The 57,671-nt window shown below is 46.7% G+C and carries 55 protein-coding genes (2 of these 55 cut by a window edge); 43 read left to right on the forward strand and 12 right to left on the reverse strand.

Annotated elements, in window-relative coordinates; translation table 11 throughout:
- From atpB to ACFO0S_RS03520, 13 genes are all read left to right on the forward strand, one after another.
- On the forward strand, window positions 1-696 hold the 3' portion of the coding sequence (atpB, locus tag ACFO0S_RS03460) for a F0F1 ATP synthase subunit A (RefSeq protein ID WP_378140210.1). 15 nt of this gene lie to the left of the window's left edge; the window shows 696 of its 711 coding nt (coding positions 16-711); its start codon lies beyond the left edge, outside the window; the stop codon is at window positions 694-696.
- A 62-nt stretch (window positions 697-758) separates the two neighbouring features.
- Complete coding sequence (gene atpE / locus ACFO0S_RS03465) at window positions 759-983, forward strand: F0F1 ATP synthase subunit C (RefSeq protein WP_204589783.1); 225 nt, start codon at window positions 759-761, stop codon at window positions 981-983.
- Between the two features lie 134 nt (window positions 984-1,117).
- The gene (gene atpF / locus ACFO0S_RS03470; RefSeq protein WP_378140213.1) at window positions 1,118-1,639 is read left to right on the forward strand and encodes a F0F1 ATP synthase subunit B; all 522 of its coding nucleotides are present in this window, start codon (window positions 1,118-1,120) and stop codon (window positions 1,637-1,639) included.
- Window positions 1,636-2,172 (forward strand): F0F1 ATP synthase subunit delta, encoded by a 537-nt coding sequence (locus ACFO0S_RS03475; RefSeq protein ID WP_378140215.1) that lies wholly within the window; start codon window positions 1,636-1,638, stop codon window positions 2,170-2,172. The genes atpF and ACFO0S_RS03475 overlap by 4 nt, the downstream gene beginning before the upstream one ends.
- A 28-nt stretch (window positions 2,173-2,200) precedes the next feature.
- The gene (gene atpA / locus ACFO0S_RS03480) at window positions 2,201-3,709 is read left to right on the forward strand and encodes a F0F1 ATP synthase subunit alpha (RefSeq protein ID WP_378140217.1); all 1,509 of its coding nucleotides are present in this window, start codon (window positions 2,201-2,203) and stop codon (window positions 3,707-3,709) included.
- Between the two features lie 35 nt (window positions 3,710-3,744).
- A complete protein-coding gene (gene atpG / locus ACFO0S_RS03485) occupies window positions 3,745-4,602 on the forward strand; it encodes an ATP synthase F1 subunit gamma (protein WP_378140219.1) in 858 nt (285 codons plus the stop codon).
- Between the two features lie 22 nt (window positions 4,603-4,624).
- Complete coding sequence (gene atpD / locus ACFO0S_RS03490; protein ID WP_378140221.1) at window positions 4,625-6,040, forward strand: F0F1 ATP synthase subunit beta; 1,416 nt, start codon at window positions 4,625-4,627, stop codon at window positions 6,038-6,040.
- Between the two features lie 24 nt (window positions 6,041-6,064).
- On the forward strand, window positions 6,065-6,469 hold the full coding sequence (locus tag ACFO0S_RS03495) for a F0F1 ATP synthase subunit epsilon (protein ID WP_378140223.1): 405 nt from the start codon (window positions 6,065-6,067) through the stop codon (window positions 6,467-6,469).
- Window positions 6,470-6,955: 486 nt separating this feature from the next.
- Window positions 6,956-7,231 carry a hypothetical protein gene (locus ACFO0S_RS03500; protein ID WP_378140225.1) on the forward strand — a complete coding sequence of 92 codons (276 nt, stop codon included), beginning with the start codon at window positions 6,956-6,958 and terminating at the stop codon, window positions 7,229-7,231.
- 932 nt (window positions 7,232-8,163) lie between these two features.
- A complete protein-coding gene (locus tag ACFO0S_RS03505) occupies window positions 8,164-8,400 on the forward strand; it encodes a DUF1146 family protein (protein WP_378140227.1) in 237 nt (78 codons plus the stop codon).
- 290 nt (window positions 8,401-8,690) lie between these two features.
- A complete protein-coding gene (gene murA, locus ACFO0S_RS03510; RefSeq protein WP_378140229.1) occupies window positions 8,691-9,986 on the forward strand; it encodes a UDP-N-acetylglucosamine 1-carboxyvinyltransferase in 1,296 nt (431 codons plus the stop codon).
- Between the two features lie 72 nt (window positions 9,987-10,058).
- Window positions 10,059-10,949: a stage II sporulation protein D gene (gene spoIID / locus ACFO0S_RS03515; protein WP_378140231.1), complete on the forward strand. Its 891-nt coding sequence runs from the start codon at window positions 10,059-10,061 to the stop codon at window positions 10,947-10,949.
- A 56-nt stretch (window positions 10,950-11,005) separates the two neighbouring features.
- Entirely contained in the window at window positions 11,006-11,662 is a 657-nt protein-coding gene (locus tag ACFO0S_RS03520) for a peptidoglycan DD-metalloendopeptidase family protein (protein WP_378140233.1), read from the forward strand.
- A 16-nt stretch (window positions 11,663-11,678) separates the two neighbouring features.
- Here the strand turns inward: ACFO0S_RS03520 and ACFO0S_RS03525 are convergent, their stop codons facing one another.
- Entirely contained in the window at window positions 11,679-11,855 is a 177-nt protein-coding gene (locus tag ACFO0S_RS03525; RefSeq protein WP_378140236.1) for a hypothetical protein, read from the reverse strand.
- 153 nt (window positions 11,856-12,008) lie between these two features.
- Here ACFO0S_RS03525 and mreB point away from each other — a divergent pair, with 153 nt between their 5' ends.
- From mreB to ACFO0S_RS03550, 5 genes are all read left to right on the forward strand, one after another.
- The gene (mreB, locus tag ACFO0S_RS03530; protein WP_378140238.1) at window positions 12,009-13,001 is read left to right on the forward strand and encodes a rod shape-determining protein; all 993 of its coding nucleotides are present in this window, start codon (window positions 12,009-12,011) and stop codon (window positions 12,999-13,001) included.
- Between the two features lie 23 nt (window positions 13,002-13,024).
- Entirely contained in the window at window positions 13,025-13,318 is a 294-nt protein-coding gene (locus tag ACFO0S_RS03535) for a DNA-directed RNA polymerase subunit beta (RefSeq protein WP_378140240.1), read from the forward strand.
- A 13-nt stretch (window positions 13,319-13,331) separates the two neighbouring features.
- Window positions 13,332-13,769 carry a 3-hydroxyacyl-ACP dehydratase FabZ gene (gene fabZ / locus ACFO0S_RS03540; RefSeq protein ID WP_378140242.1) on the forward strand — a complete coding sequence of 146 codons (438 nt, stop codon included), beginning with the start codon at window positions 13,332-13,334 and terminating at the stop codon, window positions 13,767-13,769.
- Window positions 13,770-13,834: 65 nt separating this feature from the next.
- Window positions 13,835-14,218 (forward strand): hypothetical protein, encoded by a 384-nt coding sequence (locus tag ACFO0S_RS03545; RefSeq protein ID WP_378140244.1) that lies wholly within the window; start codon window positions 13,835-13,837, stop codon window positions 14,216-14,218.
- Between the two features lie 94 nt (window positions 14,219-14,312).
- Entirely contained in the window at window positions 14,313-14,642 is a 330-nt protein-coding gene (locus tag ACFO0S_RS03550) for a hypothetical protein (RefSeq protein WP_378140246.1), read from the forward strand.
- 91 nt (window positions 14,643-14,733) lie between these two features.
- Here the strand turns inward: ACFO0S_RS03550 and ACFO0S_RS03555 are convergent, their stop codons facing one another.
- Both ACFO0S_RS03555 and ACFO0S_RS03560 read right to left on the reverse strand, forming a co-directional pair.
- Window positions 14,734-14,994 (reverse strand): hypothetical protein, encoded by a 261-nt coding sequence (locus ACFO0S_RS03555; RefSeq protein ID WP_417281997.1) that lies wholly within the window; start codon window positions 14,992-14,994, stop codon window positions 14,734-14,736.
- Between the two features lie 35 nt (window positions 14,995-15,029).
- Complete coding sequence (locus ACFO0S_RS03560; RefSeq protein ID WP_378140250.1) at window positions 15,030-15,467, reverse strand: YwpF family protein; 438 nt, start codon at window positions 15,465-15,467, stop codon at window positions 15,030-15,032.
- 242 nt (window positions 15,468-15,709) lie between these two features.
- Here ACFO0S_RS03560 and ACFO0S_RS03565 point away from each other — a divergent pair, with 242 nt between their 5' ends.
- Complete coding sequence (locus ACFO0S_RS03565) at window positions 15,710-16,105, forward strand: single-stranded DNA-binding protein (RefSeq protein WP_378140252.1); 396 nt, start codon at window positions 15,710-15,712, stop codon at window positions 16,103-16,105.
- 79 nt (window positions 16,106-16,184) lie between these two features.
- Here the strand turns inward: ACFO0S_RS03565 and ACFO0S_RS03570 are convergent, their stop codons facing one another.
- The 3 genes from ACFO0S_RS03570 to ACFO0S_RS03580 form a co-directional block, all read right to left on the reverse strand.
- Entirely contained in the window at window positions 16,185-18,851 is a 2,667-nt protein-coding gene (locus ACFO0S_RS03570) for a DEAD/DEAH box helicase (RefSeq protein ID WP_378140254.1), read from the reverse strand.
- Window positions 18,848-20,413, reverse strand: a complete 1,566-nt coding sequence (locus tag ACFO0S_RS03575) for a hypothetical protein (protein ID WP_378140256.1) — start codon at window positions 20,411-20,413, stop codon at window positions 18,848-18,850. Before ACFO0S_RS03575 ends, ACFO0S_RS03570 begins: the two co-directional genes overlap by 4 nt.
- Before the next feature lie 90 nt (window positions 20,414-20,503).
- Window positions 20,504-20,908 carry a helix-turn-helix domain-containing protein gene (locus tag ACFO0S_RS03580; protein WP_378140259.1) on the reverse strand — a complete coding sequence of 135 codons (405 nt, stop codon included), beginning with the start codon at window positions 20,906-20,908 and terminating at the stop codon, window positions 20,504-20,506.
- Between the two features lie 153 nt (window positions 20,909-21,061).
- On the opposite strand from ACFO0S_RS03580, the gene ACFO0S_RS03585 reads away from it, so the two are divergent.
- Complete coding sequence (locus ACFO0S_RS03585) at window positions 21,062-21,331, forward strand: hypothetical protein (RefSeq protein ID WP_378140261.1); 270 nt, start codon at window positions 21,062-21,064, stop codon at window positions 21,329-21,331.
- A gap of 120 nt (window positions 21,332-21,451) precedes the next feature.
- Here ACFO0S_RS03585 and ACFO0S_RS14795 read toward each other — a convergent pair whose 3' ends face one another.
- Window positions 21,452-21,697, reverse strand: coding sequence for a hypothetical protein (locus ACFO0S_RS14795; RefSeq protein WP_417281998.1), 246 nt, complete (start codon window positions 21,695-21,697; stop codon window positions 21,452-21,454).
- Window positions 21,698-21,802: 105 nt separating this feature from the next.
- Here ACFO0S_RS14795 and ACFO0S_RS03595 point away from each other — a divergent pair, with 105 nt between their 5' ends.
- From ACFO0S_RS03595 to galE, 10 genes are all read left to right on the forward strand, one after another.
- On the forward strand, window positions 21,803-22,255 hold the full coding sequence (locus ACFO0S_RS03595; protein WP_378140265.1) for a transcriptional regulator: 453 nt from the start codon (window positions 21,803-21,805) through the stop codon (window positions 22,253-22,255).
- A 310-nt stretch (window positions 22,256-22,565) separates the two neighbouring features.
- On the forward strand, window positions 22,566-23,243 hold the full coding sequence (locus ACFO0S_RS03600; RefSeq protein WP_378140267.1) for a hypothetical protein: 678 nt from the start codon (window positions 22,566-22,568) through the stop codon (window positions 23,241-23,243).
- Window positions 23,243-24,580, forward strand: a complete 1,338-nt coding sequence (locus ACFO0S_RS03605; protein ID WP_378140269.1) for an efflux RND transporter periplasmic adaptor subunit — start codon at window positions 23,243-23,245, stop codon at window positions 24,578-24,580. The genes ACFO0S_RS03600 and ACFO0S_RS03605 overlap by 1 nt, the downstream gene beginning before the upstream one ends.
- A gap of 563 nt (window positions 24,581-25,143) precedes the next feature.
- Window positions 25,144-25,404 (forward strand): YhdT family protein, encoded by a 261-nt coding sequence (locus tag ACFO0S_RS03615; protein WP_378140273.1) that lies wholly within the window; start codon window positions 25,144-25,146, stop codon window positions 25,402-25,404.
- Window positions 25,401-26,843, forward strand: a complete 1,443-nt coding sequence (gene panF / locus ACFO0S_RS03620; RefSeq protein WP_378140275.1) for a sodium/pantothenate symporter — start codon at window positions 25,401-25,403, stop codon at window positions 26,841-26,843. Before ACFO0S_RS03615 ends, panF begins: the two co-directional genes overlap by 4 nt.
- Window positions 26,844-26,860: 17 nt before the next feature.
- Window positions 26,861-27,781, forward strand: coding sequence for a DMT family transporter (locus ACFO0S_RS03625; protein WP_378140277.1), 921 nt, complete (start codon window positions 26,861-26,863; stop codon window positions 27,779-27,781).
- Between the two features lie 220 nt (window positions 27,782-28,001).
- A complete protein-coding gene (locus ACFO0S_RS03630) occupies window positions 28,002-29,027 on the forward strand; it encodes a hypothetical protein (RefSeq protein WP_378140279.1) in 1,026 nt (341 codons plus the stop codon).
- Window positions 29,028-29,256: 229 nt separating this feature from the next.
- Window positions 29,257-29,967: an RNA polymerase sigma-I factor gene (gene sigI / locus ACFO0S_RS03635; RefSeq protein WP_378140281.1), complete on the forward strand. Its 711-nt coding sequence runs from the start codon at window positions 29,257-29,259 to the stop codon at window positions 29,965-29,967.
- A complete protein-coding gene (locus tag ACFO0S_RS03640) occupies window positions 29,967-31,064 on the forward strand; it encodes a hypothetical protein (protein ID WP_378140283.1) in 1,098 nt (365 codons plus the stop codon). Before sigI ends, ACFO0S_RS03640 begins: the two co-directional genes overlap by 1 nt.
- Window positions 31,065-31,482: 418 nt before the next feature.
- Window positions 31,483-32,478: a UDP-glucose 4-epimerase GalE gene (galE, locus tag ACFO0S_RS03645; RefSeq protein ID WP_378140285.1), complete on the forward strand. Its 996-nt coding sequence runs from the start codon at window positions 31,483-31,485 to the stop codon at window positions 32,476-32,478.
- A 36-nt stretch (window positions 32,479-32,514) separates the two neighbouring features.
- On the opposite strand, the gene ACFO0S_RS03650 is transcribed toward galE, so the two are convergent.
- Window positions 32,515-32,976 (reverse strand): hypothetical protein, encoded by a 462-nt coding sequence (locus ACFO0S_RS03650; RefSeq protein ID WP_378140287.1) that lies wholly within the window; start codon window positions 32,974-32,976, stop codon window positions 32,515-32,517.
- A 160-nt stretch (window positions 32,977-33,136) separates the two neighbouring features.
- Between ACFO0S_RS03650 and ACFO0S_RS03655 the strand changes: the two genes are divergently transcribed.
- The 6 genes from ACFO0S_RS03655 to ACFO0S_RS03680 all read left to right on the forward strand — a co-directional run bounded on the left by ACFO0S_RS03655 (window position 33,137) and on the right by ACFO0S_RS03680 (window position 40,014).
- Window positions 33,137-33,823 (forward strand): transposase, encoded by a 687-nt coding sequence (locus tag ACFO0S_RS03655; RefSeq protein ID WP_378140289.1) that lies wholly within the window; start codon window positions 33,137-33,139, stop codon window positions 33,821-33,823.
- A 443-nt stretch (window positions 33,824-34,266) separates the two neighbouring features.
- On the forward strand, window positions 34,267-35,301 hold the full coding sequence (gene argC / locus ACFO0S_RS03660; protein WP_378140405.1) for an N-acetyl-gamma-glutamyl-phosphate reductase: 1,035 nt from the start codon (window positions 34,267-34,269) through the stop codon (window positions 35,299-35,301).
- A 24-nt stretch (window positions 35,302-35,325) separates the two neighbouring features.
- Window positions 35,326-36,555, forward strand: a complete 1,230-nt coding sequence (gene argJ, locus ACFO0S_RS03665) for a bifunctional glutamate N-acetyltransferase/amino-acid acetyltransferase ArgJ (protein WP_378140292.1) — start codon at window positions 35,326-35,328, stop codon at window positions 36,553-36,555.
- The gene (argB, locus tag ACFO0S_RS03670; protein ID WP_378140294.1) at window positions 36,518-37,327 is read left to right on the forward strand and encodes an acetylglutamate kinase; all 810 of its coding nucleotides are present in this window, start codon (window positions 36,518-36,520) and stop codon (window positions 37,325-37,327) included. The genes argJ and argB overlap by 38 nt, the downstream gene beginning before the upstream one ends.
- Window positions 37,320-38,441 carry an acetylornithine transaminase gene (locus ACFO0S_RS03675; RefSeq protein WP_378140296.1) on the forward strand — a complete coding sequence of 374 codons (1,122 nt, stop codon included), beginning with the start codon at window positions 37,320-37,322 and terminating at the stop codon, window positions 38,439-38,441. Before argB ends, ACFO0S_RS03675 begins: the two co-directional genes overlap by 8 nt.
- A gap of 451 nt (window positions 38,442-38,892) precedes the next feature.
- A complete protein-coding gene (locus ACFO0S_RS03680) occupies window positions 38,893-40,014 on the forward strand; it encodes an NADH-dependent flavin oxidoreductase (RefSeq protein WP_378140298.1) in 1,122 nt (373 codons plus the stop codon).
- Window positions 40,015-40,109: 95 nt separating this feature from the next.
- Here the strand turns inward: ACFO0S_RS03680 and ACFO0S_RS03685 are convergent, their stop codons facing one another.
- Window positions 40,110-40,667 (reverse strand): helix-turn-helix domain-containing protein, encoded by a 558-nt coding sequence (locus ACFO0S_RS03685; RefSeq protein WP_378140300.1) that lies wholly within the window; start codon window positions 40,665-40,667, stop codon window positions 40,110-40,112.
- A gap of 265 nt (window positions 40,668-40,932) precedes the next feature.
- Between ACFO0S_RS03685 and ACFO0S_RS03690 the strand changes: the two genes are divergently transcribed.
- From ACFO0S_RS03690 to ACFO0S_RS03710, 5 genes are all read left to right on the forward strand, one after another.
- Window positions 40,933-43,089: a 5'-nucleotidase C-terminal domain-containing protein gene (locus ACFO0S_RS03690; protein WP_378140302.1), complete on the forward strand. Its 2,157-nt coding sequence runs from the start codon at window positions 40,933-40,935 to the stop codon at window positions 43,087-43,089.
- 580 nt (window positions 43,090-43,669) lie between these two features.
- Entirely contained in the window at window positions 43,670-45,145 is a 1,476-nt protein-coding gene (locus tag ACFO0S_RS03695) for an N-acetylmuramoyl-L-alanine amidase (protein WP_378140304.1), read from the forward strand.
- A gap of 141 nt (window positions 45,146-45,286) precedes the next feature.
- On the forward strand, window positions 45,287-47,170 hold the full coding sequence (locus tag ACFO0S_RS03700; RefSeq protein ID WP_378140306.1) for a S8 family peptidase: 1,884 nt from the start codon (window positions 45,287-45,289) through the stop codon (window positions 47,168-47,170).
- Window positions 47,171-47,185: 15 nt separating this feature from the next.
- Entirely contained in the window at window positions 47,186-49,225 is a 2,040-nt protein-coding gene (locus ACFO0S_RS03705) for an S-layer homology domain-containing protein (protein WP_378140308.1), read from the forward strand.
- A gap of 355 nt (window positions 49,226-49,580) precedes the next feature.
- Window positions 49,581-51,527: an S-layer homology domain-containing protein gene (locus ACFO0S_RS03710; RefSeq protein WP_378140310.1), complete on the forward strand. Its 1,947-nt coding sequence runs from the start codon at window positions 49,581-49,583 to the stop codon at window positions 51,525-51,527.
- A gap of 1,131 nt (window positions 51,528-52,658) precedes the next feature.
- On the opposite strand, the gene murJ is transcribed toward ACFO0S_RS03710, so the two are convergent.
- From murJ to csaB, 3 genes are read right to left on the reverse strand one after another with little or no spacing between them, the layout of a single operon-like run.
- The gene (murJ, locus tag ACFO0S_RS03715) at window positions 52,659-54,173 is read right to left on the reverse strand and encodes a murein biosynthesis integral membrane protein MurJ (protein ID WP_378140313.1); all 1,515 of its coding nucleotides are present in this window, start codon (window positions 54,171-54,173) and stop codon (window positions 52,659-52,661) included.
- The gene (locus ACFO0S_RS03720; RefSeq protein ID WP_378140315.1) at window positions 54,170-55,345 is read right to left on the reverse strand and encodes a glycosyltransferase family 4 protein; all 1,176 of its coding nucleotides are present in this window, start codon (window positions 55,343-55,345) and stop codon (window positions 54,170-54,172) included. The genes murJ and ACFO0S_RS03720 overlap by 4 nt, the downstream gene beginning before the upstream one ends.
- Before the next feature lie 3 nt (window positions 55,346-55,348).
- On the reverse strand, window positions 55,349-56,464 hold the full coding sequence (csaB, locus tag ACFO0S_RS03725) for a polysaccharide pyruvyl transferase CsaB (RefSeq protein WP_378140317.1): 1,116 nt from the start codon (window positions 56,462-56,464) through the stop codon (window positions 55,349-55,351).
- Between the two features lie 127 nt (window positions 56,465-56,591).
- Between csaB and ACFO0S_RS03730 the strand changes: the two genes are divergently transcribed.
- Window positions 56,592-57,308, forward strand: a complete 717-nt coding sequence (locus ACFO0S_RS03730; protein WP_378140407.1) for a WecB/TagA/CpsF family glycosyltransferase — start codon at window positions 56,592-56,594, stop codon at window positions 57,306-57,308.
- A gap of 14 nt (window positions 57,309-57,322) precedes the next feature.
- Window positions 57,323-57,671: the start of a nucleotide sugar dehydrogenase gene (locus ACFO0S_RS03735; RefSeq protein ID WP_378140319.1), read on the forward strand. 929 nt of this gene lie beyond the right edge of the window; 349 of the gene's 1,278 nt are visible here — the first part of the coding sequence; the start codon lies at window positions 57,323-57,325; the stop codon falls past the right edge of the window.

Consider the following 57,671-nt stretch of genomic DNA (forward strand, 5'->3'; position numbering starts at 1 on the left):
CCAGAATATGAGTTTCTCGGTATGACAGGGAACTGGTCGACGCTGATGATGCTTGCCATCACGACGCTTATCGTCTTCTTGATTGCCGTCATTTCGACACGTAACTTGAAACTCAAACCAACAGGGATGCAAAACTTTATGGAGTGGATTATGGACTTCGTAAAAGGCATCATTAAAAGCAACATGGACTGGAAAACAGGCGGAAGCTTCCACATTCTTGGAATTACGCTTCTAATGTTTATCTTTGTTTCGAATATCCTTGGACTCCCATTTGCCATTGTTTATGACGGATACTTGTGGTGGAAATCACCAACAGCTGACCCAGTCGTAACGATGACACTCGCGGTAATGATTATCGCAATGACAAACTATTACGGTGTGAAAGCCAAAGGGTTCAAAGGGTACATCAGTGACTTTGCAAAGCCGCTGCCATTCATGGCACCACTTAAAGTCATTGAGGAATTCGCCAACACGTTGACACTTGGTCTACGTCTTTACGGAAACATCTACGCAGGTGAGGTATTACTAGGTTTAATTGCCGGTCTTGCCACAGCAAGTGCATTTGGCTTCATTGGAGCCATCATTCCAGGTATGGCCTGGATTGGATTCTCGATCTTTATCGGGGGTATCCAATCGTTTATCTTTGTTATGTTAACGATGGTGTATATGGCACACAAAGTGGCAGACGACCATTAATATAAACTGAAGGGGACTTCAGTATAAAAAATCAAACCAACACATTAGGAGGAAAATACACAATGACAGGTTCAGTAGGTTTATTAGCAGCAGCTATCGCAATCGGATTAGGAGCACTTGGTGCAGGTATCGGTAACGGTCTTATCGTTTCAAAAACAGTTGAAGGAATCGCTCGTCAACCAGAAGCACGTGGCGCACTTCAAACAGTTATGTTCATCGGGGTTGCATTAGTTGAGGCCCTTCCAATCATCGCAGCAGTTATCGCGTTCATCGCATTGAACCAATAATTGATTAAAACTCAAGTGGCGGAGAGTATCCGCCATTTCCTTTAAGAAACACAACCACAGAAAATAACAAAGTTTTTGTTTACTCAATAGAAGCAAGAAACGACGGAATAGCGTTTGAAAGGAGTGAAACAATCGTGTCTTTTGATTACCTTGCACTCGGGGCTGGCGCCACGGGGTTAAATACATGGGATATCTTAGCGACGTTATTCTTCTTTACACTGCTTATGGTGTTATTGAAGAAATTCGCATGGGGTCCATTAATGGGAATCATGAACGAGCGTGAGCAGTTGGTAGCAAGCGAAATCGAAGCAGCTGAAAACAGCCGCATCGAATCACAAAAGCTACTTGACGAGCAGCGCGAATTATTAAAACAAGCACGCACGGAAGCATTGGCAATCGTTGAAAACGCGAAGAAACAAGGCGACGTTTCTCGTGACGAGATCATGACGACTGCACGTGAAGAAGCAGCTCGTTTGAAAGAGTCTGCTGTCCGTGAAATCGAAACAGAAAAAGCACGCGCGATTGCTGCGGTACGTGAGGAAGTTGTTTCCTTGTCAGTACTTGCTGCGTCTAAAGTGCTTGAGAAAGAAGTTACGGAAGAAGATAATCGTGCATTGATCGAGGCTACGATTGCGAAGGCAGGCGAAGCGAAGTGAGCAAATCTGCAGTAGCAAAGCGTTACGCCATCGCTTTATTCGAACTGGCACGAGAAAACGACACACTTGTTGCAACACGTGATGACCTAACGGAAATCAAAGCAGCTTGGAAACAAGATGCAGATGTACAAGCGTTGTTCGCTTCTCCTAAACTTTCTTTAGCTAAGAAGAAAGAAATGATTCGTACCGTTTTCGGTTCAGCAAGCCCAGCTGTTGTGAATACACTTCAATTACTTGTTGAAAAGAAACGTCTTCACGAATTACCTGCCATTGTGGATGAATTCAGTGCATTATCAAACAATGCACAAGGAATTGCAGAAGCAACTGTTTACTCAACACGTGCGTTAACAGATGAAGAGCGAGCACACATTTCTGCTGCATTTGCACAAGAAGTGGGCAAAGGCTCCCTCAACATCCAAAACGTAGTGGATCCGTCTCTTATCGGCGGACTACGCATTCAAATCGGAAACCGCATTTACGACAACACATTGAGTTCTAAACTTACTCGCTTAAAGCGTAATTTGATCGGTTAATACTATAGAAATATGAGAGGTGACATACATGAGCATCAAAGCTGAAGAAATCAGTGTCTTGATTAAGCAGCAGATTCAAAACTACGAATCTGAAATGAAAGTAAGCGATGTGGGTACAGTTATCCAAGTCGGTGACGGTATCGCTCGTGCTCATGGTCTCGACAACGTCATGGCTGGAGAGCTTCTTGAGTTCTCAACAGGTGTACTTGGTATGGCGCAAAACCTTGAGGAAAACAACGTAGGTATCGTTATCCTTGGACCATACACAGACATCAAAGAAGGCGATGAAGTACGTCGTACAGGCCGTATTATGGAAGTACCAGTAGGAGAAGCGCTTATCGGGCGTGTTGTTAACCCACTTGGTATGCCACTAGATGGGCAAGGTCCTATCGCAACAACAAAATCTCGTCCGATCGAAAGCCCAGCACAAGGTGTTATGGCACGTAAATCGGTTCACGAGCCACTTCAAACAGGTATCAAAGCAATCGATGCACTAGTGCCAATCGGTCGTGGACAACGTGAGTTAATCATCGGTGACCGTCAGACTGGTAAAACATCTGTAGCTATCGATACAATTCTTAACCAAGCTGACCAAAACATGATCTGTATCTATGTTGCTATTGGACAAAAAGAATCTACTGTACGTAACGTAGTAGAAACTTTACGTAAAAAAGGCGCACTAGATTACACAATCGTTGTAACAGCTTCGGCTTCTCAACCATCTCCATTACTATACCTAGCTCCTTATGCTGGTGTAACAATGGCAGAAGAATTCATGTTCCAAGGCAAGCACGTTCTTGTCGTGTACGATGATCTTTCTAAACAAGCTGCGGCTTACCGTGAGCTTTCACTTCTATTAAAACGTCCTCCAGGTCGTGAAGCGTATCCAGGGGATGTATTCTACTTGCACAGCCGTTTACTTGAGCGTGCTGCAAAGTTGAATGAAACACTTGGTGCAGGTTCGATCACTGCATTACCGTTCGTTGAAACACAAGCAGGGGATATCTCAGCTTACATTCCAACAAACGTAATCTCGATCACAGATGGTCAGATCTTCTTACAGTCTGATTTATTCTTCTCTGGTGTACGTCCAGCAATCAACGCGGGTCTTTCTGTATCACGTGTAGGTGGTTCTGCCCAGATCAAAGCAATGAAAAAAGTTGCAGGTACACTTCGTCTTGACTTAGCGGCTTTCCGTGAACTTGAAGCATTCGCTCAGTTCGGTTCAGACTTAGATGCATCTACTCAAGCAAAACTAAACCGTGGTCAACGTACTGTTGAAGTATTGAAGCAAGACTTGAACTCTCCTATCAAAGTGGAGAAGCAAGTTGTCATTCTTTACGCTCTAACACGTGGCCTTCTTGACGATGTTGCCTTAACGGATGTTCGTCGTTTCGAAAGCGAACTTCTTAGCTGGTTAGATTCAAACCACACAAACGTTTTAGATCACATTCGTACTACTAAAGATCTTCCTGCAGACGAAGATGTAGTGAACGCAATCAACGAGTTCAAAAAGACATTTGCAGCAAGTGAATAAGTTCGAATAAAAAACGATAAGGTGGTGAAATACCAGTGGCATCATTACGCGATGTAAAAAATCGAATTACGTCTACAAAGAAAACTAGTCAGATCACAAGAGCCATGCAAATGGTTTCGGCTTCGAAATTGAACCGTGCTGAATCGAATGCGAAAGCATACGTTCCGTATATGGGGAAAATTCAAGAGGTCGTAGCAGCCATCGCATCCGGTTCAGCTGACGCAAGTCATCCAATGTTGACTTCTCGTCCTGTCCAAAAAACTGCATACCTTGTGATCACGTCTGATCGTGGTCTTGCAGGAGCTTACAATGCAAACGTTTTACGTGCGGTAACAACTGCAATCAACACGCGTCATGCATCTGCAGATGATTATGTCATCTTTGCAATCGGGCGCATGGGTCGCGACTTCTTCTTGAAGCGAGGCGCGAACGTGATTGAGTCGGAAGTTGGACTTCCTGACCAACCTTCTTTTGCAGACATTAAAGAGATTGCACGCAAAGCTGTTGGTATGTTCACAGAAGGTACGTATGACGAATTGTATATGTACTACAACCACTTTGTCAGTGCCATTTCTCAAGAAGTTACAGAGAAAAAGGTACTGCCATTAACGGATATCGCACCTGAAGCAGGAACAGCATCGTATGAATTCGAGCCGTCTCCTGAAGCCATCTTAGAAGTATTGCTTCCGCAGTACGCTGAGAGCTTAATCTTCGGTGCGCTACTCGACGGAAAAGCAAGTGAACATGCTGCACGTATGACAGCAATGAAGAGTGCAACAGACAATGCATCCGATTTAATCAACAGTTTGACATTAGTATATAACCGTGCACGTCAAGCGGCGATCACTCAAGAAATTACCGAGATCGTTGGCGGAGCGTCAGCATTAGAATAAAGTAAGACAGGAGGGAACAGTAGTGAACAAAGGATATGTTCTACAGGTAATGGGACCGGTTGTTGACGTGAAATTCAGCAACGGCCAGCTACCAGAAATCTACAATGCATTAACTGTAGCGATCGAACGTCCAAATGAAGCGCCTTCTACTTTAACACTTGAAGTAGCGTTACACTTAGGTGATGATTCAGTTCGCACAATCGCAATGTCTTCAACGGATGGTTTGAAGCGTGGCGAGGAAGTAACAGACTTGGGTGCAGCTATCTCTGTTCCAGTTGGAAACGCTACTTTAGGTCGCGTATTCAACGTATTAGGAGAAGTTATTGACTTAGGAGAAGAGATCCCGTCTTCAGAACGTCGTGATCCAATTCACCGTCTTGCACCAACGTTCGAAAACCTTTCAACAGAAGTTGAAATTCTTGAAACAGGTATCAAAGTAGTTGACCTTCTAGCACCATACATCAAAGGTGGTAAAATCGGTCTCTTCGGTGGTGCCGGAGTAGGGAAAACGGTTCTTATCCAAGAACTGATCAACAACATTGCTCAAGAGCACGCAGGTATCTCTGTATTTGCTGGAGTTGGTGAGCGTACGCGTGAAGGAAATGACTTATTCCACGAGATGAGCGATTCAGGCGTAATCAAGCAAACAGCAATGGTATTTGGTCAAATGAACGAGCCACCAGGCGCACGTATGCGTGTTGCTTTGTCTGGTTTGACAATGGCTGAGTATTTCCGTGATGAGCAGGGTGCAGACGTACTTCTTTTCATCGACAACATCTTCCGCTTCACGCAAGCAGGTTCAGAGGTATCGGCACTATTAGGTCGTATGCCATCTGCCGTTGGTTACCAGCCAACACTTGCAACGGAAATGGGTCAATTGCAAGAGCGAATCACGTCGACGTCAACAGGTTCTGTAACATCGATCCAAGCGATCTATGTACCAGCCGATGACTACACGGATCCAGCTCCTGCAACAACTTTCGCTCACTTAGATGCAACAACTAACTTAGAGCGTAAACTTTCTGAAATGGGTATTTACCCTGCAGTAGATCCACTTGCTTCTACTTCACGTGCACTTTCTCCTGAAATCGTAGGCGAAGAGCATTACACAGTAGCTCGTCAAGTTCAGGTAACATTACAGCGCTACCGCGAACTTCAAGATATCATCGCTATCTTAGGTATGGATGAATTATCTGATGATGATAAGCAAACAGTTAACCGTGCTCGTCGTATCCAGTTCTACCTGTCTCAGAACTTCCACGTAGCGGAGCAGTTCACAGGTCAACAAGGTTCGTACGTACCGGTTAAAGAAACAGTTCAAGGGTTCAAACAAATCCTTGAAGGCAAATACGACCACCTTCCTGAAGATGCTTTCCGTCTAGTTGGACGCATCGAAGAAGTAATCGAAAAAGCAAAAGCTATGGGTGTAGAAGCCTAATACGAGGGACCAGGAGGAAAGCAAATGCCGACATTAACAGTCAATATTGTCACTCCAGACGGCCCAGTATACGATGGTCAAGTAGATATGGTGATCGCGAAAACGATCACAGGTGAAGTTGGGATTTTGCCAGGGCATATTCCAATGGTCGCACCTCTTGAAATTGGTGCAGTGAAGCTAAAGCGTGATGGCAAGGTCGAGTACGTTGCGATCACTGGCGGCTTCGTTGAAGTTCGCCCTCAGCAGGTATCGATTTTGACACCTTCTGCAGAGCTTGCTGAATCTATTGACGCTGCTCGTGCGAAAGAAGCACTTCGTCGTGCCGAAGAGCGCTTGCAGTCTAAACAAGATAACGTCGATTTCAAGCGTGCGGAACTTGCGTTACAGCGTGCCATGAATCGTATCAACGTTAAAGAGGGTAATATGTAAATTGCGTAAACTTCCTCGTCCACCTTTTCGGTGGGCGGGGTTTTTTGTATTTTAGCCAGTAATCAAAACAACTCATTCAACTTCTCTTGAGGTAGTATGCAATCACCCATTGCATATCGTGAGGTTGGACGACGGGACAGGTTGACAATGACAACGGTTTGTACTGTAATCTAGAAGATTTATCCTGCAATCATCACAGTTTTCCCTTCAATAAAAATACAATCCATTAATAAATGAATTTTTCCCTATAATTCAATGAATCATTCCCGCAATCCCCGTCCCCCGGTAAACATTGTCACAAATAAAGACCTTAAATGGCTAAAGCCCTTACTAGGAATATCTTAAGTAGCCATCTGACATCATTCATCATTCCTAAAATCCCCTAAATATTCGTATAGGAACGGCCAAAACTCATTATGATATATATTCACTTGGGACAATCTAAAAAATCCTCCATCATCTACACTGAGACAAAGGGGGAATCAAATGGAAAACCATCAAAATGCAAAGAAAATTGAACGTAAGAAAACGCACTATCTGATTGGTCTAAAGGAACTGAGTATGCGAATACCGGTAACGAATCAAAAGGAACGTAGCTACTTTCCACGACTTCATGCAGCTGCTCAAGCAGGGTACAATGGTGAGATGAAAATTGATCATATATTGGAACGAGTGCCGCTACCAAAACTACATTCAATTTTTACAGACTTTCAAACACAATCGAAATTTGGATCGTTCTATCAAATGGATACGCTTGTGTGAACGAATCGGTATATTCTACTTTTAGAAATCATAAATATTCGTGGCACAATTGATTTTCATACAAATCCTGCACATATTCTACGGACCTACGAAGGTGTTACAGAAAGAGGGATTGTCTGGTCCATCAACTTCATCGAGATCTGCAAACATTGAAATCCATTATAGAGCCTACTATACAAACAATTCCAATCTATTCAGCCATTGTCTTTTCACACGCTCAAGTAAGAGTGTCGAGTTATCCGGAACAAACTAAGATTCTTTACAAAAACCAAGTAAACTTCTTCATTGAAAAATTAAATTCACTTCCGGAAAAGTGCGAGCACAAAGCATTCCAATCTTTGATAAAACGTCTCAAGTCCCATCATTTAAACTTTACTAGTGTCCTTCTCAATGCACGATATTCTCTTGAAGAAAGTAGCTTAAGGAGAGGTATATTTTGCAAAATCTGTGAGGAACCAATGATTGCTCTTGAAAACTCGAAAATGTTTACTTGCACCCTTTGTAATCTCTCAGAAAAATATGCTGTAAAGCGTTCTATAATTGGACTCTTTGAGATATTCGGAAATCCACTTAAACTGAATCAGTGCAGAACACACTTAACTATCCATTCCAAAGAAAAGATCTACTACGCACTGAAACAACTCCAATGTAAACGGATAGGCAATACAAAAGCAGCCGCCTATTTCTTTCCTGCCAAATAAATAAAAGCGAAGAACAATCCCCAGGTTCTTCGACATTTCCCCTACAAGTTTCTATGCACCTGACATCCACCAAATAATTTCACACCAAACCCCCACAAATCTCTCAACCAATCCGAATGAATTCATGGAACTCGTCCTTGTGAAAAAAATTCACAAGTTGGTCAATTGCTCTCACCAAATTCTCATGTTCAGCCGATATAATAGAAAGTATGTGAGGAGGAGAGCATACCCATGACACTTACAGATCTAGGAATACAAGCAACCATCGGCATAGCGGTGCATCTTTTTTTTATCGCCGTAGCCTTCTATGGTCTACAAAGTGTCCGGCTCGATGTCGTCTTTAAAAAAGGCCACGTCTTTCAGGTGCAAATAATGATGATTCTGCTCAGTCTTGTCATTGGAACAATTGCTGGAAACTTCTTTCTACAATTAATGAACTGGTCATCACAGCTTCAATTTTTATTTTAATAATTCTAAGGAAGTTCGACAGAAAATATCTCATCATATTTCCCGGGAAATATTTCGTCGAATGATGTTTAAGTCAAACCTTGTAGGGTATCTAAAAAATAGCTGAACATTAGAAAAATAAACACATACTATAGTAATACAAAATGTTGTGATAATAGGGGATTAAGTTACTTGTCAGACCTCTTTTTTCATTGTATGATGTATCTTGTGTCTTAATACCCTAATTTCAACAATTAACGAACTGAAACCTATATAAAAGCATGTTATGTCAATTTTCGGAGGTAAGCAAAGTGGATAAAATAATTGTCAAAGGCGGGCGCGCATTAACTGGAAACGTACGTGTCGAGGGAGCTAAAAATGCAGTACTTCCTGTGCTTGCAGCAGCATTACTCGCATCGAAAGGAAAGAACATCATCAATGAAGTTCCTTCTCTAGCAGATGTAAAAACTATTAATGAGGTTCTTCGCAGCCTCAATACAAAAATAGACTACAAACCTGAAAATAAACAGGTGATCATTGATTCTTCAGCTCCCCTAGAGAGTGAAGCACAATTCGAATACGTACGAAAAATGCGCGCATCGATTCTAGTCATGGGTCCTATCTTAGCTCGTAACGGATTTGCACGAGTTGCCCTTCCGGGTGGATGTGCAATCGGTTCTCGTCCGATTGATCAGCATTTAAAAGGCTTTGAAGCGATGGGCGCCTCCATCTCTTTCGGCCAAGGATTTGTGGAAGCACGCACGGAAGGTCGTTTACAAGGTGCAAAAATCTACCTTGACTTCCCAAGTGTTGGTGCGACTGAAAACATCATGACGGCCGCTGCTTTAGCAGAAGGAACTACTGTCATCGAAAACGCAGCAAAAGAACCGGAAATTGTTGACCTTGCCAACTTCATCAACAACATGGGGGGTAAAGTCAAAGGGGCCGGTACAGACGTCATCAAAATCGAAGGCGTGAAGGAACTGGTTGGTGCAGAGCACACCATTATTCCAGACCGTATCGAATCAGGTACATTCATGGTGGCAGCTGCCATCACGCGTGGCGATGTGATTATCGAAAACGCAGTGCCTGAACATATGACAGCCCTTATTTCAAAAATGCAGGAAATGGGTGTAAAAATCACGGAAACAGAACAAGGCTTACGTGTCAAAGCGGAAGGCGAATTAAAATCCGTAGATATCAAAACGATGCCTCACCCAGGATTCCCAACTGATATGCAGTCACAGATGATGTCACTCATGATGACAGCACACGGTACTGGGATTATCACAGAAACTGTATTCGAAAACCGTTTCATGCACGTCGAAGAATTCCGCCGCATGAACGGAAACTTAAAAATAGAAGGTCGCTCCGTCATCATGGAGAACCCATCCGACCTACAAGGTGCAGAAGTTGCCGCAACTGACTTGCGCGCAGCCGCCGCTTTAATCCTTGCAGGACTTGTAGCAGATGGGATCACTCGTGTGACTGAACTGAAACACTTAGATCGAGGGTACGTGAATTTCGACAAGAAATTAGCAGCACTTGGTGCAGATGTTGAACGTGTAGGCTCAGAATCCGCAGAACGCGAAACACAACTGGTCTAATACCCATTCATACTTTATACAAAAGCAGTTGTCCTGATGCATAGGGCAACTGCTTTTTTCATATACTGCACCATGAAAAAACTTGTGTACCCACTTCTCATCCTATCCACTTTCGCGGCAATCTATACCATTCCAATGACTCAACTTTCACCTACTGCAACTTGCGCGCCTACAATTCTCGTGAAAGGAGAACCTGAACCCATCGCCCTCGATACCTATCTCCTTGGCGTTCTTGCCGGTGAAATGCCAGCAAGTTTCCCGGAGGAAGCCTTGCGTGCCCAGGCCTACGCCGCCCGTACATATGCCCTGCGCGCCACAGATTTCGGGAGGAAGCAGCCAATAGGGACGACAACTGGATCGCAAGTTTATTTAAGCGCCTCTGAGCGTCAGACTAAATGGGGTAAAGACACCGCCCTTTACGAAACAAAACTGAATGCGGCGATTGAGAGCACAGAGCACCATTACATTACGTTTCAGGAAGAGCCCATCACGGCCATGTTTTTCTCTACCAGCAATGGGATGACCGAGTCCGCAGTGAATTATGGTGGCAATGAATATCCGTACCTTATTCCGGTTGCGAGTATGGAGCCGGATGTAAAACCGCAATCGAAGACACTCCCACTGGAAGAATTCGCGCAACTCCTCGGTGCCACGCCAGAACAAATCAAAGAGCTCACCTTGGTCCGTAATGAAACGAATCGCGTCCAACTCGTCAAGCTCCCCAACCGCACGCTTACAGGACGTGAATTTCGGACGCTTTTCGAACTCCCTTCCACAGACTTTTCGATTCAACTCATTGGTACGTCTGTTTATATATCAACAAAAGGCTATGGTCACGGAGTGGGCATGAGTCAATACGGTGCCAAAGCAATGGCTGAGCAGGGTGCAACAGCTGAAGACATTATCGCGCACTATTATCCAGGGACAGAATTTCGTGTCATTCAGGGCTGTGAAAAAAAGTAAAACACCCGCGTTTAAAACAAGACGGACAGGTTCACACTGAAATCGAGGTGATGAACATGAACTCGTCAATGAAAAAACCACCATTCATTGAAGCAGCTAAAAAGAAATGGATCTACCCGGTCATCTACGGCGGTGCAGCCCTTGCCATTGCAGGACTTGCTTGGGGCTACACAGCAGTCAGTGGAGACGACGCAGCGCTCCCAGTAACGAGTCTCGAAATCAATGAAAACGCAGGGGAAACGGTGACGATCGAGCCGACACCAGCTGCAGAAGTCATGACGTATCCATACGATGAACAATTACTCGACAACATCTTTGTCGTCCAACCTTTCTATGAAGTCGAAGCGCCAGAAGAAGAGCGCTCGAAATCCATTATGGTGTTCGGCAAAACCTATTCCACAATGGCTGGCGTTACACTTTCTCAAGGTGACGAACCATTTGAAGTACGTGCCGCTCTGAGCGGAAAAGTAACGAACATCATTTCCGATGAATTTATGGGAGACGCTGTAGTGCTCACGCACGAGAATGGTTTTGAAACATTCTATCGTTCTGTAACCGACATCACGGTGAAAGTGGGAGACGAGGTCCGCCAAGGCGACCCGATTGCCACATCCAGCACTAACCACTGGAACAAGACAGCAGGCAACCACTTGCAGTTTGAAGTGAAACAAGACGGTACAGCCGTAAATCCTGCCAAGTTCATCGCATTTTAACCCATCCCGCAGCGAATCAGCTGCGGGATTTTTCTTGTGCGACACGGTCCGACCGTGTCGCGAACCCAGGGTCGAACCCACTCGCCGCCCCACCCATCGACCGTGTCGCGAACCCAGGGTCATTCCCACTCGCCGCCCCACCCATCGACCGTGTCGCGAACCCAGGGTCATTCCCACTCACCGCCCCACCCATCGACCGTGCCACCCCCCAAAAAACTGAATTCTTCCAATAGTCTCGCACATTCAAAGAAAACTGTACGTTTCGACAAAAACTATGATAAAATTAAAAGTCGAGAAACCTAAAAACATAGAGATAGATAGTTTGGGAAGGGAGACCCCTACGAGAATGTTTTCTAAAGATATTGGCATAGATTTGGGGACAGCCAACGTGCTGATCCACGTAAAAGGCAAAGGTATCGTCCTAAATGAGCCTTCTGTTGTTGCACTAGACCGGCAAACTCGGCGCGTCCTGGCTGTGGGAGAAGAAGCGCGTCAAATGCTCGGTCGTACACCTGGGAATATCGTCGCGATTCGCCCCTTAAAAGACGGTGTTATTGCAGACTTTGACGTGACAGAAGCGATGCTGAAACATTTCATCAACAAGCTGAATGTCAAAGGCATGTTCACAAAACCACGGATTCTAATTTGCTGTCCAACGAATATTACAAGCGTAGAGCAAAAAGCGATTCGAGAAGCCGCTGAAAAATCCGGTGGAAAAAAAGTATTTCTTGAAGAAGAACCTAAAGTGGCTGCTATCGGGGCTGGTATGGACATCTTCCAACCGAGCGGAAACATGGTTGTCGATATTGGTGGCGGAACGACAGACGTGGCCGTTCTATCGATGGGCGACATCGTGACATCTGAATCCATTAAAGTTGCTGGAGACGTCTTTGATCAAGATATTCTTCAGTACATCAAGAAAGCATACAAGCTGCTGATTGGGGAACGGACAGCTGAAAATATTAAAATTGAAATTGCGACGGTCTATCCTCAAGGCCGAAGTGAAACGATGGACATCCGCGGCCGTGATATGGTAACGGGTCTTCCGCGCACGATTACCATTACGTCCGAAGAAATCGAAGGTGCCTTGCATGAATCCGTATCGGTCATCATTCAGGCGTGTAAAAACGTTCTGGAAAAGACCCCACCGGAATTGTCCGCAGACATCATCGACCGAGGTGTCATCATTACCGGTGGAGGAGCTCTTCTCCACGGGATGGACCAATTATTGACAGACGAACTAAAAGTACCCGTGTTCCTTGCAGAGAGTCCAATGGATTGCGTCGCGATTGGAACGGGTATTATGCTAGATAATATGCCAAAAACGTTAAAGCGCTAGAGCTTGAATAAAGGAGTACATGTATGACCGAAGAGAAAGCAGTTACTCGCAAACAGGTGAAAGCCGTGCGTGCGCAAAAAAGTGAAGGACAAGAGAAGACAGACACGGAAAAACGCCAAAAGCCGACACGTTGGGTTCAAATTCGCTTGTTCCCGATTTGGCTGCGTATCCTGCTTGTTCTCGTTTTACTTGCCGCTGCCATTGCAGCAGGACTTACAGTAGGCTTTTCCGTAATTGGAGGCGGCGATGCATCTGACGCTCTTAAATGGGAAACCTATCAGCACATCATTAATATCTTAAATGGCACCACGAAATAAGGGGGAAATGCACATGCTAACGACAGAGCAGATTCAAGCTATCTTACCGCATCGGTATCCATTTTTACTTGTCGATCGCATTTTAGAGATTGAAGAAGGAAAACGTGCGGTTGGCTTAAAGAATGTTTCCATCAATGAAGAGTATTTCAACGGACATTTTCCGGGTTATCCGGTCATGCCAGGTGTCTTAATTGTGGAAGCACTTGCCCAAGTAGGCGCAACAGCGGTTCTTCAAATGCCTGAATACAAAGGACGCCTTGCATTCTTCACAGGAATTGACAACTGTCGCTTCAAACGACAAGTCAAACCGGGTGATCAACTTCGTCTCGAAGTTGAACTCACACGTCTTCGTGGTCAAATCGGAAAAGGACATGCCGTAGCGACCGTGGACGGAGAAATCGCGTGCGAAGCCGATATTCTATTTGCCATCGGTCCAAAAGCAGGCGAATAAACACCGCTGTACAGCAAGTGAAGGTCACAGCTCCTTGATGTATGGTACCGAGGAGGTACATCACCATGTATAAAAACTTACCATCAGGTATCAAAATAAGTATTACCCGTTCCATTTCTACAGCCTTTGAAAACTACATGTCATCCATCGATTGGGAAGAAGACCGCTTTGATATGAACGATTTCATTTTCTTCTGGCGTGCCCACAGCGAAGAGCAAGGCACATGGTTCGCGAAAGTTGATCCGGAAGTGAAAGAGGATCCTGGTTTCCACGAAGCCATCGCGAAAAAAATTAACGAAACGATTGAAAAAATTGTTTCAGAACCTGTGTCAGAAGATTTGGCGGCATCCATTGAGATTAAGCAAGAGAAGTTAGGTACGTCTTATCAGTATGGCTGTAAAGCGGAAGCACAATACGTGGAGCAGCTATTAAAGGAAATGGAAAAGTAGGCAGAATCCGTTTCGCATATTCCCTTCTTTTAGAAGCAGACTAGTTAAAGTCACAGACGCTGTGATGAGTCCGCTAAGAAAGGAGGGTTTTTTCATGAAAAAATCGTTAACTGTGGGGCTCGCCGCTTCCGCTCTATTACTCGGTGCCTGTAACATGGACCAAAGCATTCCGGATAATAACGAAACACCGATGGAAGATGTCCGCGAAGACGCGCAAGAAATGGTCCCTGACGTGACACCACCGGAGACGAATGGAAACGGGAATGGAAACGACACGAGGGACAATCGAAACGACGTTGCTCCGTCCTCTCAAGACAAGAACACTGACACGGACAAAGACATGATGAAAGATCCAAACACCAACGAAGAAGAAGTCATCGAAGACGACATCGACCGCAAAGACCCGGACAATAAAGACGAATAAACGACTTTCACAGACATGAATGACGGTCTTTAGGGATGTCGGTATGAGATCCACAGGGACAGTCAATGGTATACCCATCCAGCTCATTCCACTACCAAGTCAGCTTGGGATGTGTTAAGAGCAACGACGACCCTGGGTTGAACCCTGGGTCCGCGAGTAGGACGGTGGGTAGGAACAAGAGTAGGTTCGACCCTCGGTTCGCGACACGGTTGCTGACACGGTCCGTGGGTAGGTTCGCGAGTAGGAACAAGAGTAGGACCTTCCCACGGTTCGACCGAGGGATATTGACACAGTCGCCGACACGGTCCAACCGTGTCGCCCATAAAGCAACACCACATAAAAAAGCGAGCACAACCACTCAAAAAATTGGTTTGTGCTCGCTCTTTTTTATTTTTTATCCTGATCTTTTTTTAAAACTGGCCGTTCCTTCATATCCTTCTCAAAACGCTCAAGAAGGGCCGCCCCTTCTAAACCTTCGTCGATCAGTTCATAAAGTAATCCTTCGGCATATTTCCGACGCGCGCGTTTCAATGTGCCCCGGAACAGGACAGAGATGCCCTCACCGACTTCTTTGACGGAATACGCCATCACTTCAAATGGAGCTGGTTCATTTTCTGGATAGGATATGACCACACGTGCTTCGACCAATTCTTGCGAAGCGACGAGGTCATCAAAAAAAGATTTCAAATCACGCACTGTGAACAATTCGATCGCCCACGAACGCGCAATGTTTTCTTGATTGATAATGATGCCGTCTTCAAGCGGAATTCGTTTCGTTTCATTTTCCGATAGAATCGATGCTTCGATGACTTTAAATGTCTTCACCTGGTAGACCTCCACGACGTTTATTTCCCTAAGTATAGCATAGCTTTTTCCGGGTTAAAAAAAGTTGAAGAACGCTCGAAATCTATATTTTCACAGCATTTTCGACTCCAAAATGAAGTTTTCACACGATAATTCGACGATTTCGGCCATTTTACCGCTTCAAAATGAAATTGTGTATGTTTGCCAACAATGGATGTTGTCGCCTATGCTTAGCCTACTTTTAGAAGAAAGGAGGTGAACGCATGAACAAAGTCTCACTCATCGGCAGGCTCACGAAAGATCCCATCCTGCGTACGATTTCGGACGATCGTAAAGTATCTGGATTTATTCTGGCTGTGCCGAACGGCTATAAAAAAGATGAAGCAGATTTCATCACCTGCTCCATCTATGGAAAACTTGCGGAACTGACCGTCAAGTATTGTGGCAAAGGGTCTCTCGTCGGAATAACCGGTCGGATACATACCCGGACCTATGAAAAGGAACCGGGGAAACGCGTCTATGCCACGGATGTTATTGTCGAAGAAATCAGGTTCCTCGCTACGAAGCGGAAAGAAGAACATCCACCGGATCAAGTGGAAGTCTCTGAAGAACGCTTTGAATTCCCGCACGACTTGAAACCAAATACACTTCCAGTATAAGAAGAATACTACATCGTCGCTTTAGAAATACACTCGTAGAGACTATGCTTTTCTGGGGATAGGCATGAGTCTTGCCCTCTTACGAGAGGGTCAATAACTCCGTCAGCTCATCATCATTGAGCTCGGTAATCCACTGACTTGAGTGAATCAGTTCATCTGAGAGTGTCTGTTTTTGCTCAAGCAGTGTATCAATTTTTTCTTCAATCGTTCCGATCGTCAAGAACTTATGCACATGCACGAACTGTTGCTGCCCAATGCGGTACGCACGGTCTGTCGCTTGGTTTTCGACTGCCGGATTCCACCAACGGTCCGCGTGCAACACGTGCGTTGCCGCTGTCAGATTGAGTCCCGTTCCGCCAGCCTTGAGCGATAATAAGAAAATTGGAAATTCTCCCGCCTGGAACGAAGCGACCATATGATCGCGCTGTCCTTTCGGCATACTGCCCGTCAGGAACGGACTATCGATATCATAGAGTTCACTGAAACAGTGCTGCAGCAGATGGCCCATGCCAATGTATTGCGTAAAGATCAGACACTGCTCACCGCGCGCCGCAACTTCACCCGCGAGCGCCACAATACCTGCCAATTTTTCTGACCGTTTGAGCATCGTCTCTGCATCGTCAAAGGGTTCTTTCAAATAAAGAGCAGGATGGTTGCATAGCTGCTTCAACTTGCTCAGCATCTTAAGTACCAACCCCTTACGCTGAAAGCCACTCAAATTACCGAGCTGGCTCACCGATTCTTGAATCAACGACTCATAAAGAGCCGCTTGTTCCGTCGTCAATGCACAGTATTCTTTCTGCTCAAGCTTCTCCGGTAAATTCAGTAACAAGACCGGATCCCGCTTCGTACGGCGTAACAAGAACGGCTGAATTTTCAGACGCAGACGATGCTTCGCCTGGTCATCCTCATCTCTCTCGATCGGAGCCATATAGTTTTCTTGGAACGACTTGAACGACCCAAGGTACCCTTTATGAATAAAGTCAAAGATTGCCCATAGTTCGGACAAGCGGTTCTCAACTGGTGTCCCGGTCAAAGCAATATGATGCGTCCCGCGCAATTTCCGGATGGCCCGAGACTGCTTCGTCTGCATGTTTTTAATGTTTTGTGCCTCGTCCAGCGTCACAGAACTCCAAGGAATCTGCTGCAAGAGTTCAGCGTCTTGTGTCGCAATTCCATACGTCGTCACCACTACGTCCGCTTCTAAATCAAGCGACCCACGGTTCGATCCATAATGCGTGTGGAGATTTAGGCTCGGGGCAAACTTCTGCAGTTCTTTCTGCCAGTTTCCCAGCACCGAAGTCGGACAGATGATTAGGGAAGGATGCGTCGGCGTCTGTTCGTGGACATGCAATAAGTACGCTATGAGCTGAACCGTTTTCCCGAGCCCCATGTCATCGGCAAGTACTGCCCCGAATGATTCGTTCCGCATAAACACGAGCCAGTTGAGGCCGAGTTGTTGGTACGGACGAAGTTCCGTAAGCAAGTTCGCAGATGGTGGAACTTCCGGGAACCCTTTTTTCTCTTGCAACTGCGTCAAATAGGTCTCGAGGGACTGCTGTAACTGGAACTGCACGAGCGGATCGTCTTCGTCCTCGTCTTCTAGAGCAAGCGCCAGCTCTTCCGGAAGCTCTTGGAAAAGTAAGTCTTTTACGGTCCATTCTTCATCTTCTGAACGGTCAAGAAGCTTACGGATCTCTTGAATCCACTGTGCATCAATTTGGAACCACTGGTCACCCGAGCGGATGAATGACCGGTTCTCATCGACAAGTTGTCGGAACTGGTCTTCTGAAATTTCCTGGCCACCGAGGGAAAAGTTCCAGTTAAACTGAAGAATCTGTTCAAGTCCGGCTGCTGATTTATACCGGTTTGTTCCGGCAGAAGCGCGCACTTGCATCTTCGTCTCTTTCAATTCCTTGAGCCAACTTGGAAGCACTACATCATACCCGAACGCTTGCAGCTTAGCCAGGTCATGACGAAGAAAATCCCGAACTTGCTGGTCTTCAAGCTGCCTATAAACAAACGTCTCAGGGGCCTCATCGAGCACAGAAATAAAAGGAATCAAGCCGTGTTGAAACTGCGAAACCACCTCGCTCAGGTGGGCCCATTTCGGTGGTAGGGCTTCTCCAACCGGAAGCGCACGCTTTTTCACAGCGGGTGCCCAGTAACTCGAGCTCCGTGCGCCGCGGACCACTGTCTCTAGAATCCATTCATCCGTCATATCATCCGGCTCCATCAAGCGAAGAGCCACATGAATTTCCGGATGTGCCTGGACCTTCTTGATTGGCCAGCCGCCTTCTTTAAAGTAGTCACTAAGGCTGACAAGGTCATCATAGGAAAACGCGGCTTGACGCGCTTTCTGTAAGATGGCGGTCTCGATTGTCGTGGTCACAGCTTCATTTTCAGAAACAGCGACGACGATACTGTGGACGTCAAATTTCACGTCATTCCATAAATCGGGACGCGCCCACAAGTCGACCGCTTCCCGGATGACGGCCATATGTTTCATCGAATCCGAGTCTTCACCGTACAGTCTAACAAGTCCGGCTGGTTCTGCGAACAGTTCAATTGCATCCAGTGCGGACAGCACAAATTTGCCTTTCACTTCCTCTGCATGGAGGCCGTAAAAGCTGTCACGGTGGGAACCGAACAAGATGTGGCGCAGGCGCTCCGGCCGCGAGGGACTGGACACGGCAAAGCCACCATCGATCGGTTCAATACGTATAGGAAGAGAAAATAAACTCACAGTGCAAGATTTCCTTTCTCCATTTCCTGCTGCAAGGCACGCAGGCGGCGATATTTTTCACGAATTTCTTTCACGTAGCTGTTCCAGTATGCCGCGTCACCCGCAGCTTTTGCGAGTTGCTTCATCTTCTTCAGATGACGCACGGCTTGCTTATAACTATCACGTTTCTTCTCATCGATTTCACGCAAGATGTTGAGGTGATAGATCGGCATCGCATGAGCTGGCGAGTGGTTGGCGACCATCTGTAAGCCACAGGTCTCGGCATACGAGATGCCACTTGCAAAGAATAAGTGCAGTTCTTGCCACTCTTTAAAGCGCTCTTGTTCGATCAACCAGTGCGAGTAGGGCTCGAGCGTATGCGGAAGTAACATCTGACAGAAGTGTTCTTTGTCATCCGCTTCAAGCCCCATTTCTCGCTCCATTTGACGAATCGTGTAGACATACCGAGAAGCAAGTGGGTCTTCGAGTAAAAACTCTTCAATCGCAGGCAGGAGTCGTTGCATCATATGTGTGGCTGACTGCGTATCTTCCTGGTCGAGTGCGTAGCGAATGAGCGACAAATAATTCGGCACTTCTTCCGGGGCGGCGTATTGAAGGGTTTCGAGCAGCTGTTCGCTGTTACCCATCTGCAAGTAAAAGAGCTGCCGGAGCGAAAGGAGGGAGTTCCCGTCTTTCGTCTCGGAGTGCTTCTCGAGGAAATCGAGTTCGATCGCACGCGTTTTCTGGTTGCCGAGTTCGTTCCAGTACGCAGAGTAGATCGCGCTGCGCTGGTTAAAGTACCCGCTCGTTTCAATAAGTAAATGACGGACATACCGTTCGATGCGCTCATAGAATGGGTCTGCCGCGAAGAATCGGTGTTGGGCGTTCAGTTGCCGGAACTGGTGCTTCAGGACCTGGGTGGTCTCGTCGAGATAGTAACGAACACGACCGCGCTCATTTTCCCGGAGGAACGATTCAAACACCGGCCACAATTTGACGAGGGTCATCAGTGTGACGCTCGCATCGAAAATGACGTGCCACTCGCGCTCTAAAGGACGAATGCGCTGCATTTGGCGGCGGTAGTCATTCAAAGCAAACTCCATTAAGAAGAAGCTCGATGCATGGTCTTCGATGACGAGCTTCGTAAGTAAATTGTTTGCGTACTGTTCCCAAGCAAGTGGAGTGCGTTCCTGGCGAATCTTACGGAGCGCCTCCACATCTGCGGATTGTTTCCAGTCGCGGACCCAGTCAGTCAGGGAGCCGAAGTGTTGATATAAGTAGAAATAGGAAGCGGTAACATGCCGGCAGATGGGTGTGGCTTTGCAACTGCACGCAGCGCCTTCATGGAAACCGATCTCGACATACGCATCCTGGACGTCACGGACGATAAAGGTGGCTTCATGCTGGACGGGACGGTAGTCAACGAGACGTACTGCGCCGTTTCGGACAAAGCTTTGGGCACTGCGGACAAGGGATTCGTCTTGTGTTGTGCCCGCAACGAGTGTGTTTTTGAGTTCGTTCATGGTTTCTTGAACATTTTCCTGGTAAAAGTATAGCAGCCGCTGGACGGTCATGCCTGTCATTCGAGTCACCACATTTCTAAAAGACTATCCTTCCATTATAGCGTCTTTTCGGCAAAGAAAAAACATGGATTCGAAAAGTCGGATCCATGTTTAGGAATGATTTTTTAAAACTGCTTGAAGAAAGGCCGTTCGTTCTTTATCAGAAAGGTCACGAAGTTCGAGAAGAAGACGACGAAACATTGCGTCTTTGAGAAGTTCCTCGAGAAGGTCATGGAACTGACTGTAATACTGGCTCTTCGATTCATGCGCTTGTTCCACCAACGTCTCAGCTGTTCGGCGCGTACCAGGGGAGAGTGACAGAAGGTCAAGAAATTGTTCTTTTGACATGCCATAGCGCTCGTACATCAGTAGAAGAATATCTAGGCTTAGCTGCCTTGTTCCGGCTTCGTAACGAGAGAGGTTCGCAGCGGGAATTTCCAATAGTTTAGCGGCCTCTTTTTGTGAGATATTGAGTTGTTCTTCACGAAACGTTTTTAGCTTTTCATGAAATATCATGACGTCACCACCTGCTTACCAATTTGGTAATAGCGTAACGAAATGAGTGGTTGAAAATAGGGAAATTACCAAAACGGCAAGAAAGGTAAATGAGCCCAAGAAAATAAGATATAACCAAATTAGGGTTAACTTTATAAGAAGAGAGAGATGCGGATGCCACGGAGTATTTTACGATTGTCGTTTCACTCGAAGCGTCACCAGGAAAGTTGTTTAACTATTGAAATTGAATTGTGTTCGGCAAGGCAAGCACGGAAGTATTTAAAAAATGGTACATTACTTCTATGTGAAGTATCGTATGATTTGTTTTTAATCACCGACCGGAAATTGACGCAGCAGGAGATTGCAAACCTCCCGCTAGATCAGATCTTGGCCACCTATGAGAAGGGCATCGGCTATATGACCCGCCGACCGGTACGCAAGTAGGCCATACCCACAACCATATCCCGACCTACATAACCCTGTCGGTTGATGAGAGAATCCAGTGACGTGTTGTTGCTGGATTTTTTGTGTTCAGATGTGGAGAAGGCTCGTTCAGAAATTCGGTCAAATGACAGCGTGGACAGGGAGGCGCCCTTCACCCACAAACCCAGGGTCGGACCGTGTCATCGGCCCACCCACGAACCCACCCACCGACCCACCCACGAACCCAGGGTCGGACCGTGTCGCCGACCCACCCATCGACCCACCCACAAACCCAGGGTCGGACCGTGTCACCGACCCACCCATCGACCCACCCACGAACCCAGGGTCGGACCGTGTCGCCGACCCACCAACATTCGACGCCGACATTCGACATGAAAATTTCTTCCAATAGGATGTTTTTCTGCACACAATTACGGGAATATGATAAACTACAAGTAAGAAACAGAATATTTAAAAAAGGAGGGGGAAACTATGCTACATGTTGAAATGATGAAGCCGTTCCACATGGAAATAAAGGATGGAAAGATTCGACTGGTGTTTGCGTACCAATACTTTTCATTAAGAAAAGAAGAGGAAGTGTTCAGCTTCATTCCGGTTGAAGGAAAAGAGATTTTGATCAATAAAGATACGATGCAAGTAGAGAATCTGTCGGAAGTATTCGTGTTCCAAAAGGGCAATCGCTTCATTCGCTTGCCACTCTATCAGCTACTGCTCGTATCCGATGTGCATGATCATTTGAAAGTGCTCATTGAACCGATAGCAGAAACAGCTGAAATCGAAGAAAGTGAAGAAGTTAATGAGTTGATCACTCAGCTTGAACAGGAAAACTTCGAACGACTTATGGACAATGCACTGCTCCATCGCGATGCCGACCTATTCTATCAATTACTTGCTGCCCAGCATGACGGAGGTACTTATGTCTAAGTCAACTCAATAGAAAGCACCTATCCTCTCAAACGTTGAGCGATAGGTGCTTTTATCTTTTAGAGGAAATACGAGAGGAACAATACCGACACCGTCGAACCGATGATGCCAAACACGATATCCCCCCAACTGAACGACAAATCCACGAAGTGCCGCATAATCATCCGCCCCTTTCTCTTACAGAAGTAGTCGTCTTACCCACAAAAGGGTTACACAAATATAAAAAACAGTATGTTTCGATGAGTCTATACTAGGGAAAATATGCTAGAATGAACTACTAGAGTGAAAGATCGTTTTAGGAGGAAGCCCTATGTTTGTTGATTTTCAATTTTGGCGTTATTTGACGCACCGGGACCATTTACTTTCCGGACTCGAAAACGCCGACGCCGTACGCGGATTTAAAAAGCGCGTAGGCATACTGCTTGGTTTAACTATTTTATTCTATATCCTCATTGAACTCTGGGGGATGACGACCACGTCACTCACGTCGTTTTATGTGCTCGGTTACTTGAATACATATGCAATTGCACGCTGGGTATCGCTCTTTGGTATCATCTTATGGGCGCTCCTATATTTTGCATTTCATTTATTCGGCGTCAGCCAACTCTTACATATCCTTACACGAGTACCATTACGCGTGGCTGCCATCATGCAACTCTACGTTATTGCGATCTTATTGATTGAGAAAACATTGCTCTTCATGATTTACGCACTGGTCGGCTACACGACACCTTTTTCATTCTTATCATTTGGTCCACTCGCTGCGAACTTTTTACATATGGAATTTTTCCATTACTTCTTTAACCAGTTTTCAGTATTCACAGGACTCATCATCGCTGTGCAACTGCAGTTCTTACAGCGCTTTACGGACTTTTCGACAAAAGTACTGCTTGCCATCTTACTGGCTATGCACATCATATTCGCTGCAATCATTGCACTTGTCAGCATCTTCCCGTGGGAAAACGTACTAATGGGAGGTGGCCTATAATGAATCGATTCATTACCATCGGAATTTCTGTGGCCATCGCAGCATTTGTGGCTGCCAATATGATTCTCGTCTTTAAAGACGATAGCCCCCTCGCCCGCAGTTACTATATTGAAAACCATATTCGAGTCGCTCCGGGAGATTACGCGCGTGAACTTGAAAAAGAAGCCATCACAGTTCCGGTCAACACGTACTTCCTATCGATTAATCGTGCGGAACTACTAGAATTGACGGTTCAACAAGGCGATGCGGTGACATTAGGTGCACCAGTTGCGAACTTGGATACGTCGGATGAACAAGAACAACATGCCGAGTGGCAAGCCATGCAAAGTGCGTACCAGTCGGAAGCGAACGAGTTGCGCAGCATCATCTCCGGCCTACAGTCGGATAAATCCCGTGCCGGTTCGTCAAGTTCGAGTTCCGGTAACGCAACCGGAATAGGCAATGCAGCTGATGAAATCGTAGATGTCACTGTCGACGTTCAAGTCGATGTGGAAATCACAGAAGAAGGTGCCTATGATCAAGCTATTTCCCAAGCGGAAGCGAAACTTGCGGAAGTGGAGCGGGAACTTGCCATCGTCAGTGCCCAACTGCAGTCCCCAGGTGGTGAACTTCAGTTTGTGAGCCCAGTAGATGGTGTCGTAGACCGCATCGAGGAATATGATGACACGGTCGTCGTGCATATTTTACCGAGCGAACAGCGTCTCATCACGTTCGTCGAAGAAAAGCACTGGCACGAGATTCAACCAGAGCAAAGGGTTCGTGCCTATTCTACCCATCTGGCGCAAATCTATACAGGCGAAATCTTATCAAAGGGAACGCTCCCAGTGACCAACAACCGCTGGAAAGAAATTCACGGTCAGTTCGAGACGCACCCGGACTTGCCACTGTACGAAGTCGAGATCCAGTCAGTAGAGCCTCTTGAAGGCTTACCGATGGGCGCTAATGTCAACGTAACAATGAACCTAGATGAAGCAACGAATGCGATGCGCATCCGCGACGACTGGATGCTAGTCCGCGACAAAAATTACGCAGAAATCTACACATTATCTGAGCGGGGAACAGTGGGTCGCATCCCGGTCGGTATTGCCTTTAACGTACCGGAACTCCAGTCCGTCATTGTCGACTCGGGACTTGTGAACGGTCAAATCGTCCTTGACGACGAATTCCGCCGCAACAACTCACGTACCTTCTTCCCGATGCCATTTGATCGTCCAACGTGGAACAGCATCAAATCGGTCAACTGGAAAGAATACATCTACTTCCTCCTTCCAGACTCTCGTGCCATTCAAACTGAGCCGGAAGTGAGAGAGAGCGTACCCGAAGAATCGAACGAATAAATCCTATATGCATGCCGCCGTTCCCACGATGTGGGAGGGCGGTTTTTCTAGTAGGGAAGAATGGGACACGGGACTCTTAAACTATTCAGGGAAGGGAGCTGAGGCCCTTTCTCGTTGTGTACCCGGTTCACTGGAGACTCTCGACAGGTCCATTCCGGTAACTCACCCGGTCCATTTAGTCACTATGCTTCTTGATGTCATGATTACTTAGTATGTAAAACCTTATGTGTTAAGACCTTCCTAGCAAGATCTTAGGACATTAAAAAATCTTTAATATCGCTGAAATAAAAGTGTACATATTTGCTACTACGGTTCGGGGGGAGGGAACGACCGTGTCGCGAACCCACCCACTGTCCCAGGGTCGAACCGTGCCACCGACCTACCCATCGACCTACCCCCAAACCCACCCACGCACCCAGGGTCGAACCGTGCCACCGACCGACCCACCGACCTACCCATCGACCGACCCACCAAATCCCTCTTCCCACTCCCTGCCAAAAGGAGTATACTGACTAGCATACATAAACACTTTGGGAAACGAAGGAAAGAAGGGAGTCATACCCATGGATCCACAATTCAAAATTGCCCACCGAGAAGCCATCATCGGTGTCATTCTCGCTGTGTTGCACTTCGCTTGGTGGTTTGGTTTCGCTTACGGGCTAGGCAGTCAACCGGTCGAAAGGTACCGCTACATCTGGGGCTTCCCCGAGTGGTTCTTCTATAGCTGCATCGTCGGTTTTTTATTAATCGCCGTCACCGTCACATTACTCGCGAAGTTCGTCTTGAAAGAAGTACCGCTTGACGATGAGGAGGTTACCGAATGAACTGGCAAGTCATCATTCCGCTTCTGATTTTTCTAGCGGTCATCTTCGTCATCGGCTACTGGGCTAGCCGCAGCCTAAACGGCTCAACAAACTTTCTACAAGATTACTTCCTCGGAGGGCGTGAACTCGGAGGCTTCGTCCTTGCGATGACCATGGTCGCTACTTACGGAAGTGCTTCTAGTTTTCTTGGAGGACCAGGAACTGCCTATACGATGGGATTCGGCTGGGTGCTCCTTGCCATGACACAAGTCGTGACAGGATATTTCGTCCTACTCATTCTCGGGAAAAAGTTTGCGATTCTCGCGCGCCGCTATAAGGCGGTCACGCTGATCGACTTCCTAAAGGCCCGTTACAATAGCCCGGTCGTCGCGATTTTATCAGCACTCGCTATCATCATCTTCTTATTTTCCGCGATGACTGCGCAGTGGGTGGGAGGCGCACGACTGATTGAGACGCTCACCGGTCTTAGCTACCTATCTGCCCTCTTTATTTTCGCCGTTTCCGTCCTGGTCTACGTTATCATAGGCGGATTCCGGGCGGTGGCACTGACGGATGCGGTGCAAGGGATCGTTATGATTATCGGTACACTGATTCTCCTCATCGCCGTCATCATTGCCGGAGGTGGAATTCCTTCGATTATGCAGGACTTGATTAGTGAGAACCCGAACCTTGTCACGCCATATGGCCACGATGGCAACTTGTCCGCAGCCTATGTATCTTCGTTTTGGATTCTAGTCGGAGTCGGGGTCGTTGCCCTACCGCAAATTGCCGTCCGGGCGATGTCCTACAAAACATCTCGCGGCATGCACCGAGCGCTTGTCATCGGAACCATTGTCACCGGTTTCATCATGCTGAACATGCACTTGATTGGGGTCTTTGCCCGTGCCATCAAACCCGGAATTGAAGTCGCAGATACGGTTATTCCTGTCATTGCCCTGGACGTTTTACCGCCATGGCTCGCTGGAATCGTGCTCGCAGCGCCACTGGCAGCTATCATGTCGACCGTCGATTCATTGTTACTACTTGTTAGTTCTGCTGTCGTGAAAGACGTCTACTTGAGCTACATCCAACCAAACGCGTCGGTTAAAACGGTGAAGCGAATGAGTTTAGGTGTGACTGCGATCCTAGGTACCATCGTATTCGTACTCGCTGTCAATCCGCCGGAACTGTTGATTTTCCTGAACCTCTTTGCGTTCGGAGGACTTGAAGCAGCCTTCATCTGGCCGATTGTCCTCGGACTGTATTGGAAATATGGTAACAAATACGGTGCCATCGCATCGATGGTCACCGGTATAGTGGGCTACATCGCATTGCATTTTTACAATGCCGAAAACGGCAACCTGCTTGGCATCCACACCGTCGTCTTTCCGGTCGTGCTGTCCCTGTTTGCCTACATCATCTTTAGTTTAGCTATCAAACGCCAAGCGCACCGCTGGTAACCGAGAGGAGGAGCACCATGAGTCGCGCGAAAATTTACTGGATGCTGGTCGCCGTCATGTTCACATGGGGCGCCAACGTCCCGATGCTGAAATTCATGGGCACCCACGTTCCACCCACAACCGTTACAGGTGTACGTATTCTCATGGCCGGCTGTGCTGTCTTTATCGTCCTGAAGTTCCTGAAAATCCTGCGAAAACCTACGAAACGCGAGTGGGGCTTCATTCTCGTCGGATCTTTCACGAACGTCTCATTGCATCAGTTGTTCTTAAACCTAGGACTTGCTGAAACAAGCGCCACATCTGGTGGCTTGATCCTTGGGACCGGACCAATTTTAACTGCCATCGCAGCTGCTATCTTCTTGAAATATTTCCCGTCTGCCCTCCAGTGGCTCGGCTTATTTCTCGGCATCACCGGCGTCACCATTGCGGTACTCGTTGGCTCCGAAGGACTCGACACCGGAAGAGGAGACTTCTTTGTCTTCATCTCCATTTTGTCACAAGTACTGAGTTACATGATTGTCAGTAAAGCTGCGCGTACCCTAGATCCACGCGTCATGACCGCATATATGATGGTCATCGGGTCCTTTGGATTAATTGCAGTGAGCCTCGTACTTGAACCTTCCGGAATGGTGCAATTTCTCGACGCCCCACCCATCTTCTGGCTGGTATTCCTGGTCTCCGGATTGATATCGACGGCTCTGGGCCACATGATTTACAACTATGCAATTGGGCAAGCGGGTGCTACCCAGTCCGCCATCTTCATGAACTTGAACCCGCTCTTTGCCATGATTCTCTCGAGTCTCTTCCTCGGTGAAATCCTGACTTGGCGCCACTTTGTCGGCTTCCTCTTCATCGTTGCCGGTGTCATGCTCGGCTCCGGCGCAGCAGAAGACCTCTACAAAAAGCGCAAGAAAAGCCGAACCACCCCTCGCCTTTAGGCGGGTGGGTGGTTTTGTGCTTATTCCACCCACCGACCCAGGGTCCGACCGTGCCACCGACCCACCCCCAAACCGGAGGGAAATCCACCAAAAACTTCCTAATTCAATATGAAAAATTACCTGAATATTCAGCGATACCCCCAAAAAAACAGGCCTACCCTCCGAATAGGTATGCGTACACCGTTCTACGCGGTGAAAACTTTATCTGAGGTGATTGTGAATGACAAATCGTAAATGGAAACGCATGTCCGCAGCAGCTATCATCGCAACAATGACAATTACAGGAGGCGCGTACGCATGGGCAGATGAATTCAAAACCGTATCTATAAACGATGCCATTGCAACTGAAGAAGTTTCAGCACCTGTAGCTGACAAAACAGAAGATGTCGTTGCACCTGTTGTTAATCCAGCGGATGTAGAAAAAGATAACCTTTACGAAGAATCTGCAAAGAACAAAGAACAACTCGAAGCAGTCTATCAAGAGAAAATTGCCAAAATTAAAGAACTCGTGACCCTGATTGACGATGAAGACATCACGGCACTACTTAACCAAGCGATTAAACGCTTCGAAACGAAAATTGAAGAACTAGAAGCTGATAACGATACAACTGTTGAAGAACTAACTGAAGAAGAGGAACTTGCGAAGAAAAAAGAGCAACTTGCTTTCAAAATTGCCGTTATGACTAAAGTCTATGGCCAAGTCGGAAGCGACCAAGCACGTGCAGCGATTCAGAAAAACATTGAGAAGTTCCAAGCGAAATTAGATGCGTTGAACGAAGAAACACCAGTCGTGGAAGAACCTAAAGAAGACACTCCAACTGAAGAAGTAGTGGAAGAAGACACTACACCGGTCGTTGCACCAGTTGTAAAGAAAGAAGAAAAGAAAGCAGAACAAGCAGCTAAAAAAGCTGAAAGAGAAGCAAAAAAAGCTGAAAAAGAGGCACAAAAAGCTGCGAAAAAAGCAGAACGACAAGCGAAAGAAGCTGCGAAAAAAGCAGCTGCTGAAGCCAAAAAAGTAGAATCAGAAGCAAAGGCAGCAATAAAAGCACAAAAAGATGCTGAAAAAGCAGCGAAAAAAGCTGAAAGAGAAGCAAAACACGAAGAGAAACGTCAAAACCATGAACAGCACGAAAAAGCAAAACACAATGGGAAAGACCATGATCACAAAGCTAAAGGTCATGGTTCAAAAGGCGACGACCACAACAAAGGTAAAGGTCATCAAAACAAAGGAAATGGCAATAACTAAGTGACTTTCCAACCATTAAAGACGCGTGCCCTGCACGCTTCTTTTTTTTCTAGAAAGACCCCCACAAACCCCTACACGCAAACGAATAAACCGCTGAAGAGGGACAAAAGGTGGACACACCTGTACCCAACTTCACAATTTCAAACTTGGAACCATAACACGTTCTTCTCATCCGTCCTATCTATGATAAAATAGGAAGAATGAAATCGCAGAAGAACGGAGGGGTGATATGCGTCTAGCCCTGTTTACGAACAAAGAAAAGCACGAGCTGCACCTTGTGCAACAGGCTCAGGCTGGAGACGAGCGGGCCCTGCACGACCTGCTCGATCTTCACACCCCATTTATAAAAAAAACCGCCTCATTTATATGTAAACGAAAAATAGATAAACATGATGAAGAATATAGTATCGCCTACGAAGCCTTCTACGAAGCTGTCCAGAACTACGACGCTTCCGCTTCAGCCAAATTGACCACCTTTGCCCATTTAATAATCAAGCGCCGTTTGATTGACCATATTCGGAAGGAAGCGCGCACTGCCACCATGGTGAACGGGGAAGCAGCCGATATCGAACTCGCCCACCGCGCAGTCGAAGTGCACTCCGAGAAAGAACTTACAAAGCTACGCCAGTACGAGATCCTCCAGTTTCAAATGGCACTCGATCCATACGAACTCAATTTCGAAGAGCTCACAAAAGTAGCGCCGAAACACGAAGACTCGCGCCGCGGCATGATAGAAGTCGCCTCCATCATTGCCGGCATCCCAGAATTCGTCGAACACCTAGAAATCAAAAAAACTCTACCCTTAAAACAAATTGAAGAGCTCGTAGACGTCTCCCGAAAAACATTGGAACGTCACCGAAAATACATCATCGCCCTTGTCATCCTCATGACTGGTGACTACCCGCTCATCAACCAAATCATTAAAGGAGGAATGCGCTAATGACACAAAAAGAAGGCCTCGTCATGCAAGTCAACGACGATCACAATATCTACATGACCTATGACGGCGACTTCGTTAAAGGCGTTCCTGTGGTTGAAGCGGATGTCGGAGAACATGGGGCGTTTACACCCTACAAAGAAAAGTTCAAGCCAATGAAAGCCTTCGTCCATGGACCATTCATCGCTATCGCCGCCAGCATGCTCTTTATTTTCGGTGCGATGTTTAGCTCTCTACCTGAAGCTTATGCCTACGTTAAACTTTCAAATGGCGACCTTCTTGAAATCGGCGTTGACGAAGAAGGCAAGGTCATCCTAGTAGAAGGAGTAGGGGTCGACCCGGAATGGGAATCCCTACCGATCGAAGTCGTCCTTGTAAAAATCGCTAAAAAACACGACGTCAACGCCTTTGACTTCCAAAAAACTAAAAGTGACAACATGCGTGAACAACTCACTTCCGCTATTAAAAAAGCTGAAAAAGTAGTCGAGGAAAAACGTGTCAATCGTGAAGAGCCAACTGAATCTGACGAGGTGATAACACCAATCACAGACGAAACTTCGGAAGATGACCCAACATCTCAAGAAGGCAGTTCTAACGAAAACAAACCTGGAAACTCCAACAATGCTCCAGGTCATATAGCCACACCACCAGACCAATCTGGAAAAACGCCAGCAAACGGCGCTGTATCACCCGGGAAGTCTGACGATGCTCCAGGACATAACAAAGACAAAGGCAAAGACAAAGGCAAAGACAAAGACAAAGACAAAGACAAAGACAAAGACAAAGACAAAGACAAAGACAAAGACAAAGACAAAGACAAAGACAAAGACAAAGACAAAGACAAAGACAAAGACAAAGACAAAGACAAAGACAAGGGTAATGACAAAGACAGAGGCAAAGACAGAGGCAAAGACAAAGAAAATGGCAAAGACAACGACAAAAGTAAAGACAAAGACGAAGACGAAGATGAAGAAAAAGATAAACCAGGAAAATCTGGTGATAGACCAGGCAATTCCGGCAACGCTCCCGGTCAAAACAAGGACAACCGAGGAAAACCAGAAGACAAGCCTGGTAGAGGCAACGATAACGACAACGATTAAAGGTGTGCAGCTGCACATCTTTTTTTTATGGCATTTTTCCCAAAGCGTCCCACGGTTCGACCGTCTGTAGCCGACACGGTTACTCCCACCGTCGGTGACACGGTCGTACCCAGGGACATAGAGTAGGACGATGGGTAGGTCGGTGACACGGTCGTACCCAGGGACATAGAGTAGGACGGTGGGTAGGAAGAAGACACGGTCGAACCCTTGGTTCGATCGTGTCTTCTTTATTTAGGTTTTGCCATTGAATCAACATTTGCCTTTCTATTTTTTGCTCTACGACACATATATTACATGACACGCATTGCCTATTTTGCGTTTGGGATACCTGATCATGATTAGTAGTTCCACGTCATAAATTTATGACACGTCTGGGTGCACGATTGAATCGGTAAACAAAATTGATGAGGTGATTCCTTTGGACGTATTGGTAACAGGAGGACTCGGTTATATTGGCTCGCATACGACAGCACTGCTTCACTTACAAGGTCACAATGTGACTGTCATCGATAATCTTTCCAATTCGACATTATCTATATTGGATGATATTGACGAGGTGTCTGGAAAACGGCCGCGCTTTTATAAAGTGGATTTGCGAGATCGTATGCAACTGGAATTTGTGACGAAGCAGCACCCCTATGACGCGATCATCCACTTCGCAGGACTAAAATCGGTCGAAGAATCCATCAAAAATCCGCTACTCTACTATGAAAATAATGTGCTGGGAACACTGAACCTTCTTGAAGTAATGAAGAGTTCCGAGATACGCCAGATTATCTTCAGTTCCTCAGCTACAGTGTACGGTCATTCACCGCAGGCCGTTTCAGAAGAGTCGCCACTTGCTCAACACATGACAAATTCTTATGCGGCTACAAAAAAGACCTGTGAAGAAATGCTTGCCGCATTTCAACAGACCATACCGGAATCTCAAGTTACCGCGCTTCGGTATTTTAACCCAGTAGGAGCTCATCAGAGTGGCGTATTGTATGAACACATTACTGACCAAAGCACAAACTTGATGCCGAGCATATTACGTGCACTCGAAACCAAGTCGCCGTTTATTATTCACGGAACCTCCTACCCGACACCGGATGGGACTGCCTTAAGAGATTTCATCCACATCATGGATTTAGCGGAAGGACACGTCGCCGCCCTGCACCATGAAAAACCGGGGATCCATATGTACAATCTGGGAACGGGACAAAAGACGACGGTTCTCCAATTGATCCGTACCTTTGAAAAGCACAATTCAGTTGAACTGAACCTCCAATTTGGCCCTGACCGCCCAGGTGACATTCCCATCAGTTTCGCGAATCCATCTAAAGCTGAGCGGGAACTCAACTGGAAAGCCACCCGCTTCCTTCCGGAAATGGTGACCAGCGCGTATCAAGGCTACCTCACCTCACTAAAATAACGAACGGTACACAGGTCTCTGGGAGATCTGTGTTTTTTATAGGGTGACACGGTTCGACCGACAGTTCGACTGTCGGTAGCCGACACGGTCGGACCCAGGGACAACGAGTGGGATAGCGGGTAGGACGATGACACGGTCGGACCCAGGGACAACGAGTGGGATGGCGGGTAGGACAGCGACACGGTCGGACCCAGGGACAACGAGTGGGATAGCGGGTAGGACGATGACACGGTCGGACCCAGGGACAACGAGTGGGATAGCGGGTAGGACAATGACACGGTCGGACCCAGGGACGGCGAGTGGGGTAGCGGGTAGGACAGCGACACGGTCGGACCCAGGGATGGCGAGTGGGAAGGCGGGTAGGACGATGACACGGTCGGACCCAGGGACGGCGAGTGGGATAGCGGGTAGGACGATGACACGGTCGGACCCAGGGACGGCGAGTGGGATGGAGGGTAGGACAGCGACACGGTCGACCACTAGGTTCAAACATGCCAAAATAATATTTTCACACAATTATTACGATGTTTTCTGTAAAAAAGGGGTAGAAACGAAGTTTTCACACGGTTTTCCCTCTCAAAATGAAGAAGTGTAAGAATCAAGAATATTTTCGATGTGGTACTCTCGAGATAATTTAATTTGAAGAGGAGATGTACCGATGACTCGACCAAGACACCTTGTTCATCCAGATCGCTATTACCACTGCGTGGTGAGAGGAAATAATAAGCAAAATATCTTTTCAACAACGACAGATATGATAGCGCTACTCGAAGCTTTTCAATTCGCCTATGAAAAATCGAAATTTCGAGTGCTTGCTTTTTGTTTTATGACGAATCACTACCATGTCGTGATTCAAACCCCAAATAAGGATTTATCGTTTATCATGGCTACCATTAACCGGAAGTACAGTGACTACTACCGAAGACGATATAAATATGTCGGAAGAATTTATCAAAAACCTTTTTGGTCTAAAGAAATTGATTCGCTATACGGCCTATTAGAAGTCTCAGCTTATATTCACCGCAATCCTATTCAAACATCAGTTCCGATGGTGAGTGAGTTAGCTCAGTATCCATTTAGTACATATCCTTACTATAAAACGTCACATGAAATGAATTTAGATTTTCTTGATCTGACAGTTTTACCTACTTGTCTTAGATTGCCTTATGAAAAGACGACAGAAGGATATTGTGAATTTGTCTTATCGAAAGTCTTTTATAGTGAAGACGATATCAACGATGAAGACTGGAGCATCACAAAAATGACTTGGAAGGATGAAAGCTACCGCTTTTCCAATAGAATTGCATCCCAACCAGATTCCCTCATACAAACTTCTAAAAGCTAAAGTCTCAAGTTCTTGCTAGTAAGACCTTTACACATAAAGGTTTCAAAACTTGTACCACGCTTGAACCAAGAGTAAGCGGGTAGGATCCCGAGTAGGACGATGGGTAGGTACGACCCAGGGTTCGACCCTGGGACGTCGAGTGGGTTGTCGAGTAGGACGTCGAGTGGGACCACGAGTAGGAAAGGGAGTAGGAGCACCCCACGGTCGAACCGTGTCAGCGACCGTCCCCCGAACCGTGTCAGCGACCGTCCCCCGAACCGTGTCAGCGACCGTGCCCCGAACCGTGTCAGCGACCGTCCCCCGAACCGTGCCGCCGACCGTCCCCCTCTTCACCATTTCACTAATCCCACAATCCCGCAAATACAATTAAAAATACATTTGACTTTATAAATATACACTCGTATACTAAACATTATCTTGTAATTAATCGGAGTTGAATGACTATGAAAATTGGAATTATTGGAGCCACGGGATACGGAGGGCTTGAGCTTATCCGCATTCTTCATACCCATCCACATGTGACCGAAATCCACGTCTTTTCCTCGTCGGAACAAGATATACAAATTTCGAATAAATATGCACATTTAGTGAATATAATAGACCATTCGCTACAACCAATCGAAATCGACCGTTTAAAAGAGCTCAACGTCGTTTTCACGGGTACGCCAGCGGGTGTCGCTTCCACCATCCTGCCTGCCCTCATTGGCACAGGCCCCAAACTCATTGACCTATCCGGTGACTTTCGGATTCAAGACCCGGCAATCTACGAGGCGTGGTACAACCACAAACCGGCACCGACAGACGCTGTGCAAAAAGCTATCTACGGCCTACCCGAGTGGAACAAACCGCAAATCCAGAATGCTGAACTAATAGCGAATCCGGGCTGCTACCCGACAGCGACACTTCTCAGTCTCTTGCCACTGATCAAAGAGGGGCTTATCGATCCCAGCCAGCTGTATACTGACGCGAAGAGTGGCGTTTCCGGTGCAGGGAACAAGCCCTCTCAGCTGACGCATTACAGCGAGCTCAACGAAAACTTCTCCATCTATAAAATCAATGCACACCAACATATACCGGAAATCGAGCAGACCATCGAGACGCTGACAACTAAGAAGCCGTTACTTACATTCAATACCCATCTCGTCCCGATGACCCGAGGCATCATGGCAACAAGCTACGCACCGCTTGCAAATGGCGCAACGCAACAACAGCTCACGGAAGCACTTAAAACGAGGTATGCCAACGAACCGTTCGTCCGGATTCACGACAACAAACCGGTTTTCAGCACAAAACAAGTTTACGGCTCTAACTACTGCGACATTCAAGTCGTTGTTGACCCGCGAACGAATCGCGCTACCATCGTCAGTGTCATCGACAACTTGATGAAGGGCGCCGCCGGACAAGCCGTCCAAAACATGAATTTACTTTGCGGATTCGATGAAACAGCCGGACTTGACCTCGTCCCGCTCATGATCTGACCGCCAACAAAAGGAGAACGACCGATGGAACTCACACTCAGTCCGACCATTAAAAAAATTGAACGCAAATCCCTCGTATCACCAAAAGGATTTACCGCAACTGGCATCCACTGCGGCTTGAAACACAAGAAAAAGGACCTTGCCCTCGTCATCAGTGACGTCCCAGCAAGCGTCGCCGGCGTCTTCACAACGAACGCTATTCAAGCAGCACCCCTGAAAGTTACGAAAGACGTCGTGTACACGACCGGAAAAATGCAAGCCATCCTCGTCAATTCCGGAAATGCCAACGCCTGCACAGGAAAGCAAGGGGAACTCGATGCCCTCGCCATGCAACAACTAGCAAGCGATCAGTTCGATATCGCACCGAACCTCATCGGTGTCGCGTCTACCGGTGTCATCGGCGAACCACTTCCAATGGCACCAATCATCCACGGCGTTGCAAAACTCGCGCCGAACAACGAACTGACGGGTGCCCTTGACTTCGCGCAAGCCATCATGACCACTGACACCATCATGAAAACGACATCTTACGCTACGACTATCGATGGTAAAGAGATCGTCATCGCAGGCGTCGCAAAAGGCTCAGGGATGATCGAACCAAACATGGCGACCATGCTCGGATTTATCACTACCGACGCAGCCATCGAATCCGCTGACCTACAAGCGGCACTCGCAAGTATCACCGACAAAACCTTTAACTCCATCACTGTCGACGGCGACACGTCCACTAACGACATGGTCCTCGTCCTAGCAAATGGTCTCGCAGGCAACCAGACCCTCAACCCGGCACATCCGGAATGGCAGACGTTCATCGATGCCCTGCAAATGGTCGCACAAGATCTAGCCAAAATGATTGCGAAAGATGGCGAAGGCGCGACGAAACTCATTGAAGTGAAGGTCTCGGGTGCTATTTCCGAGCAGGAAGCGCGCATTGTGGCCAAGTCTGTCGTAGGCTCACCACTTGTCAAAACAGCTGTGTTTGGGTGCGATGCCAACTGGGGACGCATCATCGCAGCGGTCGGGTATAGTGGCGCAACCATCAATCCGGACACTATTACGATTAAACTCGGTGACATTCTTGTTGTCGAAAACAGCGAACCTGTAAAATTTTCCGAAGAACAAGCGATGAACTACTTAAAGCAGCATGAAATCAACATCTCTGTTGACTTAAATAACGGGCCGGGACAAGGACTGGCTTGGGGGTGCGATCTGACTTATGACTACGTCCAAATCAACGCAAGCTATCGTTCCTAATTGCCACGTCATCAAAATCGGTGGCAGCACACTCGCAACTCTCTCTGACAGTTTCGTTCACAGTCTGAAACGTCGCGTAGAGGCTGGTCAAAACGTGATTCTCGTCCACGGTGGGGGACCGGACATCAACACGGCCCTTGCTGAACGCGAAATTACATCCGAAGTTATTGATGGCATCCGGGTCACGACGCCTGAAATGATCCATATCATCCGGAACACGTTACTCGGTGACGTCAACTCACGTCTCGTTGGGAAATTGAATGCAGCGGGTATCTCCGCGGTGGGCCTCTCCGGATTTGACGGACTTTTCAGCTCTGATTATTTAAATCAGGAAGTGTACCAGGAAGTCGGGGAAGTCATGGAAGTCAATGGAGGCAAGTTTGAGTTGTTGCTTAAAGCGGGCATCATTCCCGTCCTTGCATGCATCGGCGTTTCTCCAGACGGCAAACCACTTAACATCAACGCGGATACCCTCGCTTCCGGTGTCGCATCCGGGGTGGAGGCAAAATCATTGTTACTCGTTACAGACACACCCGGAATCAAACGAAACGGGGAGACGGTGAAAGATACGACGCCAACTGAAATCGTCAATATGATCGAAGATGGCACGATTTACGGAGGGATGATTCCAAAAGTGAAAGGCGCGCTCGAATGCCTTGAAACGGGTGTCAAAGCGGTGCAAATCACAGACGATTCTTTAACGGGCACGACCATCCATGCGATAAGTCCGTATACTAAACATCCACGTAAGGAGGCAAACATCCATGCCTGAAACACAAACGAAAAGTCACTTGTTTCCCAACTACGCACGCCGACCTATTGAACTGGTGAAGGGCCAGGGAACGAAGGTGTGGGACGCGGAAGGCAACGAATACCTCGATTTCATCGCAGGAATCGCCGTTCTTGCCCTGGGTCACGCGCACCCAAAAGTAAATGAAACGCTGAATCATCAGTCCGAGCAGATTTGGCATGTTTCGAATTTGTTTGAAAGTAGCGGCCAAGAGAAGCTCGCAGCACTACTTACAGCTGACACACATTTTGAACACGCCTTCTTCTGCAACAGCGGAGCGGAAGCGAACGAAGCAGCTATTAAATTGGCGCGCCGCCATACTGGCAAACATCACATCGTGACGTTCACGAACTCCTTCCACGGCCGCACATTTGGTGCGATGTCCGCAACGGGACAAGAGAAGGTCCAGCAAGGCTTTGGTCCACTCGTGTCGCGCTTTACGCATGTTCCGTTTAACGATCCGGACGCGCTTAAAGGTGCAGTGTCCGACGAGACCGCAGCGATAATGCTCGAAATCGTGCAAGGAGAAGGTGGCGTCAATCCGGTGACGGACGAGTTCGCGGAAACGATTCAGTCGCTATGTGATGAACACGGTCTCTTGCTCATTATTGATGAAGTCCAAACCGGCATCGGCCGCACCGGCACGCGCTACGCTTACGAGCAAACCGTACTTAAGCCTGACATCATCACGCTTGCCAAAGGCCTTGGCGGCGGCTTCCCAATTGGCGGTATGCTCGGCACCGCAGCTCTCGGCACATCACTCGGTCCCGGGTCCCACGGCACAACTTACGGCGGCAACGCTCTCGCCGTCGCTGTTTCGAACACCGTCGTGTCGACCGTCTTCGAACCAGACTTCCTACGCGACGTCGAAGAAAAAGCTGATTACCTGGCACTCCAACTTGCCGGCCACTACGAAGTCCGTGGACTCGGTCTTCTCATGGGTCTTGTCGTCGAAGACAGTGCAGCGTTTGCGACAGATATGCAGTCGAAAGGCTTGCTCGTTGTTCCGGCCGGCCCAAATGTGGTTCGTCTATTGCCACCACTAAATGTCAGTTACGAAGAGCTTGACGCAGCCATCGAAATCTTACTAAACTAAACGGACTTTGGATTAAGGTGTTCTGTGAAGCACTATCCAAGGTCTATGCTCTCTTACAATACACAAGGACCCGTTCTCAGGAGACTCTTTGAGAAACGGGTCTTTGTGTTTCTAAAGAGTTCTTGATACGGAGCCTCGAAAGGGAGATGACTCGGAAAAGAGTTTGTTTGTCCAGCAAAGCAACCATCCCAAAAAGTCCCGCAACCCCATTAAACGCCGCTATCTCTCGCCACTAGAAAGGGTTACCCCACTCAAGTGTTTAAAACCTTTCTAATAAAACCCCCCTATGTAAGTCCTTAAAACCTTTCTAATAAACCCACCCCACTTAAATGTTGAAAACCTTTCTAATAAAACCATCCCCAATACCCGAGTCACTTCGCTTGAACTCTCACCTAACTTTGCGTAACCTAAACACATATTTCACCACACGAAACAAAAAGGAGCGACACCTATGACAGCAACTTGGAACCAACCACTCACCTTACCAAACGGCGTGACCCTAAAGAACCGCATCGCCATGGCGCCGATGACGACCTATTCTTCTGAACTGAACGGCGACATATCCGATCAAGAACTTACATACTACGCGCGCCGTGCCAAGTCCGGAATTGGGACAGTTATTACAGCGTGTGCTTATGTACAACCACAAGGTGCCGGCTTCGCATGGTCCATTGGCACAGAATCAGATGACCGCATGGAAAGCCTGACGAAACTTGCGTCTGCGATTAAGGACAATGGCGCTACAGCGATTTTGCAAATCTTCCATGCCGGACGCCAATCCAACAGCCAAGTCCTTCACGGAGGCACGCCCGTTTCCGCAAGTGACGTTGCGTTCCCGCGCGAAGGGTCCGAAACACCACGTGCACTAACGGGAGATGAAGTCGAAGAAACCATCAAAGCATTTGGCGAAGCGACCCGCCGTGCCATCGAAGCAGGTTTTGACGGAGTAGAGATCCACGGTGCCAACACGTACCTGATCCACCAGTTCTTCTCACCGCACTCTAACCGACGTGAGGACAAATGGGGCCAAGACCGCTCAGCATTTCCACTTGCGGTTGTTGCAGAAGTGAAAAAAGCTGTGAGCGACTACGCAAAGACGCCGTTTATTGTAGGATACCGGTTCTCACCAGAAGAAAACTATCAGCCCGGCTTTACTATAGAAGAAAAGCTTAAACTCATCGACAAACTTGCGGATCAGAATCTAGATTACCTACATGTGTCCTTACAGCAATTTTTTGACACGTCGTATGATGACGCTTCCGAAAAGTCCCGTATTGAACGCTTCCAAGAAGTGATTGCAGGTCGTGTTCCACTTATGGGTGTTGGATCACTTAACACGAAACATGACCTCGACCGTGCCACTGCATCCGGATTTGCAGAGCTGTTCGCAATCGGGCGAGCACTCATCACCGATCCGGATTGGTATAAAAAAGTATCGGAAAACAATGGGGAAGGACTTCTTACAGAAATCGACCCGGATAACCAAGTAGCACTCGACATTCCAGATCCGCTCTGGGACAAAATTATGAATGTCAAAGGCTGGTTCCCCGTGAAGGAACAAGCAGGGAAGTAAGAAATGAACCTAATCACTATAGTGAAAAACTAAAAGAGACCCATTCTCTGCCAATCGGCAAAGAATGGATCTCTATTTTTTATGTACAAATTTACTTACCGCCACGGAGCAGTCATTGCCCACACAGCAATAGCTGGCGTATCACCATGATTATAGAAGCGATGGGGCAACTCAGAATCAAAGTAAATTGCGTCGCCTTCTTCTAGATCATAGCGGTCATCACCCGCTTCGACAATCAACGTTCCTTGGAGAACATACCCACATTCTTCCCCTTTGTGTTGAATCGGTGGCTCATCCACAGATTCACCAGGATCGACTACAAGTTTGAAGAACCCAATGTCTTTTCCGATACTCGGAGATAATAGATGATACTCACAATTCGGACGGATTCTTTTGACGACCAATTCATCTCCACGACGGTATACATTCACACGTTCCCCATCCGTCTGGTCAAAGAACGCAAAAATTTGCACATTTAAGCTATTGGCAAGATTCCACAATGTTTCGAGGGAAGGCGACACCATCCCGCGCTCAATTTGAGAAATCATGCTTTGACTGACCCCAGCCCGCTTCGCTAGTTCATCTGACGTAATCCCTAATTCTCGGCGCATCATGCGAATGCGACGACCTATCTCAACCTTCGGAAATTCCAACCAACGGCACCTCACTTTCTATCTATTCACTATTTTCCTACAATTCTGCTAAATGTACAATCATATTTTTCGAAGCACGAATTATATAAATTTGTAAACAATTTAGTCAGAAGTCTGATGGTACAATATCCATTTGTAAACAAATTGTACGAAAAACGTAAAAACCATGTGTAGATACAATAAATTAACTTCCCAAAATTCTAACAATTTGTTACTGTTAATAAGAAACGGCCATTGAATGGTCACATTTCCAAGGAGGAAAGTCATGACGAAAAAGAAAGCGTTCTTAACTTCCGCAGTAACGGCAGCAGCCGTAGCAGCAGCTTTTGCACCCGCGGCTTCCGCAGCAACACCTACATTCACAGATGTAGCTCCACAATACCAAGATGCGGTAAATTACCTAGTTGTAAATGGGATTACAGATGGGTTAACGCCAACAACGTTTGGTACAGATTTACATATCAAACGTGTTGACGCCGCATTACTTATTGCACGTTCACTAGGTTTCTCTGAAAAGAGTCCTTATTCTAAAATTACTTACAAAGATGTACCTGCTCGTGCACAATGGGCGGTAGCGGCACTTAAAGACGCAGGCATCATGGACGGGAAGAACAGCGAAACATTCGATCCAAATGCACCACTAACACGTAACGAAGTAGCCAAAGTTCTTGTGAACGCAGCACAGTTAGGCGTAGATGACACTGTAAAATCAACTCAGTTTACAGACGTGAACTCAAACTTTGCAAAATTCGTAGACCGCCTTGTTGAATTCGAAATCACACAAGGGAAAAACGCAACAACGTTTGGTGCCACAGATGCTGTAAAACGTGGAGAGCTTGCTCTATTCATCGCGCGTGCTGACGGTCTATTAAACTATTACGAATTAATGGTTATGCACACAAACGATACACACGCATACCTGGAGAAAGCACCTTACCGTGCAACAGCAGTGAAAGAGATTCGTGAGTTTTACGACAACACACTTCTTTTAGATGCAGGGGATGTTTTCTCTGGTGACCTTTACTTCAACCTATTCAAAGGCCAAGCAGATCTTCCACTGATGAACTACATGGGCTACGATGCAATGGTATTTGGTAACCATGAGTTTGACCTTGGGGATGACACAGCAGGACATAAAGAACTTGCGGACTTTGTTAAAGGCACGCAGTTCCCGATGCTAGGCGGAAACTTGGACTTCTCGAAAGATCCTGCAATGAAGAGTCTAGAAATTCAAGGGTTCACAGATACACCAGTAGTTGGTAAATCTCAATACGGTACCATCCTAACGGTAAATGGCCACAAGATTGGTGTGTTTGGTCTAACAACAGTTGAAACACCAACAATCGCTTCAACAGCTAGCGTGCAATTCCTAGACTATATCAAGTCAGCAGAAGCAGCTGTGAAGCACTTCGAGTCAAAAGGTGTTAACAAAATCATCGCCCTTTCCCACTTAGGTTTCGATGACAGCGTTCGTTATGACAACGATATAGAGCTTGCAAAACGCGTTGAGGGCATTGACTTAATCGTTGGTGGACACACGCATTCAGAGCTTAAAGAAGGATATGTTTCAAATGTATTTGATGCACCGACGTTAATCGTTCAAGCGAAACAATACGGTGACCTTTTAGGTACAGCGGACGTGATCTTCGATAAAGACGGGCACATTGTAGACTACGCTGTGGAATTGATTGCCACAAATAAAGATACATTCGAAGCGGATGCAGGAGCAGCAGCTATCCTAAAACCATTCGCAGATGCAGTTGCAGCGAAAAAAGCAGAGCCGACAAAGGCTGTTGCGGAAGTTGCTCTTCCAGCACCACGTTTAGATGCTACGAACACAACAGATTCTGTTCGTGCAAATGAAACACTTCTTGGAAACTTGATTGCAGATGGTATGTTAGCGACTGCTAAATCTATTAACCCAGCAACTTCAATTGCTTTCACAAATGGTGGAGGTATCCGTGCAGGAATCGATGCGGGTCCAATCACAGTTGGTGAAGTTTTAACTGTGATGCCTTTCGGTAACGCACTTGGAATTCTTGAACTGAAAGGTTCTGAAATCAAAGCAGCTCTTGAGCATTCAGTTGCTCAATTCCCACGTGAAAATGGTGGTTTCTTACACGTAGCAGGTATGAAGTTCGAGTTTGATCCATCGAAAGCGGCTGGTTCACGTGTGACGAAAGTAGAAGTTATGGAAAACGGTGCGTTTGTCGCTCTTGACGACGCAAAAACATACTTTGCAGCAACAAATACATTCACGGCAAAAGGTGGAGACGGCTACAGCATGTTAGGTGCAGCTTCTGCAGAAGGACGCCTATCTGAGCCAGGAATCGTGGACTTCCAAATGTTCATCGACTACATCGAGTCTCTTGATAAAGTCAACCCAACAATTGAAGGCCGCATCACAACTATCGGTAACTAATTTCACTACTTAAATCCCTTCTCCCAATAGCGGAGAGGGGATTTTTTTCTGCCTTCCGATTAGACCCTGGGTGGAACCCAGGGTCCGACCGTGTCGCGCTCCTACCCGGCGACCCAGAGTCCGACCGTGTCACGCTCCCACCCGTCGACCCAGGGTCCGACCGTGTCGCGCTCCTACCCACGTTCCCACCCGGCGACCCAGGGACCGACCGTGTCGCGCTCCTACCCGCGTTCCCACTCGTCGACCCAGGGACCGACCGTGTCGCGCTCCTACCCGCGTTCCCACTCGTCGACCCAGGGTCCGACCGTGTCGCGCTCCAAACTACGTCCCGCTTGTCACTCCATTGCCACAATTTAGGTCAACTTATGTCGACATTCGCCCCCTAAATACCCCCATCCATCCAACCATCGACCCATTACAATTTGAAACGAATCTTCCTGAAATGCCTAAACGACGGCATTTACCCAATTTGTCAAATTATTAAACCAAATTTTAAGAATTTGGACCATTTGTATGATGTAGCCTTACATTTTCCTGTGGTAGTATAGCTATAGAACAAATGGAAAAGGAGAAAAGACGAGTGACCAAACCACTTTATTCAGTTCTACTCGGACTAATCGCCCTATTTACACTGTCCCTACTGCCAACGACAACGGAGGCATCCTATACCGATGTGCCTAATACATACCGTACACATGTAGAAGTCAACTACCTTAAACAAGGTGGAATCACGACATCTACAAGTGCAACTCACTTTTATCCAGACAATGCGATGACACGTGAACATGCAGCGGCTATGATCGGAAAAGCACTGCAATTCTCCGGAACAGACACAACTGTACGTTTCACAGATGTTTCATCATCTAACACGTACATGGGGTACCTGAACGAAGCAGCTGCCCGTGGTATCATTAACGGCTACAAAAATGCAGACGGTACGTACCAGTTCCGTCCAAACCAAACACTGACTCGCGGTGAGATGGCCCTTATGATCGCCCGCGCGTTCCAGTACAACTCAACTACAACGAATGCAGCAGCCATTGAACTCATGAACAAAGGCATCGCGGCTGGAGTCGGCAAAGGTAACTTCGGTACAACTCAGCTGATGAAGCGCGGAGACTTCTCTGTATTCCTAGCTCGTGCCATTAATGCAGACTTCCGCACGAAAGCCATTACAACGGCTGGTGCACAAATGTTCGTCAATGTCTCTGAAACGGATTCACTGAACTTTCGTCAAGGACCAGCAACAGGCTACAACACAACAAAACGATTCTTCACAGCTTATCCGATTGAAGTCTTCTACAGCGTAGGCGACTGGGTGTATGCAAAAGGAGCTGGAAGCACTGGATTCTTCCACAAAAACTTCCTAAGCACGAACCAACCAACAATCAGCTCGACACCGAAAGAGCCTGAAAACGTCTGGACAAACACAAAGAAACCATTCAACAACATCAATATTATTATCGATCCAGGTCACGGAGCGCATGATCCTGGCGCAATTGGCCACGGTTTCCAAGAAAAGAACGTTGTACTCAACATCGCGCTTAGCATGGAAAAGTATTTTGCGAAAGTACCATTCAATGGCATACTTACACGTAAAACAGACGTTTTCTTGACACTGAACCAACGTGCGAAATTTGCACACGCGAATAACGGCGATGCTTTCTTAAGTATTCATGCAAATGCCCTAAACGGTTCTGCGCAAGGACAAGAAACCTTCTACTATGCGAGCAATACAAACGTGGATCAATCGAAAGCTCTTGCAACCTACGTTCACAAGCGTATGCAAGAAGCATGGGGACTTCGTGACCGTGGTGTGAAACGTGGAAACTACGCAATCCTTCGTGAAAACACCGTACCATCTGCTCTTGCGGAAATCGGCTTCATCGACAACCGTACAGACAATGCGTACATCGCATCACCAGAACGCCGCGAACAAATGGCGCGTGCCTTGTTCCTCGGCATCATGGATTACCTCTACCATTACGAGAACTACTCAGAAGCTGCGAACTACTACAGCCAGTTCGGTGCGAAACCATCAGCGAAACACTATTAATTTAACTATCTGCCCTAATGATCTCAAGTCATTAGGGCTTTTCTTAAAATATCGCACGAGATTTCCAGTGAACCCAAGACACACGTGGCGTTCTTAAGGTAAACTTAGAAAAAAGAGAGAATTAAAGGGGTCAGAGCGATTATGAACTTCAAACGAACCGCCGCCACATTTATCTTATTTGCCACACTTACCTTCGGCGCCACAACAACTTTTGCCGAAGAAACGACCACCTATCACATTGTCACAAACCAACATGAGCTGATTCACAATCTCGCGGAACAAGGCCACCTGACCATCGCAGAACATTTTGATGTCGTGGGCTCCTATGTCATCGAAATGACAGATACACAAAAGAAAAACCTTTCCACCCATTTCCCGGAAGCGCGCATCCATCCTGAACAGATCCATAGCATCTCCGCCGATCGCGTGCCCGGCAATTTGACACAGATTCAGACGGCCGCATCGTTTACAAGTCCGTACACAGGACGCGGTGTCAAAGTAGGTGTTCTCGACTCGGGAATAGATACGGAGCATCGTGATTTAAAAGTGGTAGGAGGCGTTTGTACATATGATAGCTTTTGTAGCGCAGGCGTGCCCTATGATGACGACGAAGGTCACGGTACTCACGTGGCTGGAATCATTGCAGCACTTGCCAACGGGACAGGAGTCGTAGGTGTAGCGCCAAACGTAGAACTGTACAGCATCAAAGCCCTATCCGAGTTCGGCTCAGGAACAACGACATCTATCGTCCGCGGTATTGAGTGGGCTATTCAAAATGATCTCGACATTCTAAATCTAAGTATCACTTCTGACGAAAATGAGCCGGCCATTGCGAACGCGCTGAAAGTCGCGTACGACAAAGGTATGATTCTTGTGGGAGCAGCAGGGAACAAAGGAGTCGCAGAAACATCGACCGTCACGTACCCAGCTAAATACGATACGGTGATTGCTGTCGGGGCGGTAACATCTAAGAACACAAAATTGCTCGAGAGCTCTGTTGGTCCGGAAGTCGAGTTCACAGCGCCAGGCGAACAAATCCTGAGCACTTATCCAATGGAGTGGGATTTCACAGACGACAAAGCAGACGGTTATACCATGATGTCCGGTACCTCTATGGCTGCACCACATGTTACTGGACTGCTGGCCCTCTATAAAGAGCGATTCCCAGATTTAACGAATAAAGAGTTACGTACTTTACTCGTTGGAACCGTGACAGACCTCGGAACAGCAGGACGAGATCGCCTCTATGGCCACGGGCTGATCAGCTATAAAAAAGTGCTTCCAGGTTATCTCGAGTTGACCACCACTGTTTCAAAAAGCCAGTTGACCGTAACATCCAAAGAGCCCGCACGGCTAACTTCGATAACTATCGGATCCACAAAGTATCCGATTTCGAACGGTAAATCTATTGTTTACGGTGTCAAAGGCAACTACTCGGTAGCCGCAGAATGGAACAAAGACGGCAAGACGATTCGTGAAATGATTCCAGTGAGCTTGACTGAGCCGGATTATAAAGACGTTCGCGGAGATAGTTGGTACGCGCGTCATATCGGGTTCCTTCACTATAAAGACCAGATTGAAGGATTTCTTGACGGCACCTTCCGACCTCAAGCGGAAATCACACGGGCACAAGCCATCACATTGATCGCGCGTGCGAAGGGTCTTGACGGGGCACAGCGAAAGACAGAATTTCCGGATGTCAACCCAGCCTCGTTTGCATCAGGTTATATCCAGTCCGCAGTAGAAGCGGGAATCACGGGTGGATACACGGACGGAACATTCCGACCGGATAAACTAGTGACCCGAGCGGAAATGGCCATCCTGGTTCAACGTGCATTCTCGTTACCAACACCAACAACAGCGAATCCATTTACCGATGTCACTTCCGGAATGGCTTCCTATAACGCTATTCGCGCAATTGTCGCAAAAAATGTCACAACTGGATTCTCAGACAAAACGTTCCGACCGTATCAGCCAATGACCCGATCAGAGTACGCCGCATTCTTAGCGCGCGTCCAGCAATGAAAGGATTGACAAGAAATGAAAAAACTTGCACTACTGCTCATCAGTTTGTTGCTGCTATTCGCCGTGCAACCTGCATCAGCAAGCACCTACGATGAACTGAAAGGGCTCACGCTCGAAAAAGAAATGATTGCCATGATTGAAAAAGGCATCATGAAAGGGTATAACGACGGCTCATACCGTCCAAAGGACAATGTCACTCGTCAACAGTTCGCGGCGTTCGTTCAACGTGTCTTAGAACTTCCGGAAGCGGACCCTGCATTTACGGACGTCAATAAAAACGGCGCACTTGCAAAAGCGGTTGGCGCTGTCGAGAACACGGGCATCATGCGCGGAACACTCGACGGAAAATTCAACCCGGACCGCAACATCACACGCGAAGAAATGGCCATCACGATGGCACGTGTGTATACATTTAAAGGCTTGACTGTCTCAGGGGACAGCATCCGATTAGCGGATGAAAAAGATTTCTCAAGTGACGAAGGCAGACTTGCTGCTAAGAAAAATGCAGCTGTCAAAGTCATGAATGGCTACCCGACACATACTGCATCCAATGAAATTATGTTTAAACCAAAAGACTTAACGAAACGTGATCAAGTAGCAGCTGTGTGGGACCGTTACTTCAAATTGGACTTAGCATTGCCGGTTCCACCACCGACGACGCCTACACCACCGCCTGTGACGCCACCTGTAACACCACCGGTGACACAACCGCCAGTGCCATCCAATGTTTTCACGGTAGCTCGCATTGTTGACAATCAATTGGTGCGGGATACGAAAACGTATGCAACATATAATGAGGCATTGACTGCGTATAACTTCCCAGGAATCGAAGCGATGTACTTTGGAAATGACATTATCAAAGTAAAGAAAGGGCTTGCTTTTGCAGCTAATACGTCGGCAAACACAACATCAATTTATCAAAATACCAACTTGACAGGGCAATTGACGTATGTCACAGAAGGCCGCGAGATGCAATATCTCGGAAGTGGACCTGATTACGCCATCGTTCAAATTGGTGGAACAACAGGTTATGTGAGTCACGCTGCAGTTGACTTGATTCCAATTCAACTGGTGACATCACGCGACCGTTACGAAAAAAGTCAGTGGGGAACGCTTATCCACTCTATTTACAATCATATTACCAAACGGGTAGAAGGTTCTTATTCCATAGGACCAGCTCCAAGTTTTATGGAAACCTATAAAGATTATTACAGTTATGACGGCGTGCACTTTGTTGATGAAACCGGCAAAGAGGTAGGGGTACATTACCCATACTTCCAGTGGCAATCACTACGTGCGAAATCAAGCTACACTGCCGCAGAACTCGATGCACAAATTATGAAGATGCTCGCAGAACGGGAAGCATTGAATATTGCTCGCTACAAAGATGCAACGACAAAATCTATGATGATTGGAATTGGTGCATATGCGAAAGAATTAGAAGCTACGTATAACATCAATGCTCTATTTATCATTGCGGCGGCTGTTCACGAGGGTGATTATGGTATGAGCCGTCACTCACAAGAGAGTAAGAACATGTACGGCATCGGTGTCTTTGATTCGAATCCGGAAACTGTCGGCTACGACCTGCCACAAGAAAGTATGCTGGCATTCGTTACCCGCTATGCAGCAGGTGGTTACGCGTCCATGTCCGATTGGCGTTCAGCAGGACTTGTTCCAGGTAATAAAACAACAGGTATGAATGTGCGTTATGCATCCGATCCGCACTGGGGATCCAAAATCGCTGGACACATGTACCGAATGGATCTTGCCATGGGGAATAAAGACACAAACCGTCATCAACTTGGGATGACGACAGCCACGACAACTTTAAATGTCCGAACAGAACCACGAGTGGCAAATGATACGTTATTGTTCACCTACAAACAAAAGTATTTAGGGAAAAACAATGCGTTTGGATTCCCTGTCATCATTGTTGAAGAAGCAATCGGTGCAGACGGTAATCTGTGGTACAAAGTCTTATCCGATAACAACCCACCTTCTGAATTTGGATGGATTCACTCGAACTTTGTGAGAAAAATATCTTCGAATTAACATGATTACTCTCGTTTCTTGAACGAACGAGAGTTTTTTATTAGAAAAATGAAAAATAAGTGGATAGTCATAATATTTTGAACGATAAGAAAATAATAGATTTGTTTATAGGTATATATAACTTTAATTTCATGAGAAGAGTTATTTTTATTAGAAAAACATGTTCAAGTTAATGAAATTTTTTATTTCTGTTTCATCATCGTAATAAAAGTATTTCATTTTTACACAAAAATCCGTGCTGTTACCTATATATAGTCTTATATCGACAGAAACACTCTAAAAATTGGTTGCTGTTGGAAAAATAGTACGCTATAATTTTCTGTATGTAATAAAACTAAACTCACGAGGTGATCTAATGAAGAAATCAATAACTCAATCAAAAGTCCTAAAAGCAACTCTAGTTGGTGCTGTTGCTTTTACACCAGTTTTAGCGGTAGCTCCTACTGCGGATGCAGCTGAAACATCAGTTACATACCCAAATGTGGAGAAGTTTATTTCAGACTTACGAATAGCATTTGATTCATCAGCTTTAACAGATGATGATCGAAATGCGTTAGTCAATGCCCATAATGAAATTTCAAAACATTTGAGCAATGAAGCTCAACAAACTATATATCTTCAACAGATTCTAAAAGCTGAGGTACCAAGTGAAGTCTCAAAAGATGTAGTCGGTAAACTAGTAGAGCTTCTAGCTGCTTCTACAACTGGAGTGAACATGCAAAATGAGTTCTATAAATTCACAAATCAGACAACTGAAGCTGAATTAAACTCGGCTTTTGGAACAAGCGGTGTTAAAATCACTGATTGGGTTAATTTTTTAATTGCAATCGAAACAAAAGTGTTTAATAAATTAGGTTCTGGTCAAACATATTCTTCTTACTATCAGGCCTTTGAAGATTCATTATATGATGTTTTAGCAGAAGGTAATCATGGACCAATTGTAGCAGGTATTGCTAAGACGATTAATGTCGATGCTGTCAAGCCAGTATTGCAGAATATCGTAACCAATTCCAAAGTTCCTGAAAATGCAGCTGATGCTTTTGTTAAATTAGCTAAACAATATGATGAACTACAGAACACGAGTGATGGAGGTAGTGGCGGTACTCCTGTAACGCCACCAGCAGTTGTAAATGGTGAATTAACAGTCGATGCAGGAACACTAACTACAAACCCACAAGCCGTAATTGATGCAATCAACGCTGCTACTACAGTGGAGGAAGTAGTAATTACTCTTCCTGCTGGTGCAGAAGAAGTAGAAGTACCTGCTACGATTGTAGCTGCACTTAAAGCGAAAAATGCAGACGCTGTGATTGTAGTTGAAGCGGAAGCAGGATCATTCAACCTACCGGTAGCGGAAATTAACTTAGCTGCTGCAGCAACACAATTAGGTGTTACGCAAGCTGAACTTTCGCTACTTGTAAAAGTAGAAGAAGTGACAAACCCATTAACTGGACAAGCTGGACTAAAAGTATTGGCACCTGCAGTTGACTTTACAGTTGCACTAGTTGATGCACAAGGTAAGCAATATGTCATTAATCGTTTCTCTAAACCAGCGACACGTGCACTAGTGGCAAACGGAACTTTAAATCCAACAACTACAGTAGCAGTAGTTGTCCAACCAAACGGTTCTTATTCAGCTGTTCCTACATTTGTACCAGCTGGAAACACAGAAGCATTGTTCTACCGTAATACAACATCTGTATATACATTAATTGAAAACTTCCAAACGTTTAAAGATATAGACGGTGGAAAGAGCTGGGCTGAGGATTATGTAGAGAAATTAGCTTCTCGCATGATCGTTAAAGGTGTAAACTCTGAAGAATACAAACCTTCTAACTTCATTACTCGTGGTGAGTTTGCTGCCCTTCTATCTCGTGGATTAGGAATCTCTGCTGCAGATTTGAACAAAAAGGTATTTAAAGATGTAACAACTGACCAAGCAGCGAACAAAAACGGTGAAGTTTATGCAGCAGTAGAAGCTGGCATCATCCAAGGATACGAAGATGGCACATTCCGTCCATACGACCGTATCACGCGTGACCAAGCGGCAATCATGATCAGCCGTGCAATTGCATACCTTGGCGATGAGAAGGTTGCATTTAATAAAGATAAGAATTCTAGCGATTTCAAAGACTACACTGCAATCGGTGCAACAGCTCGTCCACACGTTGAGCGCGTATACGAAGCAGGATACATTGATGGATTCTTAGATGATACATTCCGCCCAGGTGCTGAAACAAACCGTGCACAAATGGCGAAAATCCTTTATAACTTCTTACAGTCTGTAAAACACATTAACTAATTAAAAAAACTAACCCGCAACGCTTTTATAGCGACTGCGGGTTTTTGCTGTTCTAACATTATGAACCTTTCACAAACCCTTTGCTTTCCGAAGCAAGAATCCCCAAGTCTCCTGCAGGTTATCCAAATCTATATCCAATTGCAAAGGCTAGAAACACACGCAAAAATCATTCGCTCAAGTAGAGGCGAAGAGCGCCTCTTCTGGCCCGTCTGATTTTCACGGAGTTTCTGGACCATCCTCTTACACATTGAGGTTTGCGCTTTGCTCCCCCGTCTTGGAGTTCGTAGATTCTCTGATGTTTCAAGAGTCTTTGGTTTTGTGAAAGGTTCATTCTCTTAAAATAATCACACATCTTTAACCAAGTATCACCGCAACACCAAACGTGACCGTCGGAGTCATTTAATCCGTCGGTCACTGTACACTTATTCGCATACGTATTCCTTTGCAGCGCCCATCCGTGACTGCCAGAAGTAGGTGCCCGTATTAGAATCAATTCTGGCTTTTGGACAGACACAATTCGAGACCCCCGTCGAAGAAATATGGCTGATCAAAAGCGCGGGAGAATTGTGGAAGTGACAGGCTCCTGCCTGATTAAAACACAAAGTAACAGGAGGGACCCATACCAAACCCCCGTTCACCCATACTAACACGCCAATTCTCTCTAAAACCCTTCAAATCACGTGAGGAACCCTCACCATCCATCCGCCCTTTCTAGCAAGCCCTACCACAAATAAAAGCCCTTAAAGTGGGGAAGTACTTTCTAATAAAACCTTCCATCCCGAGGCCCCACCGATTGATACCAAAGAGACCTTCCATTGATACCAAACAGGCTCTTCATTGGTACCAAATACACTTCAATCTGCGTCCTACAAAGTATTGCGAACCAAAAACCCTTTTCATCGATACCAAACCGCCATGTCATTGATACCAAACAGGCTCACCATTGATACCAAACCATTCAAAACGGCCCGACTATTCTCGTCCACCGACAGAGGCATTGAAAAAACTCCATGCAATCGCGCCAAGCACGCTTCTCCCACGGAGTAAATGCACAATACCCAACGCGAATTCTAGCGATTAAACGAAAAAAACAGCCTCCCCAAGGAGGCTGCCCACTTCATCTTTACAAAATTAACCGCGTCGTACCATACCAACCAATCGCTTAAACCCAGCAGGATACACTACACGCACCGCACCTACATAAACGATAACACCAATCGGTACAAGCACACCAAGGGCCACCACAGCTGGCCATGCGTCCACTGGCAACACTTCACGTGAACCCCAGACTGCTACACCCATCACAGCTGCCGGTATCACCACGCGCCACGCCATATCGGCGAACCGCTTAAACTCAGCCATGCCAAGATCCTTATACACGACAATCATGGAAACCGTGAAATAGTACACGCTGACGATGGAAGCCGCAAACGCTAGAGCGGGATAGCCGTACTGATCCACAAGGAACCAGTTCAAAATAAAGTTTACAGCGATGGTTGTCACTGAAATTCGGAACACGACCGCCGTTTTCCCACGCGCATACATCGACTTTGACAGAATCAACTGCATTCCTTGGAAGACGATAATTGGTAAGTACCACATAAGTGCCACATACGTATTGTACGTATCTTCCGTACTAAATTTCCCACGCTCATAAATGACAGCAAGAGCTTGCTCACCGACAAAGAACAAACCTATAGCAATAGGCAACAATGTAATCAAGGAAATCTCCATCCCGCGGAAAAACGTATCGCGGAACTTTCGCCCGTCTTCTATCTGCTCACTCATCAACGTAAAGATGATCGCAGCTAAAGTCGTCGCATAAATCGCATTCGGAATCGAGATCAACAAGGACGCATTATTTAAATACGTGACTGCACCGAGTTGAACATTTTCTCCAGCCGCAAATGCTTTATTCACAAACAAGTTCACTTGACCGACCACCGAATTCAGTAGAGACGGCACAATCAAAATTAAAAAGGCTTTCTGGAAGTCCTTCTGCATCTTGAAATCCGGTTTCCATAAATAACTCGAGCGGCGCAAGAAGACCAGCTGCACGATCGTTCCAATCAATGTTCCTGCTAAAAATCCGTAGACGAGGGAATAGATGCCCCAAACGTCGCTAAACAATATCGCAAAAATTGCGGCACCAAGTGTCCCAAGTAACTTAGACAGTTGCGAAGGTACGAAGATGCGGCGTGACTGCAAGTACGAATCCAAGATGCTTGTCAATGCAATCAAGAACATTCCCGCAAAGAAGAACTGCGTGATCGTAATCGCGTACGGCGCAATTTCTGCTTTCATTGTCGGATAGATGAACGGCACAAAATGCTCTGCCGTGAAATAGCCGACTACAGAAATCACACCGAACAACACCATCGCGCGGTTCAATAACGCGTTGGCATTCGTATCTGCCATCTTGCCGTTTTGGCGCGCCTTGATGTACATCGGCAAGAACACATTGTTAAACCCAGTAGAAATCATCGCAATCACAAGGGTGATAAAGCCGAACGCAAGAAAATAACCTTCCGTCTCCGCAGAAACACCGAACTCTCGGGCGACAATCGCTTCGCGGATAAATCCAGAAAGTTTTAAAAGCAGCGCCAGGAGGGTAGTCCAGATCGCTGCTTTCTTTAAACTGCTCACTTTTTCAGGGCCTCCATGTAGATCTGCTCATACTTTTCCGCCGCAGCGAAGTGAGAATACTCGTCAATAATTTTCTGACGCGCGGCTGTCGCAAGCTCTGCGCCTTTTTCCGGGTGAGACAATAAATCAATCATCGCATCGGACAAGGCCTCGATGTTGCGTTCTTCAACCAATAGCCCGTCTTTCTCGTGATCAACGATTTCTTTCAGACCACCAACGGCACACGCAATGAGAGGAACACCTGAACCCATCGCTTCAAGTGCTGAAATCGAAGTGGCTTCCTCGACACCTGCACTATATATAGAAGGAACTAATACGACGTTAGCAAGCGCATAATACTCAATCATCTCTTTGTGATCAATTGCACCGAGCATCGTAATGTTGTTCGCAACACCAAGTTCACTCGCTTTTATCTTAATCTCTTCCATCATCTCGCCGGTTCCCGCGAACACGATGCGTGCATTCGGGAATTTTTCAAGGACAGGAGGGAAGGAGAGCACCGGATAGATGACACCGTTCTTTTTCGTCAAACGGCGAGGGACGAAGAAGATTAACTCGTCCTCGGAAATGTTGTGCTTCTTACGGAACTCACTGCGACGCTCCACTTCCGGTTTGAACGACTCCACATCAATAAAGTTCTTGATCATGTTGCCGTCTACACCAGTTGTCTCTTTAATGTAATCTTTAATGCGCGTATCCACCGTAATCACGGCTTTCGCTTTCTTGTACATATCAAATTCTGCTTCTTGCAGTTCTTTTGCTTGAATCGACTCTTCGATGACCGAACCTTTCGATACGCCTTCGAACGTCAAGTATCCGTGCACTGTGCTGACGGTTGGAATACCACTCGTTAAAGCAGCCATCGTCGCATAGACGTCTTGAGCGTTGATTACATCGTACGATTTACCTGCTAAGCGTTCTTTCACAAGCTCTTTCAAGAAGTCGCGGCGACGCTTCAACGTCCATACGTATCCCGCACCTTGTTTGATTTTATTGAGGGCAAACGCTGGACCGCGGGCAATCATTTGTTTCTTCCAGTTTGGTACGTCTGAGAACGACAGCACATCAACCTCGTGTCCGCGCTGCTCCAGGCCTGCCTTTAAAGTCGTGATATGCGTCGACAACCCGCCAAGATGGGGGTAGTCATACGACGTCATGATTAAAAGTTTCATTGCTTACTTGCCTCCAAAGTTTTCAATAAGTAGTCCCACATTACGTCGTGCTTCTTGACGAAGGAGTTCTACGTTAGGTTCCATTTCTGCTTTCCATTCAGCGCTATTGTCTAAAGCGGCTAGTCCGGACTCGAACAGTTGCTCTTTTGTGAAGTCCTCGAGCGGGAAACTATGTTTCCACATGCCAGAGCGCTTTAAGAAACTCTCGACTTTGCGGTCATAACTCAGTCCGATATGCGGCACGTTGCCAAGGGCAGAGAAAATCAGTGCGTGCAAGCGCAGTGCAATCGTCGCATCCGCACGGCGAATGAACTGATAGAACTGGTTCGGTGAGTAGTGGTCATCAAGCAAGCGTGTCTTGTCCGCATGCGTCATCTTCTCCATGATGCGTTTTGAGATATTTGTGTCATACGGCGGCTCCATCGGAACAAATACTGGGAGGACGTCGCGCTTTTCAATCAACTGATCCAGTGTCCACGCCATCTTCTCGATATACGCTTCCTCTTCTTCAAACCACGGACGAGGGGCAACCGCCACAATGCGCTCCGAGCCATCTAAACCAAGAGACTCGTATGCGGAATCGTCTGGTGTGCCTTGGAACGCAAACACGATATCTGCCGTCACAACCGTTTCCGGACGGGTTACACCTAGATTCTCCAAATAATCTTTTGAATACTGGTCACGGACGGTCACGAAATCGGCCATGTTCGCGAATACTTTCATGAGGATCTTGCCCCATGTTGACGTAACAGGCCCGATCCCTTGCGAGAAGAACATCACTTTTGTGCCGCATAGTTTCGCTAAGAACACGATCAGTAAATAATAGGGAAGGGGGCCAAACAAGAACTTCGTCGGGTACGTGTCTTGTAGTAGACCTCCTCCACCGGAAATCAATAAGTCCGCTTTGCGAAGCTCAGCGACCTTTTCTTTATTTTGATGACGCCAACCGCGGTAGACGGACTTCACGCCATATTCCTTTGCCGTTTGGTCAGGGGAAAGAGAGAATACCGTGATGTCCGGGTTATCCAGTTCACTCCGTAAATTATCAACAATCGCTTTTAAAATGGCTTCATCACCTGTGTTGCCTAGGCCATAAAAACCAGAAAGTACAATCTTCAACTTCAGTTCCTCCTAGATGAGATATCACCAAATTTTATCACTGATAGAAGGCGTTATGCAAGGAAACATCAAATCTGCTATACTGTATTAGTTATCGCGACACCTAAACGAAAGTGAGTTTACTTATATAATGAAAGAAACATATTTGGGCGTCGATGTATCGCCCCTCACATATGAAGGAATACTAGCGGAAGTGGACGAGCGTATAAGTCGTCATGAGCCTTCCACCATCATTGCCGTGAATCCGGAAAAGATCATGTCTGCGCAGCGCGACGAAACCGTCAAGACCATGATCAACGAAGCCACCTTTCAAATTCCGGACGGAGTAGGCGTTCTACTCGCTTCCAAACTAAAAGGCGGCAACATCCGTGAACGCGTTACTGGTGTGGATATGATGGGCAAACTCATCGAGCACGCAGCGAAGAAAGGCTACTCAGTCTTTTTTTACGGTGCCAAAGAAGAGACGGTCAGTAAAGCTGTACAGAACTTTGAAGCAAACTATCCGGAACTTCAGGTGGCCGGATACGCGAATGGCTATGTACAGGATGAGAATGCGCTCGTTGAACAAATCGCAGCAAGTGGCGCACAAATCATTTTTGTCGCGCTCGGTTCCCCAAAACAGGAATTATGGATCAAGCGTAACATGCCGAACCTTCCAAACGTCATGGTCTATCAGGGAGTGGGAGGCAGCTTTGACGTGTACGCAGGGACCGTGAAACTAGCCCCGGACTTTTACCGTAACAAAGGGCTCGAATGGCTCTACCGCCTGATGAGTGACCCGAAGCGTATTAAGCGCCAACTCAACCTACCAAAATTTCTACTCAAATTACTTCTATCGAAATAAAAGGAGACACTCGTATGACGAAAAAATCTTTATGCGTCGTTGGACTTGGCTACATCGGCTTACCGACTGCCGTGATGTTTGCCAACAGTGGCCACCAAGTACACGGAGTCGACGTCAACGAACGCGCAGTAAACTTAATCAATAATAAACAACTTCATATAGAAGAGAACGGTTTGCAGGAGCGGTTAGAAGCAGCAGTAGACGCAGGACTTTTAACAGCAGCAACAACTCCTGAAAAAGCGGATGTCTTCATTATTGCTGTACCTTCACCGATCAATCCGGACAAGACAGCGAACCTCGAGTACGTGCGTCAAGCAACGGCTTCGATTGTGCCTTATCTTGAAAAAGGAAACCTGATCATTC

It is taken from the genome of Chryseomicrobium palamuruense (assembly GCF_042649045.1).
GTDB lineage: Bacteria > Bacillota > Bacilli > Bacillales_A > Planococcaceae > Chryseomicrobium > Chryseomicrobium palamuruense.

What these genes read in the sequence shown, in the direction of transcription:
- ACFO0S_RS03605 (WP_378140269.1), top strand. Translation starts at nt 23,243, where the DNA reads ATGAATCGATTCATTACCATCGGAATTTCTGTGGCCATCGCAGCATTT.
- panF (WP_378140275.1), top strand. Translation starts at nt 25,401, where the DNA reads ATGAACTGGCAAGTCATCATTCCGCTTCTGATTTTTCTAGCGGTCATC.
- ACFO0S_RS03630 (WP_378140279.1), top strand. Translation starts at nt 28,002, where the DNA reads ATGACAAATCGTAAATGGAAACGCATGTCCGCAGCAGCTATCATCGCA.
- atpA (WP_378140217.1), top strand. Translation starts at nt 2,201, where the DNA reads ATGAGCATCAAAGCTGAAGAAATCAGTGTCTTGATTAAGCAGCAGATT.
- ACFO0S_RS03700 (WP_378140306.1), top strand. Translation starts at nt 45,287, where the DNA reads ATGAACTTCAAACGAACCGCCGCCACATTTATCTTATTTGCCACACTT.
- ACFO0S_RS03505 (WP_378140227.1), top strand. Translation starts at nt 8,164, where the DNA reads ATGACACTTACAGATCTAGGAATACAAGCAACCATCGGCATAGCGGTG.
- ACFO0S_RS03655 (WP_378140289.1), top strand. Translation starts at nt 33,137, where the DNA reads ATGACTCGACCAAGACACCTTGTTCATCCAGATCGCTATTACCACTGC.
- ACFO0S_RS03720 (WP_378140315.1), bottom strand. Translation starts at nt 55,345, where the DNA reads ATGAAACTTTTAATCATGACGTCGTATGACTACCCCCATCTTGGCGGG.
- ACFO0S_RS03500 (WP_378140225.1), top strand. Translation starts at nt 6,956, where the DNA reads ATGGAAAACCATCAAAATGCAAAGAAAATTGAACGTAAGAAAACGCAC.
- ACFO0S_RS03545 (WP_378140244.1), top strand. Translation starts at nt 13,835, where the DNA reads ATGTATAAAAACTTACCATCAGGTATCAAAATAAGTATTACCCGTTCC.
- fabZ (WP_378140242.1), top strand. Translation starts at nt 13,332, where the DNA reads ATGCTAACGACAGAGCAGATTCAAGCTATCTTACCGCATCGGTATCCA.
- mreB (WP_378140238.1), top strand. Translation starts at nt 12,009, where the DNA reads ATGTTTTCTAAAGATATTGGCATAGATTTGGGGACAGCCAACGTGCTG.
- ACFO0S_RS03495 (WP_378140223.1), top strand. Translation starts at nt 6,065, where the DNA reads ATGCCGACATTAACAGTCAATATTGTCACTCCAGACGGCCCAGTATAC.
- ACFO0S_RS03535 (WP_378140240.1), top strand. Translation starts at nt 13,025, where the DNA reads ATGACCGAAGAGAAAGCAGTTACTCGCAAACAGGTGAAAGCCGTGCGT.
- atpE (WP_204589783.1), top strand. Translation starts at nt 759, where the DNA reads ATGACAGGTTCAGTAGGTTTATTAGCAGCAGCTATCGCAATCGGATTA.
- ACFO0S_RS03690 (WP_378140302.1), top strand. Translation starts at nt 40,933, where the DNA reads ATGACGAAAAAGAAAGCGTTCTTAACTTCCGCAGTAACGGCAGCAGCC.
- ACFO0S_RS03565 (WP_378140252.1), top strand. Translation starts at nt 15,710, where the DNA reads ATGAACAAAGTCTCACTCATCGGCAGGCTCACGAAAGATCCCATCCTG.
- argB (WP_378140294.1), top strand. Translation starts at nt 36,518, where the DNA reads ATGACTACGTCCAAATCAACGCAAGCTATCGTTCCTAATTGCCACGTC.
- argJ (WP_378140292.1), top strand. Translation starts at nt 35,326, where the DNA reads ATGGAACTCACACTCAGTCCGACCATTAAAAAAATTGAACGCAAATCC.
- spoIID (WP_378140231.1), top strand. Translation starts at nt 10,059, where the DNA reads ATGAAAAAACTTGTGTACCCACTTCTCATCCTATCCACTTTCGCGGCA.
- ACFO0S_RS03575 (WP_378140256.1), bottom strand. Translation starts at nt 20,413, where the DNA reads ATGACAGGCATGACCGTCCAGCGGCTGCTATACTTTTACCAGGAAAAT.
- argC (WP_378140405.1), top strand. Translation starts at nt 34,267, where the DNA reads ATGAAAATTGGAATTATTGGAGCCACGGGATACGGAGGGCTTGAGCTT.
- ACFO0S_RS03525 (WP_378140236.1), bottom strand. Translation starts at nt 11,855, where the DNA reads ATGGGTGGGGCGGTGAGTGGGAATGACCCTGGGTTCGCGACACGGTCG.
- ACFO0S_RS03705 (WP_378140308.1), top strand. Translation starts at nt 47,186, where the DNA reads ATGAAAAAACTTGCACTACTGCTCATCAGTTTGTTGCTGCTATTCGCC.
- ACFO0S_RS03615 (WP_378140273.1), top strand. Translation starts at nt 25,144, where the DNA reads ATGGATCCACAATTCAAAATTGCCCACCGAGAAGCCATCATCGGTGTC.
- ACFO0S_RS03710 (WP_378140310.1), top strand. Translation starts at nt 49,581, where the DNA reads ATGAAGAAATCAATAACTCAATCAAAAGTCCTAAAAGCAACTCTAGTT.
- ACFO0S_RS14795 (WP_417281998.1), bottom strand. Translation starts at nt 21,697, where the DNA reads ATGTCGGCGTCGAATGTTGGTGGGTCGGCGACACGGTCCGACCCTGGG.
- sigI (WP_378140281.1), top strand. Translation starts at nt 29,257, where the DNA reads ATGCGTCTAGCCCTGTTTACGAACAAAGAAAAGCACGAGCTGCACCTT.
- ACFO0S_RS03600 (WP_378140267.1), top strand. Translation starts at nt 22,566, where the DNA reads ATGTTTGTTGATTTTCAATTTTGGCGTTATTTGACGCACCGGGACCAT.
- ACFO0S_RS03675 (WP_378140296.1), top strand. Translation starts at nt 37,320, where the DNA reads ATGCCTGAAACACAAACGAAAAGTCACTTGTTTCCCAACTACGCACGC.
- ACFO0S_RS03595 (WP_378140265.1), top strand. Translation starts at nt 21,803, where the DNA reads ATGCTACATGTTGAAATGATGAAGCCGTTCCACATGGAAATAAAGGAT.
- ACFO0S_RS03625 (WP_378140277.1), top strand. Translation starts at nt 26,861, where the DNA reads ATGAGTCGCGCGAAAATTTACTGGATGCTGGTCGCCGTCATGTTCACA.
- ACFO0S_RS03520 (WP_378140233.1), top strand. Translation starts at nt 11,006, where the DNA reads ATGAACTCGTCAATGAAAAAACCACCATTCATTGAAGCAGCTAAAAAG.
- ACFO0S_RS03680 (WP_378140298.1), top strand. Translation starts at nt 38,893, where the DNA reads ATGACAGCAACTTGGAACCAACCACTCACCTTACCAAACGGCGTGACC.
- ACFO0S_RS03585 (WP_378140261.1), top strand. Translation starts at nt 21,062, where the DNA reads ATGCCACGGAGTATTTTACGATTGTCGTTTCACTCGAAGCGTCACCAG.
- ACFO0S_RS03550 (WP_378140246.1), top strand. Translation starts at nt 14,313, where the DNA reads ATGAAAAAATCGTTAACTGTGGGGCTCGCCGCTTCCGCTCTATTACTC.
- ACFO0S_RS03640 (WP_378140283.1), top strand. Translation starts at nt 29,967, where the DNA reads ATGACACAAAAAGAAGGCCTCGTCATGCAAGTCAACGACGATCACAAT.
- ACFO0S_RS03580 (WP_378140259.1), bottom strand. Translation starts at nt 20,908, where the DNA reads ATGATATTTCATGAAAAGCTAAAAACGTTTCGTGAAGAACAACTCAAT.